This window comes from Caminibacter profundus, assembly GCF_054657155.1.
In genome coordinates, this window is sequence record NZ_BAAHXC010000001.1 from 590,001 (window position 1) to 647,671 (window position 57,671).

At 27.8% G+C, this 57,671-nt stretch carries 53 protein-coding genes and 1 other RNA gene (2 of these 54 cut by a window edge); 10 read left to right on the forward strand and 44 right to left on the reverse strand.

Features of this window, described 5'->3' with window-relative positions; translation table 11 throughout:
- The 4 genes from ACYQ1U_RS03010 to ACYQ1U_RS03025 form a co-directional block, all read right to left on the reverse strand.
- Positions 1-833 carry the start of a citrate/2-methylcitrate synthase gene (locus ACYQ1U_RS03010; RefSeq protein WP_459884158.1) on the reverse strand. It extends 1,018 nt beyond the left edge of the window, so only the first 833 of its 1,851 coding nucleotides appear in the window; the start codon lies at positions 831-833; its stop codon lies beyond the left edge, outside the window.
- Positions 833-2,197, reverse strand: coding sequence for an ATP citrate lyase citrate-binding domain-containing protein (locus tag ACYQ1U_RS03015; protein ID WP_459884161.1), 1,365 nt, complete (start codon positions 2,195-2,197; stop codon positions 833-835). The genes ACYQ1U_RS03010 and ACYQ1U_RS03015 overlap by 1 nt, the downstream gene beginning before the upstream one ends.
- A gap of 84 nt (positions 2,198-2,281) precedes the next feature.
- Complete coding sequence (locus tag ACYQ1U_RS03020) at positions 2,282-3,430, reverse strand: glycosyltransferase family 39 protein (RefSeq protein WP_459884163.1); 1,149 nt, start codon at positions 3,428-3,430, stop codon at positions 2,282-2,284.
- The gene (locus tag ACYQ1U_RS03025; protein WP_459884165.1) at positions 3,427-3,990 is read right to left on the reverse strand and encodes an anthranilate synthase component II; all 564 of its coding nucleotides are present in this window, start codon (positions 3,988-3,990) and stop codon (positions 3,427-3,429) included. The genes ACYQ1U_RS03020 and ACYQ1U_RS03025 overlap by 4 nt, the downstream gene beginning before the upstream one ends.
- A 50-nt stretch (positions 3,991-4,040) precedes the next feature.
- Between ACYQ1U_RS03025 and ACYQ1U_RS03030 the strand changes: the two genes are divergently transcribed.
- Entirely contained in the window at positions 4,041-4,943 is a 903-nt protein-coding gene (locus ACYQ1U_RS03030) for a methylenetetrahydrofolate reductase (RefSeq protein ID WP_459884167.1), read from the forward strand.
- On the opposite strand, the gene ACYQ1U_RS03035 is transcribed toward ACYQ1U_RS03030, so the two are convergent.
- The 14 genes from ACYQ1U_RS03035 to ppk2 all read right to left on the reverse strand — a co-directional run bounded on the left by ACYQ1U_RS03035 (position 4,940) and on the right by ppk2 (position 21,439).
- Entirely contained in the window at positions 4,940-5,761 is an 822-nt protein-coding gene (locus tag ACYQ1U_RS03035) for a hypothetical protein (protein ID WP_459884170.1), read from the reverse strand. The two genes, ACYQ1U_RS03030 and ACYQ1U_RS03035, sit on opposite strands and share 4 nt — an antisense overlap.
- Before the next feature lie 2 nt (positions 5,762-5,763).
- A complete protein-coding gene (locus ACYQ1U_RS03040; protein WP_459884173.1) occupies positions 5,764-6,348 on the reverse strand; it encodes a winged helix-turn-helix domain-containing protein in 585 nt (194 codons plus the stop codon).
- Complete coding sequence (locus ACYQ1U_RS03045) at positions 6,345-6,941, reverse strand: tetratricopeptide repeat protein (protein ID WP_459884175.1); 597 nt, start codon at positions 6,939-6,941, stop codon at positions 6,345-6,347. The genes ACYQ1U_RS03040 and ACYQ1U_RS03045 overlap by 4 nt, the downstream gene beginning before the upstream one ends.
- Positions 6,916-8,946 carry an urea transporter gene (locus ACYQ1U_RS03050; RefSeq protein ID WP_459884177.1) on the reverse strand — a complete coding sequence of 677 codons (2,031 nt, stop codon included), beginning with the start codon at positions 8,944-8,946 and terminating at the stop codon, positions 6,916-6,918. The genes ACYQ1U_RS03045 and ACYQ1U_RS03050 overlap by 26 nt, the downstream gene beginning before the upstream one ends.
- 1 nt (position 8,947) lies before the next feature.
- Positions 8,948-10,279, reverse strand: a complete 1,332-nt coding sequence (locus ACYQ1U_RS03055) for an alanine racemase (protein ID WP_459884179.1) — start codon at positions 10,277-10,279, stop codon at positions 8,948-8,950.
- A gap of 9 nt (positions 10,280-10,288) precedes the next feature.
- Positions 10,289-11,293: an ATP-grasp domain-containing protein gene (locus ACYQ1U_RS03060; RefSeq protein WP_459884181.1), complete on the reverse strand. Its 1,005-nt coding sequence runs from the start codon at positions 11,291-11,293 to the stop codon at positions 10,289-10,291.
- The gene (locus tag ACYQ1U_RS03065; RefSeq protein ID WP_459884183.1) at positions 11,290-11,526 is read right to left on the reverse strand and encodes a PqqD family protein; all 237 of its coding nucleotides are present in this window, start codon (positions 11,524-11,526) and stop codon (positions 11,290-11,292) included. The genes ACYQ1U_RS03060 and ACYQ1U_RS03065 overlap by 4 nt, the downstream gene beginning before the upstream one ends.
- Positions 11,527-11,589: 63 nt before the next feature.
- Positions 11,590-13,704 carry a TRAP transporter permease gene (locus ACYQ1U_RS03070; RefSeq protein WP_459884185.1) on the reverse strand — a complete coding sequence of 705 codons (2,115 nt, stop codon included), beginning with the start codon at positions 13,702-13,704 and terminating at the stop codon, positions 11,590-11,592.
- Positions 13,705-13,774: 70 nt separating this feature from the next.
- Positions 13,775-14,728 carry a TAXI family TRAP transporter solute-binding subunit gene (locus ACYQ1U_RS03075; RefSeq protein WP_459884187.1) on the reverse strand — a complete coding sequence of 318 codons (954 nt, stop codon included), beginning with the start codon at positions 14,726-14,728 and terminating at the stop codon, positions 13,775-13,777.
- Positions 14,729-14,828: 100 nt separating this feature from the next.
- On the reverse strand, positions 14,829-16,277 hold the full coding sequence (guaB, locus tag ACYQ1U_RS03080) for an IMP dehydrogenase (RefSeq protein ID WP_459884188.1): 1,449 nt from the start codon (positions 16,275-16,277) through the stop codon (positions 14,829-14,831).
- A complete protein-coding gene (gene gatA / locus ACYQ1U_RS03085) occupies positions 16,274-17,629 on the reverse strand; it encodes an Asp-tRNA(Asn)/Glu-tRNA(Gln) amidotransferase subunit GatA (RefSeq protein ID WP_459884189.1) in 1,356 nt (451 codons plus the stop codon). The genes guaB and gatA overlap by 4 nt, the downstream gene beginning before the upstream one ends.
- The gene (locus ACYQ1U_RS03090; protein ID WP_459884190.1) at positions 17,604-17,762 is read right to left on the reverse strand and encodes a hypothetical protein; all 159 of its coding nucleotides are present in this window, start codon (positions 17,760-17,762) and stop codon (positions 17,604-17,606) included. The genes gatA and ACYQ1U_RS03090 overlap by 26 nt, the downstream gene beginning before the upstream one ends.
- Entirely contained in the window at positions 17,755-20,493 is a 2,739-nt protein-coding gene (gene ileS / locus ACYQ1U_RS03095) for an isoleucine--tRNA ligase (protein ID WP_459884191.1), read from the reverse strand. Before ileS ends, ACYQ1U_RS03090 begins: the two co-directional genes overlap by 8 nt.
- 142 nt (positions 20,494-20,635) lie before the next feature.
- A complete protein-coding gene (gene ppk2, locus ACYQ1U_RS03100) occupies positions 20,636-21,439 on the reverse strand; it encodes a polyphosphate kinase 2 (protein WP_459884193.1) in 804 nt (267 codons plus the stop codon).
- Positions 21,440-21,487: 48 nt separating this feature from the next.
- On the opposite strand from ppk2, the gene ACYQ1U_RS03105 reads away from it, so the two are divergent.
- Together ACYQ1U_RS03105 and ACYQ1U_RS03110 are read left to right on the forward strand one after the other, a co-directional pair.
- Positions 21,488-22,501 carry a CinA family protein gene (locus ACYQ1U_RS03105; protein WP_459884195.1) on the forward strand — a complete coding sequence of 338 codons (1,014 nt, stop codon included), beginning with the start codon at positions 21,488-21,490 and terminating at the stop codon, positions 22,499-22,501.
- Positions 22,502-22,513: 12 nt separating this feature from the next.
- A complete protein-coding gene (locus ACYQ1U_RS03110) occupies positions 22,514-23,527 on the forward strand; it encodes a bifunctional 3,4-dihydroxy-2-butanone 4-phosphate synthase/GTP cyclohydrolase II (protein ID WP_459884197.1) in 1,014 nt (337 codons plus the stop codon).
- A gap of 18 nt (positions 23,528-23,545) precedes the next feature.
- On the opposite strand, the gene ACYQ1U_RS03115 is transcribed toward ACYQ1U_RS03110, so the two are convergent.
- Complete coding sequence (locus ACYQ1U_RS03115; RefSeq protein WP_459884199.1) at positions 23,546-24,139, reverse strand: hypothetical protein; 594 nt, start codon at positions 24,137-24,139, stop codon at positions 23,546-23,548.
- A gap of 389 nt (positions 24,140-24,528) precedes the next feature.
- Between ACYQ1U_RS03115 and hemH the strand changes: the two genes are divergently transcribed.
- Genes hemH through ACYQ1U_RS03130 form a run of 3 tightly spaced genes read left to right on the forward strand, consistent with a single transcriptional unit; the run spans position 24,529 to position 26,207 of the window.
- Positions 24,529-25,425 (forward strand): ferrochelatase, encoded by an 897-nt coding sequence (hemH, locus tag ACYQ1U_RS03120; protein ID WP_459884201.1) that lies wholly within the window; start codon positions 24,529-24,531, stop codon positions 25,423-25,425.
- The gene (gene dtd, locus ACYQ1U_RS03125) at positions 25,400-25,825 is read left to right on the forward strand and encodes a D-aminoacyl-tRNA deacylase (protein WP_459884203.1); all 426 of its coding nucleotides are present in this window, start codon (positions 25,400-25,402) and stop codon (positions 25,823-25,825) included. Before hemH ends, dtd begins: the two co-directional genes overlap by 26 nt.
- Position 25,826: 1 nt before the next feature.
- The gene (locus ACYQ1U_RS03130; protein WP_459884205.1) at positions 25,827-26,207 is read left to right on the forward strand and encodes a DUF2914 domain-containing protein; all 381 of its coding nucleotides are present in this window, start codon (positions 25,827-25,829) and stop codon (positions 26,205-26,207) included.
- Between the two features lie 145 nt (positions 26,208-26,352).
- On the opposite strand, the gene dnaK is transcribed toward ACYQ1U_RS03130, so the two are convergent.
- The 6 genes from dnaK to panB all read right to left on the reverse strand — a co-directional run bounded on the left by dnaK (position 26,353) and on the right by panB (position 32,793).
- Positions 26,353-28,230 (reverse strand): molecular chaperone DnaK, encoded by a 1,878-nt coding sequence (gene dnaK / locus ACYQ1U_RS03135; RefSeq protein WP_459884208.1) that lies wholly within the window; start codon positions 28,228-28,230, stop codon positions 26,353-26,355.
- A 72-nt stretch (positions 28,231-28,302) separates the two neighbouring features.
- Positions 28,303-28,839: a nucleotide exchange factor GrpE gene (locus ACYQ1U_RS03140; protein ID WP_459884210.1), complete on the reverse strand. Its 537-nt coding sequence runs from the start codon at positions 28,837-28,839 to the stop codon at positions 28,303-28,305.
- 183 nt (positions 28,840-29,022) lie between these two features.
- A complete protein-coding gene (locus ACYQ1U_RS03145; RefSeq protein ID WP_459884213.1) occupies positions 29,023-30,030 on the reverse strand; it encodes an AI-2E family transporter in 1,008 nt (335 codons plus the stop codon).
- Between the two features lie 8 nt (positions 30,031-30,038).
- On the reverse strand, positions 30,039-31,034 hold the full coding sequence (ruvB, locus tag ACYQ1U_RS03150; protein ID WP_459886380.1) for a Holliday junction branch migration DNA helicase RuvB: 996 nt from the start codon (positions 31,032-31,034) through the stop codon (positions 30,039-30,041).
- A gap of 91 nt (positions 31,035-31,125) precedes the next feature.
- Positions 31,126-32,007 (reverse strand): hypothetical protein, encoded by an 882-nt coding sequence (locus ACYQ1U_RS03155; protein ID WP_459884215.1) that lies wholly within the window; start codon positions 32,005-32,007, stop codon positions 31,126-31,128.
- Positions 32,008-32,016: 9 nt separating this feature from the next.
- On the reverse strand, positions 32,017-32,793 hold the full coding sequence (panB, locus tag ACYQ1U_RS03160) for a 3-methyl-2-oxobutanoate hydroxymethyltransferase (protein ID WP_459884218.1): 777 nt from the start codon (positions 32,791-32,793) through the stop codon (positions 32,017-32,019).
- Between the two features lie 109 nt (positions 32,794-32,902).
- Between panB and trpA the strand changes: the two genes are divergently transcribed.
- Positions 32,903-33,625, forward strand: coding sequence for a tryptophan synthase subunit alpha (trpA, locus tag ACYQ1U_RS03165; RefSeq protein WP_459884221.1), 723 nt, complete (start codon positions 32,903-32,905; stop codon positions 33,623-33,625).
- Here trpA and ACYQ1U_RS03170 read toward each other — a convergent pair.
- Positions 33,622-36,756 carry a bifunctional diguanylate cyclase/phosphodiesterase gene (locus tag ACYQ1U_RS03170; RefSeq protein WP_459884223.1) on the reverse strand — a complete coding sequence of 1,045 codons (3,135 nt, stop codon included), beginning with the start codon at positions 36,754-36,756 and terminating at the stop codon, positions 33,622-33,624. The two genes, trpA and ACYQ1U_RS03170, sit on opposite strands and share 4 nt — an antisense overlap.
- A 410-nt stretch (positions 36,757-37,166) precedes the next feature.
- Between ACYQ1U_RS03170 and ssrA the strand changes: the two genes are divergently transcribed.
- Positions 37,167-37,539, forward strand: a transfer-messenger RNA (tmRNA) gene (ssrA, locus tag ACYQ1U_RS03175).
- A 308-nt stretch (positions 37,540-37,847) separates the two neighbouring features.
- Here ssrA and nhaA read toward each other — a convergent pair.
- From nhaA to ACYQ1U_RS03200, 5 genes are all read right to left on the reverse strand, one after another.
- Positions 37,848-38,990 carry a Na+/H+ antiporter NhaA gene (gene nhaA, locus ACYQ1U_RS03180; protein ID WP_459884226.1) on the reverse strand — a complete coding sequence of 381 codons (1,143 nt, stop codon included), beginning with the start codon at positions 38,988-38,990 and terminating at the stop codon, positions 37,848-37,850.
- Between the two features lie 102 nt (positions 38,991-39,092).
- On the reverse strand, positions 39,093-39,857 hold the full coding sequence (locus ACYQ1U_RS03185; RefSeq protein WP_459884228.1) for a CorA family divalent cation transporter: 765 nt from the start codon (positions 39,855-39,857) through the stop codon (positions 39,093-39,095).
- Entirely contained in the window at positions 39,854-41,545 is a 1,692-nt protein-coding gene (asnB, locus tag ACYQ1U_RS03190) for an asparagine synthase (glutamine-hydrolyzing) (protein ID WP_459884229.1), read from the reverse strand. Before asnB ends, ACYQ1U_RS03185 begins: the two co-directional genes overlap by 4 nt.
- Before the next feature lie 2 nt (positions 41,546-41,547).
- Positions 41,548-43,563: an EAL domain-containing protein gene (locus tag ACYQ1U_RS03195; protein WP_459884232.1), complete on the reverse strand. Its 2,016-nt coding sequence runs from the start codon at positions 43,561-43,563 to the stop codon at positions 41,548-41,550.
- A complete protein-coding gene (locus tag ACYQ1U_RS03200; RefSeq protein ID WP_459884234.1) occupies positions 43,553-44,458 on the reverse strand; it encodes a cytochrome-c peroxidase in 906 nt (301 codons plus the stop codon). Before ACYQ1U_RS03200 ends, ACYQ1U_RS03195 begins: the two co-directional genes overlap by 11 nt.
- A 54-nt stretch (positions 44,459-44,512) precedes the next feature.
- Here ACYQ1U_RS03200 and ACYQ1U_RS03205 point away from each other — a divergent pair, with 54 nt between their 5' ends.
- Positions 44,513-45,298 (forward strand): hypothetical protein, encoded by a 786-nt coding sequence (locus ACYQ1U_RS03205; protein ID WP_459884236.1) that lies wholly within the window; start codon positions 44,513-44,515, stop codon positions 45,296-45,298.
- On the opposite strand, the gene ACYQ1U_RS03210 is transcribed toward ACYQ1U_RS03205, so the two are convergent.
- The 12 genes from ACYQ1U_RS03210 to ACYQ1U_RS03265 form a co-directional block, all read right to left on the reverse strand.
- On the reverse strand, positions 45,295-46,365 hold the full coding sequence (locus tag ACYQ1U_RS03210; RefSeq protein WP_459884239.1) for a hypothetical protein: 1,071 nt from the start codon (positions 46,363-46,365) through the stop codon (positions 45,295-45,297). The genes ACYQ1U_RS03205 and ACYQ1U_RS03210 overlap by 4 nt on opposite strands.
- A gap of 85 nt (positions 46,366-46,450) precedes the next feature.
- The gene (locus ACYQ1U_RS03215; protein ID WP_459884241.1) at positions 46,451-46,969 is read right to left on the reverse strand and encodes a hypothetical protein; all 519 of its coding nucleotides are present in this window, start codon (positions 46,967-46,969) and stop codon (positions 46,451-46,453) included.
- A gap of 75 nt (positions 46,970-47,044) precedes the next feature.
- On the reverse strand, positions 47,045-47,944 hold the full coding sequence (locus tag ACYQ1U_RS03220) for a radical SAM protein (RefSeq protein WP_459884243.1): 900 nt from the start codon (positions 47,942-47,944) through the stop codon (positions 47,045-47,047).
- 50 nt (positions 47,945-47,994) lie between these two features.
- Positions 47,995-48,519 carry a YqhA family protein gene (locus tag ACYQ1U_RS03225; protein WP_459884245.1) on the reverse strand — a complete coding sequence of 175 codons (525 nt, stop codon included), beginning with the start codon at positions 48,517-48,519 and terminating at the stop codon, positions 47,995-47,997.
- Complete coding sequence (locus ACYQ1U_RS03230; protein ID WP_459884247.1) at positions 48,519-49,568, reverse strand: aspartate-semialdehyde dehydrogenase; 1,050 nt, start codon at positions 49,566-49,568, stop codon at positions 48,519-48,521. The genes ACYQ1U_RS03225 and ACYQ1U_RS03230 overlap by 1 nt, the downstream gene beginning before the upstream one ends.
- A gap of 9 nt (positions 49,569-49,577) precedes the next feature.
- The gene (locus ACYQ1U_RS03235; RefSeq protein WP_459884249.1) at positions 49,578-50,693 is read right to left on the reverse strand and encodes a sigma-54-dependent transcriptional regulator; all 1,116 of its coding nucleotides are present in this window, start codon (positions 50,691-50,693) and stop codon (positions 49,578-49,580) included.
- Entirely contained in the window at positions 50,690-51,073 is a 384-nt protein-coding gene (locus ACYQ1U_RS03240) for a hypothetical protein (RefSeq protein WP_459884251.1), read from the reverse strand. The genes ACYQ1U_RS03235 and ACYQ1U_RS03240 overlap by 4 nt, the downstream gene beginning before the upstream one ends.
- Positions 51,036-51,503 (reverse strand): LPP20 family lipoprotein, encoded by a 468-nt coding sequence (locus ACYQ1U_RS03245; protein ID WP_459884254.1) that lies wholly within the window; start codon positions 51,501-51,503, stop codon positions 51,036-51,038. Before ACYQ1U_RS03245 ends, ACYQ1U_RS03240 begins: the two co-directional genes overlap by 38 nt.
- A 42-nt stretch (positions 51,504-51,545) precedes the next feature.
- Positions 51,546-53,987: a DNA gyrase subunit A gene (gene gyrA, locus ACYQ1U_RS03250; RefSeq protein ID WP_459884256.1), complete on the reverse strand. Its 2,442-nt coding sequence runs from the start codon at positions 53,985-53,987 to the stop codon at positions 51,546-51,548.
- A gap of 31 nt (positions 53,988-54,018) precedes the next feature.
- Positions 54,019-54,576: a ComF family protein gene (locus ACYQ1U_RS03255; protein ID WP_459884258.1), complete on the reverse strand. Its 558-nt coding sequence runs from the start codon at positions 54,574-54,576 to the stop codon at positions 54,019-54,021.
- Between the two features lie 118 nt (positions 54,577-54,694).
- Positions 54,695-54,913, reverse strand: a complete 219-nt coding sequence (locus ACYQ1U_RS03260; protein ID WP_459884260.1) for a hypothetical protein — start codon at positions 54,911-54,913, stop codon at positions 54,695-54,697.
- A gap of 149 nt (positions 54,914-55,062) precedes the next feature.
- Positions 55,063-55,590 carry a DUF3293 domain-containing protein gene (locus ACYQ1U_RS03265; protein ID WP_459884263.1) on the reverse strand — a complete coding sequence of 176 codons (528 nt, stop codon included), beginning with the start codon at positions 55,588-55,590 and terminating at the stop codon, positions 55,063-55,065.
- A gap of 40 nt (positions 55,591-55,630) precedes the next feature.
- On the opposite strand from ACYQ1U_RS03265, the gene ACYQ1U_RS03270 reads away from it, so the two are divergent.
- Positions 55,631-56,098 carry a hypothetical protein gene (locus tag ACYQ1U_RS03270; protein ID WP_459884266.1) on the forward strand — a complete coding sequence of 156 codons (468 nt, stop codon included), beginning with the start codon at positions 55,631-55,633 and terminating at the stop codon, positions 56,096-56,098.
- 167 nt (positions 56,099-56,265) lie between these two features.
- Here ACYQ1U_RS03270 and ACYQ1U_RS03275 read toward each other — a convergent pair whose 3' ends face one another.
- Positions 56,266-57,671: the 3' portion of a transglycosylase SLT domain-containing protein gene (locus tag ACYQ1U_RS03275; RefSeq protein WP_459884269.1), read on the reverse strand. The gene runs 82 nt beyond the window's last position; the window shows 1,406 of its 1,488 coding nt (coding positions 83-1,488); the start codon falls outside the window, past its right edge; the stop codon is at positions 56,266-56,268.

A 57,671-nucleotide genomic window follows, 5' to 3' on the forward strand; every position in this document is an offset into this window, starting at 1 on the left:
GCACTTGCACCTGCATGACCAAATTGAACACCACTAGAGAAATGTTTAGCAATTGTACCAATACACCAACCAATTACAGGTTTAGTAATTTTTCCTTCTTTAATAGCTTCAATAATTTTATATTCTTCTCTACCACCAACTTCACCTAAAAGTATCATATACTTAACTTGAGGGTTTTTCTCCATTCTTAACATATGATCTATAAAAGTAGAACCTACAAATCTGTCTCCACCAATTGCAACTCCCTCAGCAATTCCATCAGCATTAAGAGAAATTATATTACTTAATTCATTAAATAAACCACCACTTCTAGTAACTAATCCTGCACTACCAGGTCTGTGAAGTTTAGATTTTACAATATTTTCAATAGTACCACCAATATTTGCAACTTTGAATGCACCAGGAGCAATAGCTCCAACTGTTGCAGGGCCAATAATTGTTACACCTTTGTTTCTTGCTTTTTTATTCATAAGTCTTGCAAGTCTTTCAGGAATACCCTCAGCTGTTATCATAATTACTCTAAATTGATCCATATCAAGAGCTTCATTTGTTACATCATAAGCAGTTCTGAATGATGCAAAGTTTAATAATACATCAGCATTTGGATGATTTTTTACAGCTTCAGCTGTAGATCTATAAATTGGAATCATTACCTCATCAGTTCCAAAGAAAAATTTTTCAAATTTATTAGAACTTGTTGGAGCAACAATTGCTGCAACAGATGGCTTTTCTCTTTGAATAATATAATCATAGTCAAGCATTCTTTGAATTGCAGATTTATTATTATTCCAGAAAATCGCTTGTGTATCCCTTGTAAATAATGCATTACTCATTAGTTCGCTCCTTTTTTATCATCTTCAAGTGCCATTCTTACAATATCAGTAATATGAGTTTCTGGTCCGTAAACTTGAATACTTAGACCTAGTTTATCTGCTGCAAGTTTAATATCCCTTAAACCTTTTTCATAATTTGGTCCACCACGTCTAACATAAATTCTAACACCTACATCTTTCATTTTATCAGCATATTTTTCAAATGCTTGAATAATACCAGTAAATGTTTTTGCTACATCTGTAAAGTTTGCAATCGCACCACCAATAATTAAAATTTTATCTCTTCCATCTTTGTCTTTTTCTCTTGTCATTAAATCAAGTACTGTTTCAGTATAAAATCTTGTTTCATCAGTTGTAGGACCACCTGAATACTCACCATAGTTTGCTAAATCTTCAACTCCACCTGCAAGGTCTGCAATAGTGTCAGCATACACAACTGAAGCACCACCACCTGCAACAAGTGTCCAAATTCTACCTTTTGGATTAAGTATAGTTAATTTAAGTGAAGCCCCACTTTTTGCGTCAGCTTCCGCAATAGCTTTCTCTTCCGGAGATTTTTCTGGCATACCAAATGGTGTAGGAAACTCAATATCTCCCCATTTATCTTTCATTAAAAATCCAGCTGTGTCATCAAGCCTTGCAACAAGGTCAAGTAAGTATACATTATTTCCTACAATTACAACAGGGTTAATTTCAAGATATGCAAAATTTAAGTCTCTAAAGAATTTATAAAAATTAATTGCAAAATTCGCATAAACTTCTTTTTTATCTTCTGGAATATCTGCTGGGATATTTTCCTTAATTAATTTTTCAATTTCCTCATCAGTTGAATCAATTGGAACTTTTACTTCTGTAACTTTATCCCAGTTTTCTTCAACTTCCATACCACCATGAGCTGACATATAAAGTACATCATAATTTTCATCAAGGCTAGCTGCTGCAATATAATATTCTTCATCCTCAGTATGTGGTGTAAATGGTTCAACTATAAAATATGTTAAATAATCTTCTTTAGGTTCACCAGCAGGTGTATCACCATCAAACTTAAAATATACTTTTTGTTTTTCACTTCTTTTTTCGTCAATCCACTTAGCTGCATCTTCAAGTGTAACATCACCAGGTTTGTTTACTTTAAAAAGTACTAAGTTATTTTTACCTCTTTTACCAAAAAGCATATCTGGTTTTGCTACAAGCGCTTTTTCTTTTAACCATTCATATCCTGCTTCGTTTGCTTTTTGTTTTAATTCATCGCCACTTTTTACAAGTACACTTTCAAATGGATAATTAAGCCCTTTAAAATAATTATCCCAATTTTCTTTAAAAAGTCTTTTTCCGTCATATTCACGAATCGGTTTTTGAGCCATTAATACTCCTTGAATTTTGTTTTAGAAATTTTAACATTAATCTTTTTTTCTATAAGTATTTTTGTTTAGTTTAATTAATTTTTTTTATAATGTGTTTAGTTTTGAAACATCAATACTTAAAATTTTATTATTTTTGTGAAAAATTGAAACTTCTTTTTTACCTTTAGAGTAATATAGAGAATAATCTTTTCCTTTTTTTACTCCGTAAAAATACAATGCTTTACATAGATATTGATTATTACATGTTAAATAATTAATTTTATTAACTTTTAATACTTTTATTAAAGGTTTTATAAAATAAAAACTCTCACTTAAATTTCTTGCTGGAGTATATTTATTAAAAAAAAGCATTAAATCAAATAAAATTAAAGTAGAAAACAGCGTTGTAAATAACAATCTATATCCAAATCTAAATTTTGGTAGCCTAACTCTATATGAATTTAAATAAGTTTTTACCATAAATATAACATATGGTAACACAAATGGAGCATAATCATCTATCTTTATTCGTTGTCTAAACGAAAAAAGGATAGAAAGTAAAAAAGAAGTAACAGATATAAAAAACAAAACGTCTTTCTTATAAAAAAAACCCTTATATAATGAATATAAAAAGTATAAAAAAACAAAAGGTGAAAATATTAAAACATAAGTACCAATCACATCTAAAAAATACCCTCTGGGCTTACCACCAATTGTGTAATTAAAATAATTTGCATTCAAGGCTAATAATATCAAAGAATATATTAAAAACTTATTATCTTTTTTATAAATAGCATAAAAAATAAGTGCTATATATAATGAAATAAAACTATAATCTATAAAAATTAATAAAAACAACAGCACAAAGAAAAGTTTTTTTCCCTCAATGTACAAATAAAAAAGTAATAAAACAAGAAATACAAGATATATTGATTTGTTAATTATAATACTAGAAATAACGAATCCTGGAATAAGAGAAAAAATAATTACAGCCGCATAGATATCATTCTTTTTATTAAAAATTTTTTTTGAAATATTATAAAAAAGAATTACACTTAAAGAACTAAATAAAATTTGGGGTAAACGAATAGAAAAATCATTTTTTCCAAAAAAAGTAATACTTAAATTAATTATATTTTTAAGGAGCCAAAATTTATCTAATGCTTCAAACTCAATTATAGAAAAAGATAAAAAATTAACCCCATACCACAATAAAAATAGATAGTAAAAAATAAAAAAAATTAAAAGCCTCATAGTTTTAAAAAGTTATTTATAATTTCTTTTCCAAACTCACTCATAATAGACTCTGGATGAAACTGAACACCATAAATTGGTTTGTCTTTTACTCTAAGTGACATAATCTCATTATCATCAAGACTAAAAGAAGTCGGTATGATATTTTTTGGTAAGTTTTTTTGATTTACTACTAATGAATGATATCTTGTAACTCTAAATTCATTTGGTAAATCTTTAAAAATATCATCTTTTAAAGTTACTTCAATATTACTAGTTTTACCATGCATCAAATTTTTAGCTCTAATAATCTCACCCCCAAAAGCATATGCAATAGATTGATGACCAAGACAAACTCCAAGAATTGGTCTATTTACTTTTTTTATCACATCTACACTAATCCCTGCTTCTTTTGGAGTTGATGGACCAGGAGATATAATGATTTTTTCAGGATTTAACTTTTTAATCTCTTCAATACTCATTTCATCATTTCTAATAACTTTTAAATTTGCACCAAGTTCAAGGCAATACTGAACAATATTGTATGTAAAACTATCATAGTTATCTATCATTAATACCATTTAATGCCTTTTTTTAGTAAAATTTTATCCAAAATAATGGAGAATGGAAAATGGTTAATTTAAAAGAAAAATTAAAAGACAAGTTAATTACACTTGAAACAACTCCTCCAAAACTACCAACACTTGATTTAATGATTGAAAAAATTGAAAAAAGCAATGCTTTGGATTTTATAGATGGCTTTTCTACAACTGATTGTCCTTTAAGTAAATTAAAATTTAATTCCATTATAGCTGCATTCAGACTCCAAGATAAATTTAAAAAACCAGTAATTGCCACAATGAGTATGAGAGATAGAAATAAAATAGCACTTCAAAGTGATTTACTTGGTGCCAATGATTTAGGAGTTACTAATATATTGGCTCTAACTGGAGATCCTGCAAGTATGAGTGACCAACCAAAAGTAAAAGGAGTTGTTGAAGGCAGTAGTGTTCTTCTTCTTGAAATAATAAGAGCTTTTAACAATGGAATGGACTATAGTGGAAAAGAATTTAAAATAAAACCAAAACCAATTACTCCATTTGCTGTTAGTAATTCATATGCTAAAAACTTCTCTTCAATTGAGAGAAAAATTTATAAAAAAGTCAAAAACTATGCTACAGGTATAATAACTCAACCTGTCTATGATATGGAAATTGTTGAAAAAATGCTTGAAATTATGAATAATGTAAAAAAAGAATTTAACGATGAAAGAAAAGAATCTGAAATTATTTTTGGTTTTTTCCCAATTACAAGACTTAAAACTGCACAATTTCTTCACTCTCATGTACCTGGTATATATGTACCTGATAACTGGATAGAAAAATTAATAAAAGCTCATAAAATAGGTCCTCAAGAAGAATATAAAGTAGGGCTCGAACTTAGTAAAAATTTATTTCAAAAATTACTAAAAAAACATCCAAAAATACATATTATGACAGCAAATAGGTTTGAAATAGTAAAAGAGCTTTTTTAAAAAGCTCTTAAATATGATATTGTATAAATATTAGAGAAAACATCTTGATTATTATCAGTAAATTTAGCAACGGTATACCCTACTTTAATATTGCTAATCTTATCAATAGTATAGCTTACATCAATACCTGCTGAATATTTATATTCTTCCCCTAGGTTATACACAACAAATCCACCATTAGCAACTTTATAAGCATTTTTACCAATTGCTGCATTTAATGTAGTAGTCCAAGGTCCTTTAAAATTTTGAAGCTTAAAATCAAAGTTTGAGTAATTAGACTGTGATGTTTTGTTATTAGTAATATGAATTAAGTTATATTTTCCTTCTATGTAAAATGATCCGCTCTCAGAATAATAATTACCAAAATTAAAACCTATTTTTGGAGAAAATTGATATGTATTAAAGCCACTATAATCACCTAAATAAAAATCAGCTGCCATATTAAATTTTAGATACTCATAATACATTCCTCCAAGAATAAATACCTTATCATATTCTTTGTTACTCCCTTGTTTAGATAAAATATTATGGATACCCGCTTTAAAAGCTAAATTATATCCTTTATAATAATTCCCAATAATTGTTAAGTCCCCTTGATTCCAGTCTGACATATTTGCATTACTTTTATATTTAATTAAAGATTGTTCTAGATCAAGTTCAATTTTATATGGAGAGTTAAAATAACTTGCATAAATTCCTGCTACATAGCCATTGTCTTTTAAAGATTTTTTAGAATATTTTAAATATGCACCATAAGGCATTATATTAAAAGCAAAACCTAAAGTTGCTATTGCTGCAAAACTTAATAATTTCTTCATTTTTACTCCTTTAATTTATATCCAAAATTTTTTTGATTAATAATTTCAAAACCAATCTTTCTAAGTGAAGAAATAATCACTTTTACACTATCTATACTCTCTATTATTTCACTACTCTCTATTATTTCATCTTTTGAAACATATCTATTTCTATTTTTTATTAAAAAAAATAATAAATCCTTTTCTGCAGGAGTTAATTTAACTAACTCTAGATTTTGATAAACTTCTTTAGTATTAAAATTAATAATAAAATTTTTATACTTATAAACACTTCCTCGAATATTTAAAATTTTCCTTTTTAAATATTCCAACCTAACAGGAATTTTGTAAATTTCATCATAATTATAACAATAATCTCCATTTTCAAGAGATTTTTTATAAATATAAGCATCAATAAATTTCGAAATAAATATAATATAACCATTAAAAAATTTTTTAATTTCTTTTAAACACTCTAAAAAGTCAATATTTATAATTAAAACATCTATTTTACTCTTAAAAACTTCATTAAAAAAATCATCGCAATTATCTACAAACTTCTTCTCAAACTCATAAATATCTTCATAATCAAATATCAATACTTTCATTGTAAATATTTTTTCGCAGTTATATTATTTGGATCAAGTATTAAAACATTTGAAAAAATTTCTTTTGCTTTTTTTATATTCTTTAACTCCCAATAATTTTCTCCTAAAAGATTTAAAAATAAAATGCTAGTAGGATAAATACTTAACATTTTATTACAAACAGCAATAGAGTTTTTATAATCTTTCAATCTAAATAATGCATAAGCATAATAATAATTGCCATAATAATTATAATAATCACTTTTTAAGAGTACATTTCCAATTTCTAAAGTTTTTTTATATTTATTAATAGTATTATAGACTCTCATTAGCCCAAGTTTTGGTTCGAATGAATAAGGCAAAACTCTACTTGCTTTATCGTAATGTTTTATAGCATTTGAATAGTTTTTATTTAAATAAAAAAGCCAAGCAAGTCTTAAATTAATTGTATATCCATTTGGATATTTCTCATATATTGGAATCAAAACTTTTATAGCATCTTGAAAATCTCCCATTTTTTCATAATTATAAGATTCATAATATATTTTTTTTATATCTTTATAATCAAAAGCAAATAATAATGTTATGCTAACTAAAATTATTAGTTTTTTCACGAACTCTCCTTAACACTTTTTCTTTTAATATTATTTTATCAAAACCTTTTTCATAGAAACTAAATACAACTTCTCCAAACTTTGATTTTATTTTTAATGCTTCTTTAGAATATATGTTTTTTTTCTCAAAAAGCTTATAATTAAATGAAATTAAAACCTCACTTACAATAAGCTTTAATCCAGAGTATAATATATCAATAGGCAATATATCTTCAAAAGATATATTTTTATTTATAAAAGGAACACGAGGAGTTAATTTGAAAAGCTCTTTAAGATAACTATTTTTTCCTTCATATTTATAAAAATAAAAAAACTTCTCAGCCGAATAAAAATAAAGCCTATTTTCTCCATCACTCAAATAAAACTCCCCATTTTCATTCATTTCAACTTTAAACTCAACTTCATCAATTTTTTCATGATTTTCAAAAACTTCATACTTATAAATTTCGTCTAAAATAAAATTAAGTTTGAGTTGTACTGATCTATCAACCACTAAGCTTTCTATTTCTTCATCTTTTTTTGGTAATGTATAAAAATAAAGCATATCTTCTTTTATAAATTCGACAAACTTAAAAGGAACTGTTTCACTTCCAAGATATGGATATTTTTGGACTTGTAAGTGAATATGTGGCTCAGGTGAATATCCACTATTACCGCATCTTCCTATAATTTCTCCATATTTTACATAATCTCCTACTTTAACTGGAATAGAATTTTGCATAAGATGTGAAATTTCTACATAAAAACCGGTATCACTTTTAATAATAATATAATTGCCCCAATTATTTATTCTATCTACACTACCTATAAAATTATCAGGTAAATCATCTCTTTTAGCTACAACATATCCACTAATAGGAGCTATTACTGGTTTGCCAAAAGCATAATAATCTTCTAAAAAAAGTCCATCATTCGCATATGTTTTTCCATTTTTTTTAATTACAAAATCATATGCATATTTCCATTTACCCTTATGAGTCCACTCTCCATTAAACCCTTGATAAACTGTCCATTTGCCATTAAATGGAAGATATATTTTAATATCTTTACCTCCAAATCTATAAATATTACTAAGAAAATATAGTAGGCTTTTTTCTGGAGTTTCTTTTATATAAAAATTATAATAATCATAATTTACCCAATACAATAACATTAAAAACAAAAGTACAACTATATTAAAAGGCATAGTATAAACAGGTAAAGAGTACATATTAAAAAAAACTTCCATAGCATCTATAATTAAAACACTTAGCATTACTCCTAAAATTGCTAAAAGATAATTTTTAATATTTGGGATTAAAAAAACCCCACCAAGTGCAATAGCAATTAAAATAAAATTAAAATTATAAGGAGAATTAAATGAAGAATAACCATTAAAAAATAAAGAATGAAAATAAACCCCTATCAAAAAACCAATCACACTCATAAAAAACATTATTCTTGAATAAAAAAGCATTATAAACATAATTACAATTCCAGCAATATTATAAGGTAAGAAAAATATTGTACCAAGAGATTTAAAATAAGAGCTTATCAAATTTATTCCTATATTAATATCAAAAGCACTAAATTTATTTATTATATTATTTAAAAGTGTAGTATATTTTAGACTAGCTAAATAAAATAGCATACTCATAAATGCAAAAGGAAGAGACAAAATTGGCATATACCAATAAGAAAAAATCTTATTTAGTCCAAATGAAAGTAAAAATGTAAAAATAGAAAGTATAATTGTAATTACAATAGTAATAAAGCTAATATCATAAAAATAACCAACTCCCATACCTACAAGTAAAGAGTTATATAGATAAAAACCATATTTTAAATATTCATCTCTTACTTTAATAAACTCAGCAAAAACTATAGTAGAAATTAAACTAACCATTCCAAGTACTGCTACACTTGGAAGAATAAAAGAGAGTAAAAAAATAAAAAAACCTAATCTATAATCTCTTAAAAAGAGAATAGAAGCAAATGGCTTAAAAAGAATTTTTACTTTTTCCATTTTACTTTAAATATTCCGGTAGTTTTTCTTTGTGAATTATATCACTTAAATCCTCTTTTTCTCTAATTAAATGAGGGTTTCCTCCTTTATCAATCAATACCACTGCAGGACGATATCTTATAAACTGCATCCATTGTGTTACATTATATGCCCCAACTGGCCATATAGTTAGGATACTTCCTCTATTAAGTGGAGGAAGCATAATATTTTCATTAATAACATCAATATTCATACAAAGTGGTCCATTTATTTGACTTGGCTCATTTAGTCCCTCATATCTTTTATCAAGGAAAATCTCAAAATTATACCAAAATGCTGTATAAAGTAAATTAACTCCTGCATCTACAATATAACTTTTCTTACCATCAGGAAGTCTTTTGTGAGCAAATACACTTGTTAATAAAAAACCAGCTTCATCAATTAATGCTCTACCTGTTTCAAGATATAATTTTGGAAGTTTGCCTTTATTTACTTCATATATTGCATTTGTTACAGCCTCAGCATATTCATCAGCACTTGGTACAACTACTTCTGGTGATTGATATATACCTTTTAATCTATTTTTACTTGCAAACCCTCCTCCAATATCTATATACTCAATATTAAAACCAAATTCTTCTTCTACTTGGTTTTTAAGTTTAATAAGTTTAATTGTTTCATTTTTATATGCTTCGGCACTTAACATAAAAGTACCTATATGAGCATGAAGACCTGTAAGAATTAATTTTTTACCCTCAAAAATTCTTTTAACTGCATCCATTGCTTCATTATTATCAATATTAAATCCAAATCTACTCCAAGTAGGATAAACACCTGTATCCATATTACATCTAATAGCTACTGGTATTTCAATATCAAGTTCCTCTGCTATTTCTTCTAAGTCATTTATTTCATACCAATGGTCAATATGAATTTTTGCTCCTTCTTTTACTGCAACTTTTAAAGATTCTTTATCCTTATATGGACCATTAAAAATAATATCTTTACCTTCAATTCCAAGATGTCTAGCTTTAGCATATTCAAACTCACTAACTACTTCAGCTTTACTTCCTAATTTATGAAACACCTTACATATAGCATCAAGATAGTTTGTTTTATAACTCCACCAAAACTTAACTTCTGGATATCTACTAGAAAATGCTTCTTTAAACTCATTGTATTTTTCTTCAATTTGTCTCTCGCTAAATACAAAAAGAGGGCTTCCAAACTCATTAACTAGTTCTTTTACACTAACTCCATCTATGTCACTTTTTATTTTCTGAGATTTTAGTGGACTACCATATTTACTTGCCAAATTAAAATCTACCCTGTTAATTGTAGGTTTTACATACATAATATCTCCTTAAATTTCTTTTTTTGTAAGAAGTGTTGTGAATGTCGAAAAGTTAGTAACTATTTCATCTACATATCTTACGTACATTTTTTCATATGGATATTCAAGCTGTTTTTTAACCTTTTCTCCTTGCATCAGTTTTACCATCATTTCAGGCAAATTAACGCCTACTAAAGTAGCAAAATATACCCAAGCTGGAAATCTAGGATTTATTTCAATTAAATAAATATCATCTCCATTTGCTATCGCTTCAAGCTCAAAAGCTCCTCTCCATCCAGTAATTTCAACAAATTTTTTAGCTAAGTTTAAAAGTTTATCGTTTTTTATACTAACTGCACTCCAAACTTTTCCAAGGTCAGTAGTTGTTAATTTTTTAATGCCCACACCTCCAAGTAATTCACCATCAGCAAGACCTACATAATTTATTTCAATTCCACTTACAACTTCTTGGACTAAAAGTGGAAATCCCCACTCATTTGAAATCTTATAAAAATACTCAATTGCTTCATCAAGATTATAAGCCATATATGCTTTATAATAATTTCCCTTTATCATTACAGGAAAACCTATCTCTTTTGTAGCTTTTACTAAATCATCAAGAGAAATAATCTCAATAGTTTTCGGATGATTTACTTTAAGTTTTTTGCAAAATTCAGTTAACTTCTTTTTCTCTCTCATTTCAAAATTTTCTAAACTTGGAAGAAAAGTTTTTATTCCCATTTCATTTAATTTTTTTTGATTTTTAATATATAAAGGAAGTTCTGCATCTAAATTAGGAATTATTGCTTCAATATTACTCTTTTCTTTTATCTCTAAAAGTCTTTTTTTTGTCTCTTCCCATCCAACACTAGGAAATGGCATAAAATATACTTTTTCAAATAACCCCTGATAAATACCAGGCTCATTTGGATCATAACTCAAACCTATTAAACTATGCTCTTTTAAACTTTTAGCAACTGGTATTCCAGGAGCGGGATTGTCTGTATTATTAAGTCCACTTAATGCTATTTTCATTTTACAAGTCCATACACTTTTAATTTAATAAAAAAATCTTCCACATCAAGATACACTTCTTTGAAATCCCGCTCATATTTTTCAGCTAAAATTTTTACTATTTCTTCTTTTGTCTTACCTTCTTTAAGCAAACCAATTATTTCTCTTGCTGTTTCATTTATTTGAAAACTTATCCCAAGCGATGGTATAAAAGCAATACCATTTTCATCAATAACCATTTCATTTATAAGCATTTTCTCTCCTTAAAAGTTTTAATAATTATAATAAAGAAAAGTAAATAGAAGGTAAATGAAGAATTATTTTCTTGATTTTTGCCAAAAGAAAATAATTATCCAAATTGAAAATCCTATAAGATAAGAAAAATATTCATTTGAAAGATGTAAGTAACTACTCATAATATTAGGTAGCATAAAGAAAGGTACAGCTATTAAAAATAAAGTTCTCTCAATAATATTACATCTTTTTATAAAATATCCTTGCGTAGCTGAAGAGAAGCTAAACATCCCAAATATTGCAGTTATAAAAATAACAGCAATTTTAATAGGATCACTTATAAAAGTAAATTCATTAACATCCCATTCATTAACACTATTAATAAGTAAAAGTTCCATATTAAAGAAAAACATAAAAGGAAGAATTGCAGTTCTAATATCATAAGCAAAACCTTGAAGTCCTGTTTTTATAGGGTCAGCTTTTGCAATACCAGCTGCTGCATATGCAGCTATTCCGACAGGTGGAGTATCATCTGCCAAAATACCAAAATAAAATACAAACAAATGTGCTGCAATTGCTGGAATAATAAAACCATTATCTTGAGCTAATTGTAACATTACAGGAGCAGTAAGAGAAGCAACTACTATATAATTTGCTGTAGTTGGAAGCCCCATTCCAAGAATTAAGGAAATAATTGCTGTAAGTAATAAAACAATTAAAATATTTCCATTTGAAAGAGTATCTACAACATCAAGTAAAACTTGCCCAATTCCTGTTAAAGTAATACTTCCTACAACAATCCCTGCAAGAGCAGTTGCAAGAGCAATTGGAACCATATTTTTAGCTCCATTTACCATTCCATAAAAAACATCAATAAAGCCTTGTAAAAAGTCTTCTTTTTTTAATCTTCTTTTTTCAATTACTAATGCTTTAAAAGGATATTGTATAATCATAATCACCATCAAAAGCCATATTGCACTAAATGCAGCCATTTGAGCTGATTGTCTAAGAACAATTAGCACATACATCAAATAAGCTACAGGAATTAAATAATGAAGTCCACTAATAAAAGTTTGCCATTTTGGAGGTAACTTACTAGGGTCTTCTCCTTTAAGTCCTAATTTTTTTGCTTCAAGATGTACAATATAAAAAAGAGCTAAATAACTTACAATAGCTGGAATTGCTGCAGCAATAATCACATCAGTATATGCTAAACCTAAAAACTCAGCAATAATAAAAGCTGCTGCACCCATTACTGGAGGCATAAGTTGACCATTAGTTGATGCAGCAACTTCAATAGCTGCAGCTTTTTCTGCTGGAAATCCTGCTTTTTTCATAAGAGGAATTGTAAAAACACCAGTAGTTACTACATTTGCAGTAGAACTACCGCTAATAACTCCTGTAAGTCCACTTGCTACGACACTTGCTTTTGCAGGACCTCCTGAGTATTTTCCAAGCATTGCATAAGCTAGTTTTATAAAATATTCCCCTGCCCCTGCACGCTCTAATAAACTTCCAAACAAAACAAATAAAAACACAAATCCAGCACTAACTCCAAGGGGTACACCAAAAATACCTTCAGTTGTCAAATACATTTGAGCAATAATTTTTTCAATTGAAGCTCCCTTATGAGAAATAAGTTCTGGTAAATATTGACCAAACTTATCATACATTAAAAAAACAATAGCTACAATACTTAATGCAAATCCTATAACTCTTCTTCCAGCTTCAAGCAAAATTATTATAAACACTACTCCAATAGCAATATCCCTAAAAAGATAGTCTCCCGGCCTATTTGAAAGCCCAACATAATCAATAGCTATATACGCAGCTCCAAGCCCTCCAATACCAGCTAAAATATAATCTAGCCAAGAAATACTCTTTAAAAATTTTGGTTTTTTAACAATAGGATAAATTAAAAATGCCAAAACAATAGCAAAAGACAAATGAACACTTCTTACGATTGTTGAATTAACTGGAAAGTAACTAACATATAGTTGATAAACTGACCAACTAAATGCAATAATAGCAATAATCCAATAATAGATACTATTCGATGAAAAATTTCTCTGACCTTCAAGTTCAGTTAAAATTTTTTCTTCTAAATCTTTATCTATTTCACCTTTTTTTAATACTCCTCTTTCAATTTTATTTATTTTTTTATTTAGTTCTTTATCAACATCTAAATCTATACTCATAGCTCCTCCTTAATTCAATGTTAAAGAATTTAAAATTCCTTAGCATTGAATTAAGAATTAAGAAGAGGGATTAAAGAAGCCCTGCTTCTTGGAAAGCTTTTTTAGCTCCTGGATGCATTATATTTAAATCAAAACCTTTTAATAAATCTTTTTTAGTTAAGTTTTTATAAGCTGGGTGCATTTTTTTGAATTTATCAAAATTATCAAGAATTGCTTTTGTTAGATAATAAACTGTTTTATCATCCATTTTGTTACTTGTAACTAAAATAGCTTTTACTCCATATGTTTTTGTTGTATGATTTACACCTTTATACATTCCAGCAGGAATTACACCCCATGCATAATAAGGCTTCTCAGCTACAAGTTTTTTAGCTGCTGGTACATTATCAAGCGAAATCAAGTCAATTTTAACAGAATTTGCTGCATCTTTAATATTTGCTGTAGGATGACCTACCATATAAAAATATCCATCAATTTTTTTATCTTTCAAAGCATTTGGACATTCTGAAGCTTTTAGTTGTTCAACTTTAATATCTTTTAAATTCATCATTTTACAATAATCAAACAGTGTTTTAACAGCAGCTTCATTACCACTTCCCGGATTTCCTATATTAATTCTATGTCCTTTTAAATCAAAGAAGTTTTTAATGCCACTATCTTTTCTTACAACTAGTGTCAAAAGTTCAGGATGAATTGACATTACAACTCTCTCACCTTTAAATGGTTTGCCTTTAAATTTACCTTCTCCATGATATGCTTGATATACTACATCAGATTGAGCAATACCAAAGTCAAGCTCACCTTTTCTAATAGCATTAATGTTATACACACTACCACCTGTTGATTCAACTGTACATTTAATACCAGTTTGTTTTTTCATTTTATTCATAATTCTACAAATAGCTCCACCTGTTGGATAATATACACCTGTAACTCCACCTGTACCAATTGTAATATATTCATATGCAAATGCACTTGTCGCAAGAACTGCTGCTGAAACTGCACTAATTATAAACTTTTTCATACTTACTCCTTTTTATTTTTCTTACATTATAACAAAAAAAATAAAAATATTAAAAAATTTTTAATTTATAAGGAAAATTTATGAAGAAAAGGAAGAAGAGTTATTGATGATAATTAGGAGCTTCTTTTGTAATAGTTACATCATGAACATGAGATTCTTTAAGACCTGCACTTGTAATCTCAACAAACTCAGCTACTTCTTGGAATGTCCTTATATCTTTCGCTCCGCAATATCCCATAGAAGCTCTAAGCCCTCCTATAAGTTGATGAACCACATCAGATATTTTACCTCTATATGGAACCATTCCTTCAATTCCTTCAGGAACTAACTTATCTGCAGCTGTTCCTTCTTGGAAATATCTATCATTACTTCCCTTTTGCATAGCTCCAATACTTCCCATACCTCTATAACTTTTGTATTGTCTTCCTTGATACATAATAGTTTCACCAGGAGACTCTTCAGTACCTGCAAGTAAACTTCCTATCATTACACTACTAGCACCAGCGGCTATTGCTTTTGCTATATCTCCTGAATATTTAATTCCACCATCAGCAATTACTGGTACACCATACTTTGCAGCTTCAGCAGCACATTCGTCAATTGCACTAATTTGCGGTACCCCTACACCTGCTACAATTCTTGTTGTACAAATACTACCAGGTCCGATACCAATTTTAACAGCATCAGCACCAGCTTCAATCAAAGCTCTTGTAGCTTCAGCAGTTGCAACATTTCCTGCAACCACATCGACATCAAATCTCTCTTTAACAGCTTTAACTAAATCAATTATCCCACGTGAGTGACCATGTGCTGAATCAATAACAATTACATCAACACCAGCACCAACAAGAGCTGCTGCTCTTTCAATTCCATTACCTACTCCTATTGCAGCTGCAACACGAAGTCTTCCATATTTATCTTTATTTGCATTTGGATACTCTTTTTTCTTTTGAATATCCTTAATAGTAATAAGTCCTTTTAAATATCCTTCATCATCAACAATTGGAAGTTTTTCAATTTTATGTTTATGTAAGATATCTTCAGCTTCTTCAAGAGTTATACCTTCTTTTGCTGTTACAAGGGGCATCTTTGTCATTAATTCTTGTACTGGTTTATTATAATTTTTTTCAAACCTTAAATCTCTATTTGTAAGAATTCCTACAAGTTTCCCATTTTTATCAATAACTGGCACCCCTGAAATTTTATAAGTTGCCATAATTTCCATTGCTTTTGCAATAGAATCTTCAGGAAATACTTTTACTGGGTCAATTATAACACCACTTTCGCTTTTTTTAACTTTTTCCACTTCTCTTGCTTGAAATGCTATATCCATATTCTTATGAATTACACCAATTCCACCAAGTCTTGCAATTGCAATTGCAGCACGAGATTCTGTAACTGTATCCATCGCTGCTGAAACTATTGGAATATTAAGAGTTACATTTCTAGTAAATCTAGTTTTTAAATCAACTTCTTTTGGTAGTACTTCTGAATACTTTGGTACTAATAATACATCTTCAAAAGTTAAAGCTTTATATTTTATTCTCATTTTGATTCCTTTACTAAGTTTTCTACTATTTTTGCTCCATCAAATAATGTTTGTTCATCAAAGTGCTTAGCAATTAATTGAACTCCAATAGGTAAATTATTTTTGTCTCTACCAATAGACAAAGAAATTGCAGGTACTCCTGCTAAATTTACACTAATTGTATAAATATCGCTTAAATACATTTCAAGTGGGTCTTTTTTACTACCAAACTCAAATGCAGTAGTTGGTGTAACAGGTGTTAAAACTAAATCAGCTTCAGCAAACAGCTTATCAAACTCGTTTTTTATTAAATGCCTAACTTTTTGGGCTTTAATATAATATGCATCATAATATCCACTTGAAAGAACAAAAGTTCCAAGCATTATTCTTCTTTTTACTTCTTCTCCAAACTGAGCACGAGTTAGTCTGTAAGTCTCTTTTAAGTCTTTACCTTCTATTCTATTACCATATCTCATTCCATCAAATCTAGCTAAGTTAGAACTAGCTTCAGCAGTCGCTACTACATAATAAGTAGCAACATCATATTTTGAATTCATTAAGTTTTTATGAATTATTGTATGACCTTCTTTTTCAAGAGCCTTTATTACATCTAAAATAGCTTTTTTTATATCTTCATCAGCTTCATCAATATAGTTATCAATAACTGCTATTTTTAACTTTTTGTCTGTATCAATTTCAACAGGTTTAAAATCAACAGGCGATGATGTTGAATCTTTTTTATCATATCCCGCTATAATATTATATAAAATAGCAGCATCTTCTACATTTTGTGTAATAGGACCAATTTGATCAAGACTGCTTGAAAAAGCAACAAGACCATACCTTGATACTCTTCCATAAGTTGGTTTCATTCCAACAACCCCACAAAATGCTGCGGGCTGACGAATAGATCCACCTGTATCACTACCAAGTGCTGCAATAGCTATTCCAGCTCCAACAACTGCAGCACTTCCTCCACTACTTCCTCCTGATACTCTATCTGGATTATGTGGATTTAATGTTTTACCATAGTAACTTGTTTCAGTAGAGCTTCCCATAGCAAATTCATCCATATTGCATCTACCATAAGCGCTAAGCCCATTTTCTAACATTTTTTCAATAACTGTAGCATTATAAGGAGCCTTGTATCCTTGAAGAATTTTACTACTACATGTAATATCCCACCCTTTTACATTTATATTATCTTTAATAGCAACTGGTACTCCATCACCAAGTTCGCTTAACTCTTTATCTAAAAATTGTTCAATATAACCACCTAACTCTTTTTTCTCTTTTGCTTTAGCCTGAATGTCTTTTTTGATTTCTTTTAGTTCTTCTTTTGGTAAATTAAGTGCTTCTTTTAATGTTATCATTATTATCCTTTTTATCAGAGTCTATTTTTGTATCTAATTTTAAACTTTTTAACCATAAATAAATTAAAAAACTTCCTCCTATTAAAACTACTACAGTTAAAGCAATAAACCCAAAAGAAATTGGCTTATCCATTAATTACCTTGTCACATCTATCACAAAGCTCTCCTTCCCTCTCAGCTAAATACCTCCAACATCTAGGGCACTTATGAAGATGCGATTTTTTAATTTTTACAATAAATCTATCGTCTTCCCCTACATAAAATTTTCCTAACTCTTCACCTTCAATATTATCGCAAATTAAACTAATATTAAAAAAGTCTCTCATTTCATCTTTTAATAATTTATCGTAATTTGTTTGAATAGCAAGTTCAAGTGTATCTTTTATTATTTTTTCTTTTTTAAGTCTATCTACGATTTCATAAAATCTTCTTCTAATTTCAAGTACCTCTTCATCAATTGGATTAGGAGTGGCAGTTAAAGGTGCATATACAAAATCAAAAATATCTTGTTTATCTTCTTTAATTACCTTTGGAGCATGTTCTACTGCTTCATCCATTGTATAAGTTAACACTGGTGCTAAAAGAGGTAAAAGTTCTTTTAAAATAATAGCCATTGTACTTTGAGAATTTCTTCTTTTTGAAGAGTCTTTTGCTTCACAATATAATCTATCTTTGCACACATCGAGATAAATTGCACTAAGTTCAGTTACAATAAAATGATTTAAAAGTTGAAATGCTTTTGAAAAATCATATTTATTAAATAAATAAACTACCTCATCAAAAACTGCTTTACTTCTAGCTAAAATCCATTTATCAATCATACTTGGATTATCAAGTTTTATCTCTTCTAAATCATTTACATTTGCAAGTAAAAACCTAATTGTGTTTCTTATTTTTCTGTATTGTTCTGATACCTGCTTTAAAATATTATCGCCAAGCTTAATATCTGAACTATAATCACTTGTAGCAACCCAAAGCCTTAAAATTTCTGTCCCATACTTTTTAGCAACTTCATTTGGTGCTACAACATTTCCTTTACTTTTACTCATCTTCTCACCCTTTTCATCTACAGTAAACCCGTGGGTGAGAATTGACTTATAAGGAGCTTTATTATTAACAGCAGTTGAAACTAAAAGTGAACTTTGAAACCAACCTCTATGTTGATCACTTCCTTCTAAATACATACTTGCTGGATAATCACCTGCATCATATCTATCACTTTTGAGTACTGCAAACCAAGTAGAACCACTATCAAACCAAACATCTAAAATGTCTTGAACTTTTTCTAGATTCTCTGCTAAATCTTTTTTTGATTCAGGTAATAGATCCTCAGTATTCATTTCATACCAAGCATCAGTACCTTTTAATTTAAAGATTTTATAAATATGATCAATAATTTCATCATCAATAATAAGTTCACCTATTCTTTTATCTCTAAAAAATGCTATTGGCACACCCCAATCTCTTTGTCTACTTATACACCAATCAGGTCTATTTGTAATCATTGATGAAAGTCTATTTTTACCACTTGCTGGAGTGAACTCAACATTTTCTATTTCTTTAAGTGCTCTATTTCTAAGAGTATTTCCTTCTATCTCTTTATCCATTGTAATAAAAAATTGTTTTGTTGCACGGAATATCACTGGATTATGACATCTCCAACAATGCGGATATGAGTGAGTAAATCTAAAAACACTTACTAAATTTTCACCTAAAAGTTCTAAAATCTTAGGATTCGCATCAAATATATGTACTCCAACAAAATCACTAGGCAACAATTTTTCTTTGATAATAATTTCAGAATATTTTCCTTCATCATCTACAGGTTGAATAATCTCTTCAAATCCATATGCTCTCCAAACTCTATAGTCTTCTTCACCATGTCCTGGAGCAGTATGAACACATCCTGTACCACCATCCATAGTTACGTGTTCACCTAAAATAATAATTGATTCTCTACCATTTAGTGGATTAATTGCTTTTAAATTCTCAAGCTCTTTTGCAGAAAATTCTTTAATAATTTTTCCATTTACAACTTCATTTTCTTTCAAACTATCATACAATTCTTTTGCAACAATTTTATTATCTTCACTTAATACATACGTTTCATCAGGGTTTAACGCTATACCCATATTTGCTGGAAGTGTCCAAGGAGTAGTTGTCCAAATTACTATTTTTGCATTTTGAGTACCAAGTTTAGCATTAGCACTATCACTTAAGTCAAATGCTACATAAATTGAATAGTCTTCTTTATCTTCATACTCTACTTCAGCTTCCGCAAGAGCAGTTTTATCATGCATACACCAAAACACAGGTTTACTTCTCTCAACCAAAAGACCTTTTTTAGCAATTTCAGCTAATGCTTTGTATATATCTGCCTCAAACTCAAAATCCATAGTTTTATAAGGATTTTCCCAATCCCCTATAACTCCAAGAGATTTGAACTCTTCCATTTGAATATCTATAAATTTTGCTGCATGTTCGCGACAAAGTTCTCTTATCTTTGTTTTAGGTAAGCTCTCTTTTTTTGTACGACCTATTTTTTTTTCTACTTGCTGTTCGATTGGAAGTCCGTGACAATCCCAACCCGGTACATACCTAATATCAAACCCTTGAAAATAATAAAACTTATTAATTATATCTTTTAAAATCTTATTTAATGCATGACCTATATGGATATGTCCATTTGCATATGGAGGCCCATCGTGAAGATTAAATTTTTCTTTTCCATTTCTATTTTTTTTCATTTTTTCATAAACATCTTCACTAAACCATTTTTGATATCTTTTTGGCTCATTTGCAGGCAAATTTCCTCTCATTGGAAAAGTAGTTTTTGGGAGCAAGAGAGTTTCTTTATAATCCATCGAAGTTTTCCTTTTTTGCAAGGTATTATACCAAAAGTATAAGTTAAAAGTGTAAAGTGAAAAGAGCAAAGTAATAAATTTTATAAAGTTTTATAAAACTAAATTTATAATCATATTACACTTTTTACTTTCATTTTTTAATTTATTCAATGTGTGTTACTACTTTTACAATATTAGGGTCTGCAAAAAAATCTTCGCTCTTACCATCATATTCAAATTGAGAGAGTATATCTCTAATCACATTAAGCCTTGCTCTTTTTTTATCATTTGCATCAACTTCAATCCAAGGAGCATAAGGAGTTGAAGTAGAAGCAAAAATATCTCCTTTTGCTTTTTGATATTCATCATATTTTTTATGACTTTCCCAATCTATTGGTGAGAGTTTCCATTTTTTAAGTGGATCATTTTCACGAGATTTTAATCTCTTTTTTTGTTCTTCTTTGCTAATTTGTAACCAATATTTAAAAAACTTTATCCCATCATCCACTATCATTTCTTCAAATCTTGGACATTGACGAATAAATTTTAAATACTCTTCATGAGTACAAAACCCCATTACTCTTTCAATCCCTGCCCTATTATACCAACTTCTGTCAAACAAAACTATTTCTCCTCCAGCTGGCAAATGTTTTGCATATCTTTGAAAATACCACTCACTTTTTTCTCTATCACTAGGTTTTGGAAGAGCAACTGCCCTTGCACTTCTTGGATTTAGATGTTCTAAAATTCTTTTAATTGTCCCACCTTTTCCTGCTGTATCAATTCCTTCAAAAAGAATTACCATTCTTTTTTTTGTTTTATTTATCCACATTTGAAGTTTTACTAACTCTATTTGTAATTTTAATAATTCCTCTTCATAAAAACTGTTTCTTAATTTTCCATTACTCTTGTATACTTTATTTTTTGATTTTTTATATTCAGGCAATTTAGATATATCATAATGCATTACAAACCTTTAATTGTGTTATAATTATTATAACATAAAGGAGATAGTATGAAAGTATTATTCATTGGAAAAGAATGGAGATTTAAAAAAGCTCTAAAAGAGGAACTTTTTAGGTATATAAGTTTTGACTCTATTGAATATCTAGATAGCTTTGATATAAATTTTATTCCAAATGATGATATGCTAATTGTTACAAATAAAAAAACATATCCACTTGTTGCAAGAATAACAGCAAGACTTTCTAATCAAAACCTTGTAGTTAAAAATGACTTTTTAGTGCCTGAAATGGCAAAATTTTCAAAAAATAGCTTTTTAGTAACTTTAAATGAAAAAAATGTAAATGTAATCTTACTTGAAGATAAAGTCCCAGAAATTTTTTTAATTACTCCTGAGTACGAAGAAATCAATATTTTTAAATTTGATAAAGATAGCGCCTTAATGTTTATTGAACCAATTTTAAACGCTCATAAGCTTGAATATACAATAACTCCTAATGTTGGTGGTTTTTTACAAATTTTTACAGAACCTCTTGAAGACAAAATAAAAAAAGAAATATTAGAAGCTATCCCTTATATAATTTTTGGAGATATATTTGAACATATTGTAAAACATTTACCTCCTAAAAAAATTTCATTTGCTGAAAGCTGCACAGGAGGTCTTATAGCAAGTAATCTCACAAAAATTAGTGGAACTAGTAATTGCTTTGATGGAAGTGTAGTAAGCTATGCAAATTGGATCAAACAAGAGTGGCTTGGTGTATCACACACTACACTTGAAAAATACGGAGCAGTCAGTGAACAGACTGTAAAAGAAATGTTACTTGGTAATATTGAAATTTCTAAATCTGATTATGCTATAGCAGTAAGTGGTATTGCAGGACCTACAGGTGGCACTCCTAATAAACCTGTAGGGACTGTTTACATAGGGGTAGCTGATAGAAAAAGTCTTAAAGTAGAGTTACATAACTTTAAAGGAGATAGAAATTACATTCAATATCAGGCAATGATGAATGCTATTAGAATGTTTATAGATTTTAGCTCTCTTTATAGTAAAATTTCATAAAAAAGGTAATTTATGCCAAATTCAATTGAGAGAGTAAAAAAAGCTATTGAAGAAATTCAAAAAGGAAATATCATTATAATGATAGATGATGAAGATAGAGAGAATGAAGGAGATTTAGTTTATGCTGGTGTATTTTCCACTCCTGAAAAAGTTAATTTTTTAGCAAAAGAAGGGAGAGGTCTTATATGTGTGTCTCTTACAAAAGAGATAGCAAATAGACTTGACCTAAGACCTATGGTTGATTCAAATAAGGAAAGTTTTTCTACAGCTTTTACAATCAGTGTAGATGCAAAAGAAACTAAAACTGGAATTAGTGCTTACGAGAGGGATTTAACCATTAAAAAACTAAGCTCTCCTACTAGTAAATCTGATGATTTTGTTCGTCCAGGTCATATTTTCCCTCTTATTGCAAAAGATGGAGGAGTGTTAGTCAGAACTGGCCATACAGAAGGAAGTGTTGATATATGCCGTTTAGCTGGAATTTATCCAAGCGCTGTTATATGTGAGATCATGAATGAAGACGGAACAATGGCAAGACGCTCTGATCTAGCAAAATTTGCTAAAAAACATAATTTAGCAGTTGTTTACATCTCAGACATAGTAGAGTATCGCTTGCAGATAGAAAGCTTAGTTAAAATTATAAATAAAGAAAAAATAGAAATTGATGGAGTTGCTTTTGAAAAATATACATTCAAAGACCATTTAGGACATATTCATTATGCTCTAATAAATAATCCTAAAACAACAACAAACATAAAATTTTATAAAGTTACTAAAAATGTAGACTTTTTACTTGATGATAAAAAAATGAAAGAATATAAAAAAGTTCTTGAATATATTAAATATAACAATGGAGTAATTATTTTTATAGATTCCGATGCAAAAGATAATAAAGAATTTGGAATAGGAGCTCAGATTTTAAAGTCTCTTGGAATAGAAAAATTAAATCTTTTATCTAGACACAAAAATGAACTCAATGCGTTAAAAGGTTTTGGAATTGAAATAAAGGAGTATGTAAAAATATAAAAAACAAGGGTAAGAAAATTAGAAACTATATCTTACCCCTACATTATATCTAAATCCACTAAAATTCCAACTTCCATCATAACTTGTAGAAGTTGAATCATTTACTACATGAATATCATATCCCATATCAGCAGTTAACTTAATAGATTCAAAAGATTTTGTTGATACACTAACCCCCAAAGACATAGGAATTAATATACCTGTTTTATCATCATCATATGTCCCACTGCTTTTTCCGGTTAATGAATCATATCCTATTCCTATCATAAATTCTGGTTGAATTTTAACTGAACTAATTGAAAATTTTTTTTGAAAAGGATAATAATATCCTATCCCAAATGCATTGTAATCAAAATCCCCAATATATTTACTATCAGTAGTAATTTTTCCAGTTTGATAAAATAAATAAAATCTACCTTTACCTACATAAATTTGAGTATCAGTAGTAGAAATTGAATCACTATCAGTAAAAGTATATGAATTACCACTAGAACTTGAAACGCTTACTTTTCCACTTCCTCCACCAATCTTTGCACCAACAAAATAATCTGCACTAGCAGTTGAAACTAAAAACACTCCAGACACTAATAAAGTTTTGAATAATTTTGTCATCCTTTCTCCTTTTTATAAAATTCTGTTTTAGAAATAGAATTCTAATTAAAATAAAAAATAATTTCAAGTTTAAAAGTATCAGACACTGGCTAAATGCACTCAACAAGAGTGCAAATTTTTTAACGCTTCGCAAAAGCTAAAAAGTGCAAACGCAAGCGCCCCTTCGGGGTTAGGTGCACTTTTTTTAACGCTTTTGTTTCGTTAAAATTTGCAATTGTTTCGCTTTATTTAGTCAGTGCCAAGTATCACTAATAATTAAAAAAAAATGATTAGTTATATTTTCTAACTTTTTCGTAATACTTTGTAAGTTTATTAAGGATGCAAGAAAAGCTTATTTTAAAATAAAAAGCAAAAAAATATTTGGTAAAATTAAATAAAAAAAGGTTATCATGAAAAAAGCAATAATACTTCATAACATGGGTGGTGCAAGAAATGCAGCTGAGCTTAAAGAGTTCTTGTATAATATGTTTAAAGATAAAAGAATAATTTCATCTCCAATTAGACACATATTAGCAGTACTTATTTCAAATTTAAGATATAAAAAAGTATGGAAAAATTATGAAAGTATTGGTGGTAGTAGAATATATAACTTGACTGAAAAGCTATGTACTGAAATGAAAAAATATACTGATACAGATGTTTTATATGCTATGCGTTATACAAAACCAAAGTTAAAAGATATAGTAAAAAATTACGATGAAATCACATTTTTACCTTTATATCCTCACTACTCTTTTACAACATATGAAAGCTCTCTTGATGAATTGAAAGAAATTGATTTTAAAGATAAAATAAATATTGTAACACCATTTTTTGAAGATGAAAGATTTAATCAAATTATAAAAGAAAATATTTTACAAGAAGTTGAAAATCCAAATGATTGGCATTTAATTTTTTCAGCTCATGGACTTCCGAAAAAAATGATTGAAAAGGGTGATAAATACCAATCTCACATAGAAAAGCATGTAGAAATTTTAAAAAATATTTTGCCAACATTTAAAAGCATTAATCTTGCATATCAATCTAGATTTGGATTTAGCGAGTGGCTAAAACCATATTTACACAACGAACTTGAAAAATTTAAAAATGAAAATATTTTAATCTATCCAATATCTTTTATGATAGACAACAGTGAGACAGATTTAGAGTTAAAAGTTGAATATGCCCATATCGCTAACAAAATTGGTATAAAAAACTATAAAGTAATAGATTGTCCAAATGATAATGAAAAAATTGCAAAATTTTTAGTGGAGATAGCACATGAAAGCAGTAATTCAAAGAGTTAAATATTCAAGTGTAAGTGTTGATGACAAATTAATAAATGATATAAATAAAGGTCTTTGTGTTTTAATAGGATTTGAAAAAGAAGACACAGAAGACAAAATAGAAAAAATGGCAAAAAAAATCTCACATATGAGACTTTTTGGAGAAAATTTCTCAAAAAATGTAATTGAAATAAAAGGAGAAATCTTACTTATTCCAAACTTTACAATACCGGCAATTACTAAAAAAGGGACTAGGCCAAACTTTCAAAATTCTATGGAAGCTAGAAAAGCAAAAGAATTTTATGATAAAATGTTAAAATGCTTAAATAATTACATAATCACAAAAAATGGTATATTTGGTGCTATGATGGAAGTTCAAATCACTAATGATGGACCTGTGACTATAATTTTGGAGGTCTAAAATGAAAAAACTTACTTTTTTTTTAATTCTTTTATCTAATCTTTTTAGTTATGATATTAAAGAATTTGTAACTTGTAAAAATGTTAAAGCCTTAACTCCTATAAACGTTACTACAAAATTTACAATAAAAGACAAAAAAGCTTATGCTTTTGTATATTTTAAAAACATCCAAGCAAATAGACTCATTGATTTTATATGGGAAAAAGAAGTAAACGGTGTTTGGAAGTTATATGCTGATATTAAATTACCTATTTATTCAGGTATTAGATGGAGGACTTATTCGTATATTACAATAAGACCTTTTTTTACTGGTAAATGGAGAGTTAGTATTGTTGATGGAAGTGAAGTAATTGCTACTAGAGAGTTTAATATTACAAAATAAAAATAGTAAATTGAAAATAAAAAATTGAAAATTAAAAACACTTAATTAAATTAGAAACTAAAAATTAAACAACAACATAAATAAAGTGTCAGAGGAGAACATTGGTAACTTACATAAAACTTGTATTAGTAAAATAAGCAGAGGCTTATTCAACCTCTGCATCAATTACATCGTCATCATTTCCTTTGTTTTGTGAGCTGTTTTGGTTAGCATTTCCTGTATTACCTTGTGCTGCCATATTTTGTGCTACTTTTTGTAATTCAGTATTAATTTCATTTTTTAAGCTTTCAATTTTAGCTTTATCTTCACTTTGTTGTTCTACTAGCTCTTTTGCTTCTTTAATTTTAGCTTCAAGAGTACTTACATCACCAAGTTTGTCTTTATTGTCTTTAATAAACTTCTCAGCTTGATATGCAACTGCATCTAATTCATTTCTTGCTTTAATAGCTTCAATTCTTTCTTTTTCTCTTCTATTTGCTTCTTCAGCTTCTTTGATCATTTTTTCAATTTCTTCTTCACTTAAAGTCGAACTTCCTGTAATTGTAATTTTTTGTTCTTTTCCAGTATCTTTATCTTTTGCACTTACATTTAAGATACCGTTTGCATCAATATCAAATGTAACTTCAATTTGTGGTACACCTCTTGGTGCTGGTCTAATTCCTTCAAGATTGAATTGACCAAGTGATTTATTATCTTTTGCAAGTTCTGCTTCACCTTGTAATACGTGAATTGTAACTGCTGTTTGGTTATCTTCAGCAGTACTAAATACTTGTGATTTTTTCACAGGTATTGTTGTACCTTTTTCTATAATTTTTGTCATTACTCCACCAAGAGTTTCAATACCAAGACTTAATGGTGTAACGTCAAGCAATAACACATCTTTTACATCACCTTTAAGTACACCTGCTTGAATTGCAGCACCAAGAGCTACTACTTCATCAGGGTTAACTGATTTATTTAATTTTTTACCATTAAAGTAATTACTTACTAATTCTTGCACTTTTGGTATTCTTGTACTACCACCAACCATTACAATTTCATCAATTTCATCTTTAGATAATCCTGCATCATTTAAAGCAGTATCTATATGTTTTAGAGTTTCTTGTAACAAGTCATCTATCATTGCCTCAAATTTAGCTCTTGTTAATTTTTTAACTAAATGTTTAGGTCCTGTCTGATCTGCTGTAATAAATGGCAAGTTAATTTCAGTTTCATCTTTTGTCGAGAGTTCTTTTTTAGCTGTTTCTGCTGCATCTTTTAATCTTTGAAGTGCCATTTTATCATTACTTAAATCAATTCCAGTTTCTGCTTTAAACTCTTCAATTAACCAATCTACAATTCTATTATCAAAGTCATCCCCTCCAAGGAATGCATTACCATCAGTCGCAAGCACTTGGAATGTTCCATCGCCAATTTCAAGAACTGTTACGTCAAATGTACCACCACCAAGGTCATATACTAATATTTTTTCTTCCCCTTTTTTATCAAGACCATATGCTAAAGATGCTGCAGTTGGCTCATTGATAATTCTAAGTACATTAAGCCCTGCAATCTTTCCAGCTTCTTGAGTTGCTTTTCTTTGAGCATCATTAAAATATGCTGGAACTGTAATTACAGCTTCAGTAACTTCTTCACCAAAAAACTCTTCTGCATCTTGTTTTAATTTTTGTAATATTTTTGCACTAATTTCTTGAGGAGTATAAACTTTTCCATCAACTTCAACAGCACATGCTCCATTTCTATCAACAATTTTATATTGAACATGTTTTTTAGCTTCTTGAGCTTTACTTTCATTGCACATCATACCCATAATTCTTTTTACCGAATAAATTGTTCTCTCTGGGTTAGTGATAGCTTGTCTTTTAGCAGGCTCACCTACTAAAATACCTTTATCAGTAAATGCCACTACACTAGGAGTAGTGTTTTTACCTTCTTTATTTGGTATAATTTTTGCATCTTTTCCATCATAATATGCCATTGCTGAGTTAGTTGTACCTAAGTCAATTCCTATTACTCTTCCCATTTTTCCCTCCTTAAAATTTATTTTATTTTTTTATTCCTCATTCCGACTTGGAATCCGGAACTTGGAACTTTTTTACTTTTTATTGATAGTTACCATTGAAGGTCTAATTAGTTTATTTTTAAGCTTATAACCTTTTTGATAAATATCAACTATAGCACCATCTTCGTGTTCTTCGCTTTGAACATGTTGAACAGCTTGATGAAACTCTGGGTTAAATTCATCATGCTCAACAGGTTCAATATTGTGATTTTTAAATACATCAAGCATTTTTTTAAGAGTAAGTTCTACACCTTCAACTAATTTATCAAAAGCTTCCGCTTTATCTTCAATCTCTTTAGCATGTGCTAATGCAAGTTCTAACGAATCTACAACAGGCAATAAATCCTTTGCAAATTTTTCATACGCAAAATCCACTAAAGCATCAGCTTCTTTTTTTATAATTTTTTTGTCATTTTCACACTTTGCATAAGCTCTTAATGCTTCATCAAGCTTAGCTTTTAACTCTTCATTTTCTTTTAAAACATCTTCAATATTGATGTTTTGATTATTTTCTTGTCTTTCAGGACTGATTTTTTCATTGTCTTGGGGCTTTTTATGATTCTTTCCCATTGTCCCCTCCTTTTATTTAAATTAAATATAAAAACTTAACATTCAATAGCATAATTTTCAAAGAGCTTATATTGAGTTATATACCTATTACTCAATTTTATTTTTACATTGAAATTATAACGATTTAAAAGACAAAAGTCAAGAAAATTAAAGATTTTTTTTAGAAAAGTTTAGTGTATTTGACTAAATCTTATTTACTTTATTATAAAATGTTAATATTGAAATAAATAAAGCTGTAACAGCAGGTCCTATAATTATTCCCCAAAGCCCAAAAGAAGAAAGCCCAGCTACTATTGAGAAGAATATAAGAAGAGAGTTTAGCTCTGTATCACTTTCAAAAAATTGTTTTACCCAAGCTATAATCATTGGTTTTATAAAAGTATCAGCAATAATTGAAATCATAATAATTGAATAAATTGAAACTACCAACGCTCCTTCTATATTTCCATTAGCATATAAATATAAACTAACAGGACCCCACATCATAATTCCACCAATTACAGGAATTAATGAAGCAAAAGCATACATAATTGTGAAAAAAAAGAAATTTAGTCCATAAAGACTTACAACAAAACCAAATAAAACACCCTCAAGCAATGCAGTTAAAACTGTAGAATAAAACACTACACTCATAACTTCACTTGTTCCCAAAAAAAGTCTCTCTAATTTCTCATCCTCAATTGGAATAACATTTCTAAAGTAAGTTAAAATTTCCTTACCATACAAAGTAGCAAAAAAGAAAAATATAATAATCAAAAAACTATCTTTTATAAATACAGCACTTTTTGCAGTAAGAGTACCTAAAATTGGTACAACTGATTGATATATCTTTTGTATGTTTTCTTCAGTCAGATATAGATTGATTTGATTGGATAAAACATCTGGCAAATAATCTAATAAATCCTTGAGCTTATCAAAAATTAATTTAATATCCGAAAAATTAATGTTAGCAATAAATTTGCCCGCAGTTATCACAAAATATAAAACAGGTCCAAAAATTAAAACAGCAAGCAGTAATGTAACTACACTTGTCAAAATATACTTATTTTTTATATAGTTAGATAATTTATAATCAATTTTCCCAAAAGCTATTGCCATAAGAGATGCAATTGCTATATCTAAAAGATATGGTTCATATGTTAAATACATAAAATATCCAACTATTAATGTTAAAAAAGTTAAAAAGTTCATTTTTCTCCTTAAAATAGTACTGTTGGAGTTAAATTAAGTATTTCATAAGTTTTTCTTGTTGCAATTCTACCTTTTGGTGTTTTTTCGATGTATCCGTTCGCTATTAAAAACGGCTCAATCATATCTTCAATCGTATCCTCATCTTCACTAAGTGCCGCTGCAATGGTTGAGAGTCCTAGTGGTTTTTTTGCATCTACAAGAAGTTTTAAAAATCTAATATCAAGTTCGTCAAATCCGTGTTCGTTTATTCCAAGTTCATCTAATGCATATTTTGCTATTTTTTTATCAATTACTTTTTTTTCTTCAACCTCAGCAAAATCTCTTACTCTTTTTAAAAGCCTTAATGCTATTCTTGGAGTTCCACGAGAACGTTTTGCAATTTCTTTTGCAGCATCATTATTTATATCAAAGTTAAGCTTTTTACTTGCAAGAGTAATAATTAATGACAAATCATCCTCATTGTAAAAATTAAGCCTAAAACTCATTCCAAATCTATCACGAAGAGGATTACTAAGCATTCCAGCTCTTGTAGTAGCACCAACAAGAGTAAACCTTGCAACATCAATTTTAATTGTTTGAGCTGCCGGACCTGAACCTATCACAATATCAAGCCTAAAATCCTCCATAGCAGAGTATAACACTTCTTCTATTGTGGCTTTTAGACGATGAATCTCATCAATAAATAAAATATCCCCTTCTTCTAAATTTGTAAGAATTGCTGCAAGGTCTCCACTTTTTTCAAGCATTGGAGCTGAAATAGTTTTGATATTAGCATTCATTTCATTTGCAATAATATTTGCAAGAGTAGTTTTACCAAGTCCCGGTGGTCCGAAAAACAGCATATGATCCATTGGCTCTTTTCTTTTTTTAGCTGCTTCAATAAAAACTTTTAAATTTTTCTTAATCTGATCTTGTCCAATGTATTCATCTAAATTTTGTGGTCTAAGAGATTTTTCATACCCTTCTTCAAAACTTACTTTTTCAATTTCAACTATTCTCACTATTATCCTTTAACCTCTAAATAATCCGTAATTTTCATTTAAATAAATTTCTAAAAGAGTCATTACTATAAACATTCTTGCCTCTTTTTATTTTCTAATTTTTAAAGTTCTCTATTACTGCAATTGCTTCTATTTTTTTAACTTCACTACTTACTTGTAATAAATGTCCCATAATAACTTCTGTCTCTTTTTTTAATCTTTTTATGTCTATATTTTTTCCCATTTTTTCAAGCCATTTAAAATACCATTGTTCATAATTATCTTGCATATTTGCAAATTTATAATATGTATTTAATAATCTATTAATAATTTCGATATCTTTTTGATTATACTCTTTATCATTAACATGCAGTATCGAATCAATAAATAAATCAGCAACTCTTTTATTTATATCTTTTAAATCAATAATATCTTCACTGTCTATTTTTGTTATATTTAACTCCAAAATCAACTTATTATCTTTTAATATACCAAACTGATAAATAACAGCTTTTAATATTTTTGACAAAATATCTTTTTTATTTTCATATACCGCATACATTGCCGCAGCAAATATCTGCTCAATATTATCAAATGGCACAAATTCTCCAACTAACTGCATTCCAAAACATGTATCATAGGTACTGTCAATTATATCTCTTATATGAAGTTTCATAAAAATTACAGAAAACTTCTCTTCTAATGATAGAGTTTGAAATTTCTTTACCTTTACAAGTTTTCCTTTGTATTTTCTATAAAATCTTTCTTTCAAAAGTAAATTTTTAAATAGCTTAATTTCAAAATAATTATCTTCATTATATCCATCTACACCAAAATACATTCCGTTCTCAACTAATTCTTTTACTAACTCCCTTTTAAAATTACCTTTTTTTGTAAGTTCTATTTCATCATACTTTTCAATTATTTCTAATTTTTTATAAAACGGAGTTTTTTGAATCTCAATAATATTTAATAAAATTTCTTTCAAACCATTCATTTTACTTCCTTAATAAATCTCATCTTCCCCCGGAAATTTTCCACAATTTACATCATCTACATATTTCCTAACAGCACTTCTTATTATTTCAGCTCCATTTAAATATCGTCTAACAAATTTTGGCTTAAATTCTTCAAAAAACCCAAGCATATCAGACCAAACAAGTACTTGTCCAGTAGTATAACGTCCCGCACCAATTCCAATTGTCGGAATATTTACACTCTCAGTAATTTCACGTGCGACATCCTCTTTTACACCTTCAATTACAAGCATAACAGCACCAGCTTCTTCAACTGCTTTAGCATCTTCAAGGAGTTTTTGGCGAGATATTTCATCTTTGCCTTTTACTTTATATCCACCTTCGCTTCTAGAGAATTGTGGCATAAGTCCGATATGTCCAACAACAGCAATTGCGTTATCTGTGAGTAATTTTATTGTGTCTGCTTTTTCTACTCCACCTTCAAGTTTAACTGCATCTGCTTTTGTTTCTTTATAAATTTTAATAGCATTCTCAAGTGCTAATTCTTTCGTAGAATAACTACCAAAAGGCATATCACAAACTATATAAGCGTTTTTAGCACCATTACATACTGCACGAGTGTGATAAATCATCTGATCAATTGTTGCATTTATGGTATCCTTCTCTCCTAAAAAACTCATATTTAAACTATCGCCTACCAAAATAATATCAACTATTTCATCAAAAATTTTGGCAAAAAGTGCATCATATGCAGTAATCATTGTAAGTTTTTCTTTTTTATAAAGAAAATTTAAGGTCTTTTTCATTCGCTTCCTTTGATATAATTTCATAAATTTAATTATACCACGAATTAAATTAAGAATTGTCTCCTTTTAAAAAGTGGTCACACGGAGAATTGAGAGTTAAAGGAATAAAATGAAAAAATTATTAGCTTACATAACTACAGGATATCCTGATAAAAATTTTACAATTGATCTTATTAATTCATTAAAAGAAAATGGAGTAGATGGAATTGAACTTGGAATTCCTTTTTCGGACCCAGTAGCAGATGGAGAGATTATTCAAGAAGTAAATAAAAGGGCAATTGATAATGGATATAAATTAACTGATACTTTTTTTGTAAGTGAAAAAATAGCAAATAAAATTGATACATATTGGATGGGTTACTTTAATAACTTCTACCATAAAGGCTACGATTTTATGGTAGAAAAAGCAAAAGAATATGGAATAAAAGGCTTTATCATTCCAGATTTGCCTTATGAAGAAGCTATAAACTATGAGGATACGTTTCCATTAATTTCATTTGTTGCACCAACTGATTCGAAAGAAAGAATAAAAAGTATCCTAAAAAATCCAAAAGAATTCATTTATTTAGTAGCTTATGCAGGAATCACCGGTGCTGATAAAAAAGAAGATTTGAGTAATATTATAAAAATAGTAAAAGAAACTACAAATATACCGCTTTACATAGGATTTGGTGTAAATGAAAAAACAGCTCGCGAAAAAGCTAAAGACGTAGATGGAGTAATAGTTGGAAGTGCATTTGTAAAAGTTTTACTTGAAGATATCAGTAATAGCGAAAAAATTAAAAAGATTTGCGAAAAAGCAAAAATTATAAAAGAAGAAATAAATTCTTAACTTTTTATTTTAAAGTATTTTTTCTCAAATTCTTCCTCTTCAAGAGGTTTTTCAAATAAAAATCCTTGAACAAAATCACAGCCAAGCTCTTTTAGAATATTAAACTGTTCTTCATTTTCAACACCCTCAGCTATAGTTTTCATATTAAGCAATTTTGCAACCTCAATAATAAACTTTACAACTTCCTTTGTCTTTAAGCTCTTATCAAGTTTCCTAACAAATGAAATATCTATTTTTAATACATCAGTATTTAGCTCATTTAGATAAACTAAAGAGGAATAACCTGTTCCAAAATCATCCATTGCAACTCTAACATTTTCAAGTTTCTTTAATTCTTCAATAATTTTTTTTGTATTTTCAATATTTTCAGCAAAAAGCCTCTCAGTAATTTCAATAGTTAAATAATTCTTTAAATTTTCTCCATATTTAAAAACTTTATCTTTAAAATTAGGATTTTTAAAAGTTCTTGCAGAAATATTTACACTTATTGGTATATCCCATTTATTAATTTTTGAAACAACTTCTTTTAAAGCCCAGTTTTCAAATTCTTCAAGATATGGCGATCCTTCTAAATAATCAATAAACTCATTTGGTGGATAAATTTTATTTTTATCTTTAATCCTAACAAGTGCTTCAGCACCAGCAATACTTCCATCTTTAATTGAAAAATATGGTTGATAAAAAAATACAAAAAGGTTTTCTTCTATTGCTTTTTTAATTAAATCTATTCCTCTTATAAATTTTTCAATATTTTCTTCGTACTCTTTACTATAAAATTTAAATTTTTCTTTAGATTCATGTGCTTTTTTTAATGCAATAGAAGCATTTCCATAAAGTTGTTCGAAATTCTTTCCATCAATAGGATATATTGAAATACCTCCCCTAATATCTAAATAAATATCTTTTTTAAAAGGCATTTTTTGAATATTCTCAAGTTTTTTCAAAATTTTGATAATTTCATCAATTTCGTTAATAATACATAATATTGAAAAATCATCAGCACCTGTCCTTGCAACTATACATCCACTAATATTTAATCTATTAGCAAACTCTTTTAATATTTCATCTCCTACTTCTATTCCGTACTTCTTATTTATAATAGAGAAATTGTCAATGTCAATTTTAATTAGCACAATTTTTTTATTTCTATGTTTTTTAATAAACTCTTTTGCAATAAATCTAAACCCATTTATATTATAAAGACCAGTCATTACATCATAATGCTTTAACTTTTCAATCTCTTCTTCTAAAATAATCTCTTTGGTAATATCTTTCGCAATTCCTATAAATTTTTTATTATCTTTAAATTTTATAGGAATTATTTTTTCATCTAAGTAAAAAAGACTTCCATCTTTTTTTCTATTTACAAAAATAGCTTCAAATTTTCTACCGGAAAGAATTGTCTTCCACAAGTTTTTATAAAATTCTTTATTAAAATAACCTGATTTAAAAATTTTAGGACTTTTTCCTATAAGTTCATTTTTACTATAACCTGAAAGTTTATAAACATAGTTATTGGCATACTCAATCTGTCCTTTATCATTAACAATAACTACCCATTCATCCGACTTTTCTATAGCATTTTTCAAAATAAGACTATTTTTAATAGTCTCAATTTTTTCAATTGCAAAACTTAAATCTCTTTTAAGATCTTTAAGCAAACTTCTATTCTCTTCTTCAAAATAAAAAGGCTCTTTTGCATAAATATTTAAAACAGCTATTACTTTACCATTTTTCATAATTGGAATTGCTGCAGAAGAGAGAAACCCCCTTTTTAACATCTCTTCTCTCCAAGGTAACATTAAAGGATTATTTTTTGTATTAGGATTAATAAAAATTTTTCCTTCTCTATAAGCACTACTTGTTGGTCCTTTACTTTCAGGAGAATCACAATCTACTTTAATTTTTATAACATTTAAATACCCTTTATCATCTCCGCATTTATATATTTCTTCAAAATATTTGTTATCTTTATCAGGTTTTCCTATCCAAACAAACTTTATATCAAGTTCATTAACTAAAGTACGACAAATAATTTTAAAAAGTTCTTCTTCTGTTAAAGCTGAAATTATAGCTCTATTAACATTTCTCAAAGCTTTATAAAGCTTTTCATATCTTTTTTGTTTTGTAATATCAACTAATAACATAAACCCAGCATAACTTTCTTTATAAAATATTGTACTTGAAAATCCAAGTGCATATTTAAAAATATTATTTTTTGTTCTAATTTTAAGTTCTTCATATGATATAGAAAAATATTCTCCTTTTAACCTTCTATTTATTATTTTTTGTTTTTTCTTTTTATATTCATCAGTAACTATATCCATAATACTCATATTTTGAAGTTCATCTATTGTAAATCCAGTTAACTTCTGAAAATTATCATTTGCATAAATAATTTTTTCTTTATATACAGCAACTCCTATAAATGGTATCTCATATATCTCTTTGATAGTATCAAAAAACTCTTTTATTTTTAGAATAGTTCTTATTTGTAAATTAACATTAAAAGTTTCTAAAAAATTTTCTTCATCAACTAATTCAAACTCTTTAAAATCTTTAATGACTCCTTTTATTTCATTATAATATTCAGGTTTTACCATTAAAAAATGAGAAAAGTTAGAATATAATTCTTTTATAATAGGAACTTTTTCTTCATCATTAATATTTTCATAATTTTCTTTATACATTATCCCAAAATCAGCTTCTTTGTTTTTTACAGAATAATATATATTCTCTTGCGTTGGAAGGTACTTTATTTTTGTATTAATAAAATCAAATTCATGAAAATACAAAATAGGAAGCAAATGAGTTTCGAGGTATACAAGAGTTAAAATATTTCTTTCTTTTGAATTATTCTTTTCTCCAATAATAACAAAAGCATCTTTATGATTTTTTAACTTTGCTAATGGTTTATATCCTTCTTGATATAACTTGTATGCAGTTATAGGATTTGCATAAAAAAGTTCATAATTTCTATCAAACTTTTCTTTTTCTTCATAATAATTTTTAAATAAAATTAATTTAATAGATTTTTTTAAGGTGTTTTCTAAATTTTTAGAAAAGCTTTCCCAAAATAGTCTATTCTTTTCTATCTCAATATCATGGGGACATATAGCTAGTTTATACAATTTGCTCTCCTTAGTTGCTAAATCTCTACAAAAAAACAATGTAGAGAAAATTATTACAGAGCATCAAATTATAGCAACTTTTATATTATTGATAAATAGTTTATTTAAGTTAAATATATACAATATTTTAATTAATAAATTTATATAAAATATTAATTTTAATTTTTAAACTTTAATTATTTACTCTAAATAAAATAATTTGATATAATTAGTTATAACTATGTTAAAAGTATATTAAAAATCTTCCCTAATTAACAAATAAATTTTAACGACTTTTTTTGACAAAAGAATATGCTATAATTTTATTTATATTAAAACTTAAACTTTTCTTAAACTTTGTTTGACTTTTTAAGGATTTTTTGATATTATTTCAATAGTCATTCGCGTAGTAAGCTTTTTAAGCTTAGTGCGGGGGTGACATGGCTTCGACAGGGGTAGAAAGCCCTAAGCTGCACGTCGGCCTGGACAAGCCGTAAAACGGTCCACTAAAAATAAACGCAGCAAACAACAAATCTTACAGCCCAGCAGTAGCAACAGCTGCTGCTTAATTAGGGATTTCGGGCGCCTCCGTCCACTGAGGATTGCCACCTCCTCGGACGGAGAGTAAAGTGTGGCTAGGGAACTTTAGGTGGGTGGACTAAAGTTTCCAAAACCATCTCCTCCCCTACTGGGATAAAGGCTTTGTCTGTTGAGCCTCCCAGTAGTACAATCAACAGACTAAGCGTGTAGACGCTTAGGGTAATCTACTTCTGGACTCGGGTTCGATTCCCGACACCTCCACCAGTGAATATTAAGTGTCAGATACCATTAGATAAATATTTCATTATTTTGTAGTTATAATACCAAACCTTATTTAAGGTCATGTATCAATTTTTTTTAAACTGATAACTGAATGAGACAATTGCTAATTTTAACGGAGAAAAAGCGTCAAAAAAAGCGTACTTAACCCATAGGGCGCTTATAGGCGTATGAAGTGCAAGTTTGCACATTTCATCACCGTACGAGCCTAAAAATGACAAGCAGTTGTAATTTTTTTAACGACTCTCCCGTTTACACTTTTTAGCTTTTTCGTAATGTTAAAATATGAAGTTTTAGGATTTTCTTAAAATCATATATCCAACAACTCCTGAAATAAATGAACCAAGTAATATTGCTAATTTATCTGCATAATTAAATAAAGAAGCATCTCCAAATGCTAATGAATCAATAAATAAACTCATCGTAAATCCTATACCGGTAAGTACACTTACTCCATAAAATTTTCTTAAAGTTACATTATCTGGCATTTTTGCAATTTTTAATTTTATTGCAATCATAGAAAACCCAAATACACCTAACTGTTTTCCAAGGAAAAGTCCTAACATTATACCTAAAGGAGCACCTGTAAATAATTTTTGAACATCAAGCCCTCTTAAATCAATGCCTGCATTTACAAAAGCAAAAAGAGGTAAAACAAAATAACTTACAAACCCATGAAGTTCATGTTCAAACTCTTTCAATAAACTTTTTCCATCAATTGGCTTTAAAGGTATAAACATAGCTAAAATAACTCCCGCAAGAGTAGCATGAACACCTGATTTTAATACACTAGCCCATAAAATAATTCCAAATAATATATAAAAAGATTTTCTTGTAACATTAAAAAAGTTAAGTAAAAAAAGTCCAAAAATAGCACCAGCAGCAATAATTAGAGAAACTATTGATAAATCACTAGTATAAAATAATGCAATAATTATAATAGCCCCTAAGTCATCTATTATAGCTAAGGCCATTAAAAATACTTTTAGGCTAGTTGGTATTCTATTTCCAAGAAGTGCTAAAACTCCTAGAGCAAATGCTATATCAGTGGCAGTCGGTATAGCCCAGCCTTTCATAGCTAAAGAATCATTAAAATTTATAATAGTATAAATAACAGCTGGCATTACCATTCCACCTATTGCTGCTATAGCTGGAAGGGTAACCTTTGAGATTGAAGATAGAGTACCTTCTAAAATTTCTCTTTTAACCTCTAACCCTACTAAAAAGAAAAAAATTGCCATCAGTCCATCATTTACCCATAAAATTAAAGGTTTTGCTAGTTCAAAATTTCCAAATTGAATTTTGATAGGAGCATCAAGAAACTGAGAATAAAAATTACTAAAAGTTGAGTTCGCTAAAAATAGAGCAAAAATAGTAGATACTATCAAAATAATCCCTACTCCTGCTTCTCCTTTGAATATATTTAAAACTTTCATTTCCCCTCCTTAATTTAACGCTTATCTAATATAATTATACATAATTTTTCAACTCTCAAAATAACAAAAGTTAACGCTCATTAGCTCTATTATCATAATGCTTTAGCTTTTCATCATTTTCCAAATTATATATAAAATTGGAATTTCTAAAATTATACCAATAATTATTGCTTTAGCAGTTCCTTGAGGATCATTTATAAAAGGAAGACCACCTGTATTCATTCCAAAAAAACCTGTAATAAGCGTTAGAGGTAAAAATATACCTGAAAGGAGTGTCAAAACAAACATAATTTTATTCATTTTCTCATCTTGTTTTGCTCTAAAAAACTCATACAAATAATCAAGTTTTTCAATTGCATTTTTAGCAAATCTAGTAGCTCTATCAAAATGCTCTTCTAAATCCTTAAAAGCAAAATTATCCACTTCTTCTTTGTAATGCTTTAAAAACCTTTCAAATGTAACTTCAGCATGGCTCATAAGCCTTTCAATTAATACTAAATCCTTTTTAAGTTTTAACCACTCATTTGCAAAAGATTTATCAATTATGTTTTCATACAACTCATCTTCTAATTTTGCTATTTGCATATGAAATTTATTTAATTTTGCTAAAATTTTATCTATTCTTAAATCCAAAAATTTATGCAACTCTAAAAAGTCACCTAATAGTTCAAATTCTTTTAACTTTCTATTAAAAATATAAATATTTTTATCAATTAAAAAAGCATATGAAACTACTTCTACTTTATCATCCTTTATAAAAGGAAGTCTCAAAATCAAAATAGAATAACTTTTTGTAAATTCAAAGTCACTTGGGTGATCTTTATTTTCAATATCATCAATTAAAAATTTATCTAATTTTGACTTCACAAAAACTCCTTTTCAAACCATCTACTAAAAAGATAAAACGTCCAAATATGTTGTTTATATCTTCTATGACCTGTTTTTATAATAGCTTTTAGATACTCTTCATTAAAAATTTTTGATTTTCTATTTATATCTATAATCCTTTTTAGTTCGCCTTCTTCTTTTAGCCACTCATAAAATGGAATTGCAAAACCTTTTTTTCTCCTATAAACAATCTCTTGTGGCAGGTATTTTTTTGCTATCTCTTTTATTATCCATTTTTTAGAGCCTCTAATGTTTTCTGGCAAAGTAAATACATATTCTACCAAATTATTATCTAAAAAAGGACTTCTAGCTTCTATTGAAAAAGCCATAAACATTTTATCAAGTTTCATTAAGAGTACTTCACCTATCCAAACTTTTAAATCAAAATAAGTAAAGTCAAAACTCCCCCAACCTTTTAAAAATCTACGATAATCTATTTCGTTTGCATTTTTTCTAAGAACTTTTCTTATTTGCCTTTGAAAAAATGTCTCATTAATTCCACGAAAAACCACCTCATCTGCAAAAAATCTTCTAAATATTTCCCACTCTTTAATATCTTCTGGATACCTCTCAAGGTATTTTTTTAGCCATTTTTTATTAGGCAAACTTGCATTAAAAAAACCCAAATATTCTTCATACCTTCTATATCCTAAAAACAACTCATCACTACCCTCACCACTTAAAACCACTTTTAGAGAAATTGATTTTGCTAAATGGAATGCTGCAAAATAACTACTATCAGCAATTGGCTCTCCCATTCTCTCAATCACATCTTCAAAACTCTCAAAAAAATCTCTTTTGCTTAATACTACATCATAATTTTTAACTCCTAAATGTTTAGCTGTTAGCTTAGCATAGTTTCTTTCATCATAATTTTCGTTATTCTCATATCCTATGCTAAAAGTATCAAGCTTTTTATATCTACTTGCAATAGCTACAACTAAACTGCTATCAACACCGCCACTAAGAAGAGACCCAATCTCAACCTCTCCCATAAGCCTTTTTTCAATACTTTTTGTTAATAAATTTTCAACTTCTGAAACTACTTGGGACTTGGAACTTGGGACTTGGCATCTATCAAAATCGTACCATCTTTTTATCTCTCCATCGTAATAACATCCAGCAGGAAGCTTATAAATTCCTTCATAAATTGTATTTGGAGCAATAGAGGAATTGTAGGCTAAATATTCACTAAGAGCTTTAAAGTTTATCTTTTTTCCAACTAACTCTATTAAAGGATTTATGTCACTACTAAAAGCATTTTTTGTAAAAAAAAGAGGTTTTTTACCAAACTGATCTCTAAAAAGAAAAAGTTTTTTATCAAAAATTGCAATAGCAAACATTCCATCAAGAAGTTTCACAAATTCTAATTCAAACTTTTTCCATAATTCGTATATAACTTCAATTTCAGTAAATGCAGCTAAATTGTATTTTTTTATTAAACTTTTATAATTATAAATCTCTCCATTAAAAACTACTAAAACATCATCTCTTTTTAATGGTTGGGTATTAATACTAATATTTTCAATTGCAAGTCTATTGAATCCAAAAGTGAATTTATTATTTGATTTTATATCGCTAAAATCCTTGCCTCTGTGAGACATTAAACTTAAAGCTTTTATTGTTGTCTCTTCATTTTTTCCTTCAATTCCAAATATTGCACACACTTTTATTTTTCTTCAAAAAACTCTGGTTTATGTAGATAAAAACCTTGAAAGTATAAAACACCTTTATCTTTTAATTTTTTAAAGATTTCTTCATTTGAAACAAACTCTGCAATTGTTTTAATATTTTGTTTCTTTGCAAACTCTATTAAAAGTTCTAATAAATTCTCTGATGCTTTATTATCAAGAACATTTTTAATTAATGATCCATCAATTTTAATATAATCAACATCAAATTGTATTAATCTTTCAAAATTAGAATACCCACTTCCAAAATCATCAATCGCTATTTGAGAACCAAATTTTTTTGCTTTTTTTATAAAATCAGTTAAAATTTCATAGTTAGCAAATTCTGTTTCTAACAATTCAAATGTTATATATTGACCTAAATTTTTATTAAAAAAATTTTTCTCAATAAAAGAAACAATTTCTAAATCTAATAAATCCTCTGTAGAAATATTAATACTAACTTTTTGTTTGTAATTTTTAACTATATTTAATGCATCTTTTAATATATGCAAAGTTACTAAATGATATTGTTTAATGTCTTTTAAAACACCTAAATATGGAAAAATACTTCTAACTTCATTATTTATTTTTACTCTAGTTAATAATTCATATTTGATAATATTTTTATTTGAATCACATATTCCCTGTTTATAAGTTAATAAATTATTATTCACATTATCTATAGCTTCCTTTATTTCTTTAATCCTGTTTATGTTTGCTTTTAATTTTTCAGAAAATTCATCTTTATATAAAACAATATTTTCTTTTATATTAGATTTTGCTTCTTTTAATGCTAAATCAGCATTTTCTAAATAAGGCCTTTTATCAGTTATACCTATACTAACACTTAAGGACACTTCTGTTTCTAATACTTTAAGTTTTTCTCTTTTAATCTTTTTATCTATCTCTTTTGCAACAATCACAGCATCTTTTTGTTCAATGCTATGACATAATAATGCAAATTCATCTGCTCCTACTCTATAAACTTCAATCCTGTAACTTATAATATTTACAATTTTATCTAAAGCATTAGAAAAATTCTTTAAAATACTATCTCCAAACTCACTACCATAAAAATCATTATAATGTTTAAAATTATCTATATCAATTAAAATTAAAGTGTTTTTATCATTTTTTAATTTTTTTAAGTCTTTTTCATATGAAATTCTGTTTTTTAAATTAGTTAAATTATCAAAAAGATGTAATTTTTCTATTTTTCTATAGTTTTTATCTAGCTTATATATTAGATAAGTAAGTAAAGTTAAAATTAGAAAAACTAAAATTACTATAGATATTAAAATTGTTTCAAATACTTTTAATAATTTTTCATTTTCTTTAAAAAAGCAATTTGAAACCTTTTCACTGCCAAAATCATAATTTAACAAAGCTTTCAATTTATTTATACTTAAGTTAAAGTTATTTTTTATCATTCTTAAATGGTTTAAAAAAGTTCTATTATATATTGAGTTAGTAGATAATATATTTTTATAATAGCTAATATTTCCTAACTTTAATTCTAATAAGCTTCTATTTGAAAAATAGATTTTAGATAGCAATTGAAAAATTACTCTTTTATGCTTTTTATCTTTTAATTCAATTTTTGGCATTAAATTACTCAAATAAATAATAGAATTTTTAATTGGAATAGAGTATTTTAATTGCTCATAAATTGTTTTTTTATAATTAAGAAATCTTTTTTCATATATTAATAATTCTTCATATGTTTTTGGATAAAACCGTTTTAAAGTTTTATTATTTTTCAAAATCTCTATTTCTTTTAATTGAGAATTAATTAATTTTCCTAAGGTATCAACTTCTTTAAATAGATAAATATTAATATATAATATTTCTGCCTTTATTTTATTTTCATTAATCTGAATATTACTAATATGATGTAAAATTTTATCACTGTTTATAAAGAAATCCTCTGATATCCTATGAAACAAATATAAAGAAATCGTTACTACAATATTAAATATTATTAAGCTAATTATTTTTTGTTTACTTTTCATTTATTTTTCCTGTTAGTGTTTTCAAAAAAGATTCTATATCATCTATATCTTCAGAAGACAAAACAATACCTAAATTATACTGTCCCATTTTCTTTATAGCTTCTTTTAGTGTTTTTACACTTCCATCATGAAAATATGGATAAGTTTTTTCTACATTTCTAAGGCTTGGAACTTTATATACATAAATATCCATTGGATTTTTTGTTACTTCATATCTATCAAATCCTCTATCTAGATCAATATTTTCTATAAACAAACCAACTTTTTGAAAAGAGTTTCCTCCTACATTAACTCCATTATGACAAGTTATACATCCGTATATTTTAAACTTCATATATCCTCTCTTTTCCTCTTCAGTTAATTTTATTTCTCCTTGCAAATATTTATCAAATTTACTATTTAATGTAATTAAACTCTTTTCATATTCAGCTATTGCATCTGTAATTTCATTAATAGTAGGCTTTTTGCCATAAATTTTTATAAATTCCTTAACATAGTTTTTATTAGAATTAACAATTTTTTCCACCTCATCTATAGTTAAATTATGTTCCTTTTTATCAGTTAATGCATTAATCGTCTGTTTTTGTAATGTATCACTACCACCATTCCATTCAAAAGCAATATTAAATGCAACATTATACACAGTTGGCGTATTCATTGGAGTATCTATTACTCCCCCTGAGCCTATAGAAAATTGCTTATTATCCACACCGTAATTTGATATAATATGGCAACTATTACAACTGATATCTTTATGTTTAGATAAATTTTTATCAAAAAAAAGCTTTTTACCAAGTAAAACTTTATCTTTATTTGTTTTAATTTTATATAGTGGTTTTATATCATAAGACAACAATACAACTACAATAGACATTAAAATACTTATAATTTTCATAAAGTACCTTTTGTTTTTTTCTGTTATAATTTTAACAAATTTTAAAGGAAATAAATGAAAGAAGTTTTTAAGTATACATTTACTTGCATTGCTGAGTGGAAAAAATTTCTGTTTGTAGTTTTGGTATTCTCAATATTTACTCTATTAGAACCTTTCCCTTTTATTGGAATAACTGCAATAATTTTAGAAAAATTACTTTATTTAAGCATAGGTGTATTTTTAATCTATATTTTAAAACGATCACTTGATGAAAAAGAATATTTTTCAAATTTAGAAAAAAATGGTTTTGCTACATTTATGTTTCATTTTATTCCATCAGCTGCTGGTATTTTGATTGGATTTTTTATAATAGGTGCTTTTTGGCTTATGTTTTTTATTTTAATTTTACAATATACTGATTCATTGTTTATACTTGCAAACCCTCATAATTTCGTAACCGCTATATCTTCATCTCCTTTTATTACACAAGTAGTGCTAGGATTCTATTCAATTTATCTAATATTTTTTTCTTTCATATTTCTTGGAAAATTAGGAGAAGCATTAGAAAAAGAAAATTTCAAAGGAGCATTTATAAGTATAATAACTTCACTTATTGATTTTAAATACTGGATTAAAACTTTTAGCATTAAATATTTCATTATTTATTTAATATGGTCAGCAGCAATTTTAATAATATACTCGCTTACATCTATTGCATATATTATATTAATATATCCAACAATCATTAATAATCCTAATATTTCTTTAATAATAATTCCTATACTTGTTGCTACCACTACAATCTTAACTTACTTTACATTCTTTAGCGCATATTTCGCACATAAAACTACCAAAGATTAAGCAACATCCATTGCATTCTTTGGTCTTTCTTCTACTATTCTAATATTTTTAGAAACCTTAGGAAGTGGCACTACTTTTGTTTTTGTAACAACTCTTTTTGGAAGATGTATTTCTTTTCCTCTTACATAAAATGTAGTTGGTTTTATTATCATTTTATACGTAATTCTAACTCCATATACTTTATTTCCAAACCTATTTTTAAACTCTCCAGGTCCTTCAACTTTTATATCAAATGCTTCTGCTGGAAAATACACTCTTTTTACATAGTCCCTTTTTTTATCAGAATGATAATATACAAGCCACAATACTTTTGCTCCACCTTTATATTTAACCTCTGTTGGAATATAAGTGTTTGATTTTTTTTCTTCTTCAATAATTCTATTTACATAATCTTCAGCAGTAGCTTCAAAATCATCTTCACTTATACTTTGAAACATCCTATCCCATCTATTTACATCACTTACAATATTTGCAATAGATACAGAGCGTTCTTTCTCTTCATTGATAAGTTTATCAATAGCTCCAAGTAATCCCTCATCAAAATGTAATTGAAAACTCTCAAGATATGGTAGTACTGACAGAATATCTACTGTTTTTTTTAATTTATCAAGACACTCTAAATCTTCACATAAAACCATTGCTTTTCTTATTTCACAAAAATTTTTTCTAAACTCTTCTAAAACTTGAACATTTTTTTGTAAAGAAAATAAAGAGTTTGTAAGCTCTTCAATAACTTGATTAGGAATTTCTTTGAGCTCTTTTTCTATATCAATTTCTTTTTTCCAAGGCTCATAAACCCTATCAAATCCTTTATATTTTGAAATATAATTAGCAGTTTTTACTGTAATTCTATTTTCTTCAATAGCTACTTGTCTAAGCTCTTCTATTTTATCTCCAAATTTTTTTTGCCAAAATGGAGAGTATGTTAAAGTACATAAATAATCACTTCTTTTTTTTAGGTCAGTAAGTTCAGCAGCAGTTTTTACATTAAGCATTTCATCTCTAATAATACAATTTATTCTTCTAATATCTTCTAAATTTTCTACGCGACCATATATTCTCCCCATCTCCCCTCCTTTAATAAACTAAATATTAATAATAAATATTATATAACAAAAATTGAGGGGATGTCAATCAAATATATTAAGCTTTTTACTTCTTTGATTCTATAAAAGTATAAATTAAACTTACCGTAGGTACAATACTTACTCCGAATAAAAAACTTAAAAAATCAAAAATGTTATTATTTTTAAGCCAAAAAAATCCTATAATAAGTGCAGCATATCCTAAAATTCTTATTAAATTAAATCCTCCTTTAAATGAGAAAAGTAATGCCTCATACCATTTAATTTTTTGTTTTTTTAACTTTTCTAACTCTTTAACATTTATATCATCTTCTTCATCATCCATATTATAAGGGTCTTCATATTTTTTTAAAACATCTTCGCCAACATTTCCATTTTCAATTGAACGCCTAACTACATTTGAGTATCCAATAAAACTTCCTATAACAATTAAAGAAGTAGCAAAAAAAGCAATTTGAGTATTTAAAAGCCAAATTAAATTATCTTCCAAATAACAAAATACAACTATACCTATATCAACAGCAATTAATATTCTCACTAAATCTAAAAAAATACTTTTTCTAGACTTTAATTTTATATTGTCCATTTCTATTCTCCGTTATTATATTTTAGAAATTAGATTATAGATTTTGAATTAGATTTTTTAAGTTTAAATTTCATTTTAAATTTTACACTTATAAAACTTAACTCCTCCTACCCAAATCTCTTCAATTAAGTTTTCTTTTATTAAATCATTAAAAACAATCTTCGTATGCTCATCAAAAATATTTTTTATATCACTATCAGTAAATGGGCGCTTTTTTAATGTATTTAATAACTCTTCTCTTGTTAAATTTTCTATTCTAAAATTTATTTTATCTCGGGTTGGAATATAAATACTTTGATTTTCTAAAAACTCAGACAATCTAAATAATTTTTCTATACTAACGCCTTCAACCTTATATGCTGGAGGTCTATCAATAGTAGAAATATCAACTCTATTAGGATTTATCTCTTTTAAAACCTTATTTATTTTTTTAAATTCTTCATCTTTATCATTTATACCTTTTACTACAAGAATTTCAATAATAAGCTCACCAATATATTTTTTTCTAAAATCTTTTATCCCATTAATAATATTTTCAATATCTATTCCTTCAGAGCGATCTAACTTTTTAAAAATTGAAGGTGTTACAGCATCCAAAGAGAGCTTGACAATATCAAGTTTTTTTAGTGAATTTTGAATTTTTGGATTATCTATTGTAGAAGAGTTACTAAGAATTAAAAGTTTCTTATTTAAAAGTTTTAATTCATCTATAAGTTCATCCAAATAAGGATATAAAGTAGGTTCACCATTACTTGTAATAGTTAATACATCAAAATGGTGCAAACTCACAGCTTGTTTTACCTCTTTGATAACATCATCAACTTTTGGGGGATTATCATAATTTAAAATAGGTTTTGCAGGTTCTAGTTCACAATAAACACAGTCAAAATTACATCTTTTTTTATCAGGAGATAAATCTATCCCTAAGCTCATGCCAAAGCGGCGAGAAGCCACCGGCCCAAAAATATATTTCACTCTATATTCCTTCGCTTCTTTAAATTCTTTAAATTTATTATTTTTAAGATTTAATGTTCGCCTTTATGCATATAATATAATGCTAGTGCCAATGCTAAAATACTTCCAGCAAGATAGAGCATCTCAAGTGGCGTATCAAAACTCATATGCATCACTCTTTTAAAAAATCCAACAATTAAAACCATTACTACAACTTTTCCAAGTTTATCTTTTAGTTCATCTAAACTATGAATAGCAAGTATTTTATCTCCAACATCACTCTCTTCTGCATCATCTATTTGAGATATAAATAGTTCATATATACCAAAAGCAAAAATAAGTAAAACAACTGCTATTAAATACAAATCAATTGCACCGATTATTTTTCCAATTAATAATTCATGAAAATTTTCAGGATGAAAATCTGCAAAAAAGAATTTATATGTTTTAACTGCAATTTGAACAATATCATAACTTGCAACAGCAAATAAAATAAATGCTCCTATCATTCCAAAAACAACAGCTAAAATTACGATTAGTCTACTTCTCCATAGTGTACTTTCAAATATAGCTTCAAAAAGTCCTCTTCTTTCCATTATTTCTTTCCTTTTAAAAATTTTTCACCTTCCATCTCTATCCATTTTAAACCAATTCTAACTGCATTAGTAGCAGCACCAACTCTTAATTGATCTGCAACATTAAAGAAATGAAGAACTTTTGGATCATATAAGTCACGTCTTATTCTACCAACATATACATAGTCTGTATCAGTTGCAATTATTGGCATTGGATATTCGTTATTATCCGGATTATCAATAACTTTTATATCTTCAAAATTAGCTAGTACTTCTTTAGCTTTTTCAACATCAACTTCTTTTTCACAATAAATTGTAATAACCTCACTATGACTTCTAAGAACTGGTACTCTTACACAAGTTGGAGCTACTTGTATATTTGAATGCATAATTTTATTAGTCTCATTTACCATTTTCATCTCTTCTCTTGTAAAACCATTATCCATAAATTTATCAATATGAGGAATTACATTTAATGCTATTTGCCAAGGGAATACTTCTCTCTCTTCTACTTTTTTGTCAAGTGTAAAGTTAAATATTGCTCTCATTTGCTCAAACAACTCTTCCATACCTTTCTTACCAGCACCACTTACCGCTTGATAAGTTGCTACATCTACTCTTTTTATGTTAAATTCTTTATGAAGCGGAGCTAAGCTAATTACCATTTGAATAGTAGAACAATTCGGATTTGCGATAATTCCTTTTTTATTCCATAAAGCAATATCTTCAGGGTTTACTTCTGGTACTACTAAAGGAATGTCTGGGTCCATTCTAAAATAGCTTGTATTATCAATTACAACTGCCCCAGCTTCCACTGCACATGGAGCAAACTTTGCACTAATACTTCCACCAGCAGAAAAAAATGCAATATCAATATCCTCTTCTTCGAAAACTTGACAAGTTAATTCTTTAACTTTTAATTTCTCTCCTTTAAACTCAACCAGAACACCTACACTTCTAGCACTTGCAAGAGGCACTAGTTTTTTTATAGGAAAATCATATTCTTCTAAAACTCTTAAAAACTCTTCTCCAACAGCTCCTGTTGCACCTACAATTGCCACATTGTACATATTTACTCCTTAAAAAAAGATATCCTTATCAGTAATTATATTACCATCACTTAAAATCGCAGCCCTTTGGACTACATTTATTAATTCCCTTATATTTCCTGGCCATTCATAATTTAATAGTTTCTCTTTTGCACTATCATTAAATTTTTTTTCAACGAAACTATATTCTTTCACCACATTTTTTAAAATATTTTCAGCAATTGGAAGTATATCATTTTTTCTGTTTCTTAGCGGAGGAATTTTAATAGGAATTGTGTTAAGACGGTAATATAAATCTTCTCTAAATTTGTTATTTTTTATCATATCTTCAATATTTTGATTAGTAGCACTTATTATTCTTACATCAAGTTTTTTTGCTTTTGTACTACCAAGCCTATAAAACTCTCTCTCTTGCAGTACTCTTAATAGCTTTGCTTGTAAATGATAAGGCATCTCAGCTATTTCATCTAAAAATAAAGTCCCACCTTCTGCAAGTTCAAAAAGACCTTTTTTATCTTTAACAGCATCAGTAAATGCTCCTTTTTCGTATCCAAAAAGTTCACTTTCAATTAAATTCTCTGGAATTGCACTCATATTTACAGCAATAAATTTCCCGCTTCTCTCACTATTTTCATGAATAAATTTTGCAAATTCTTCTTTTCCTACCCCACTCTCTCCAAGAAGCATTACATTAGCATTAGTAGGAGCTACTTTTTTTGCTATTTCAAGAGCTTTTAGGGTATTTTCATCATGTGCAATAAACTTTGATTTAATAGAAGCTTTTTTACCTTTTGTTTTTTCTTTTATTTTTACATTTCTTTGAATCGCCTCAATTAAATCCTCAACTTCAAATGGCTTTGTTAAAAAATCTTTAACTCCAAGTCTTATGCATTCTATTGCTTTATTAAGCGTTGCATTTCCTGTAATCATTATTACTTCATATCTACCATTTAATTCTTTTACAAATTCTATTCCATCCATTTTTGGCATTGTAATATCTGTAACAATTATATCAATACTTTCATCTAACTTTTTTAGTGCATCAAGAGCATGTCTAAATTCAACTACCTCAAATCCGTGAGCTTTCAAAGCAAGTGATAGAGATTTTCTCATATTTATATCATCTTCAACAATTGCGATTTTCAATCCTTTTCCTTTATATAAAAATATGCTTTATCATCTTTTATAATAATATCAAATAAGTGAGGAAGATATATAAGTTTTGAGATAGAAATAAATGTAGAGTAACTCTTTTCATCATATCCTGAAATACTAATATCTGTTAAAATTAATTTATTAATTATTTTGTCTTTTTTTAATTGACAACACTTTAAAAAGTCTTTTGTTTGGCATTTTATTGAAAAAAGATACTTTTTTTTAGAAAAATTTTTATGCAATAAATTTTTAGAGCAATTTATCTTTGAATATATAATTTTATTATTTTTAGAAATAATCTCAAAGGAGATAAAATACTCCTTTGCTATTAAATTAATTATTAATAAGCCTATTCCAATAATCTGAATCAATCTTTACACTCATAGTAACTGTATAAATTCCATCTTTAAAAGATTCTTCATCAATATTAGCACCTCTTATAATACCATTAACATATGCTCTAAGAGTAGAGTTTTGAAGCATTAAATTTCTTACACTATCTTTTCCATTAATTTTTATTCCATAAATTTTTTCTGCAAGTGCTTTATAAGCATCAAGAATTGCCGCACGTCTAGCCATTGCTTTTGCTTGAGCTACTGAAGTTACATTTGAAGGCACTACTCCTTGCCCACTGCTTTCAATAGTAAATACAGTAACTTTATCACAAGATACCTTTTTAGTCATTGGATTATTTTGACATAATACATCATTAGATACAGTAGAATTTTTAGTAACATTAGTAACATTTGAAGCACATCCAAAACTTAAAACTACCATCAATGGTAATATTTGTTTAATCATAAAAACTCCTTTTTCTTTTAAATCGGAAAAAAGAAAAAAGTTTTAAGCCTCATCAACTAAAACTTTCTCTTTCTCAGCAGGAGTTTTAGCTACACTTACAACTTTATCATCATTATCAAGTTTTACAACTCTAACACCTTGAGTATTTTTACCAGTTTTACTAATTGAATCAATGCTCACTCTCACCATTTTCCCTTTGCTTGTTAAAAGCATTAAATCATGATCTTTTTCAGTAGCTACTACTCCTACCAAATCTCCTGTTTTAGAAGTCAGTTTCATAGCAATTACACCCTTACCACCTCTGTTTGTAAGTCTATAAAGACTAGCTTCCGTTCTCTTTCCAAAACCTTTCTCACTAACACTTAAAATTTCTTGATTCTCATCTTTAATCGCAAGAGCACCAACTACCTCATCGCCTTCTATTTTAAATGTAATTCCTTTTACACCTCTTGCATTTCTACCCATTTCTCTTACTGTATCTACAGGAAATCTTATTGCCATCCCTTTTTTAGTCACTATGAAAAGATACTTGTCTTCAGGTTTTACTATTTTAGCAGTTACAAGTTCATCTCCTTCATCAATTACAATTGCTCTAACTCCTCTACTTGAAATATTCTTAAATTCACTTAAATTTGTTCTTTTTACAATTCCTTGTTTTGTAAAAAACGCTAGAGATTTATTTTCATCAAAATCACTAGTTTTTATAATAGTTTGAATTCTTTCATCTTTTTCTAGATTAATTAAATTTACAATTGCTTTACCTTTACTAGTCCTTGTCCCTTCTGGAATTTTATATACCTTTAACCAATGAAGTTGACCTTTATTTGTAATAATCATAAGTGTGTCGTGTGCTTTTGCAATATAAAAATCTTCAATAAAATCATCTTCATATGTGGTTAATGCTTTTTTTCCTTTTCCACCTCTATTTTGTCTTTCATATGTTTTTAGTGGTACTCTTTTTACATAACCTCTATGAGTAATTGTAACTACCATCTCTTCATTTGGAATTAAATCTTCAATATCAATATCATCATAATCATCAACTATCTCAGTAAGTCTAGGGGTATTATATTTTTCCTTAATTTCAAGTAACTCTTCTTTAATTACACTATTTAAAACACTTTCTTCTTTCAAAATAGAATTAAGATATGCAATTTTTTCCATTAATTCTTTATACTCTTTTTCAAGTTTTTCTATTTCAAGTGAAGTAAGTCTACTAAGTTTCATATCTAAAATTGCTTGAGATTGAATTTCACTCAGGTCAAATCTTTTTATTAATTTTTCTTTTGCATCTTTTGTAGTTTCACTTTTTTTAATAAGTTCAACTACTTCATCAATATTTGCAAGTGCAATTCTTAAGCCCTCTAAAATATGAGCTCTTCTTTTTGCTTCTTCTAGTTCATAAATTGTTCTTCTTATTACTACTGTTTTTCTAAATTTTATGAAAGTTTGAAGAATTTCTATTAAATTAAATAGTTTTGGTTCTTTATCAAGAATTGCAAGCATATTAATACCAAAGCTTACTTGCATTTGAGTATGTTTATAAAGATTATTTAGAATTATCTCACTCATTGCATCTTTTTTTAACTCAATAACAACTCTAATACCTTCTCTATCACTTTCATCTCTTACTTCACTAATACCTTCAATTACTTTATCTTTAACTAAATCACTTATTTTTTCAATAAGTTTTGCTTTATTTACCTGAAAAGGAAGTTCATCTATCACAATTGTTTCTCTATTTCCTCTATGCTCTATATGATGTTTTGCTCTTATTTTGATTGACCCTCTTCCTGTTTTGTAAGCTTCTATAATTCCACTTCTTCCGTAAATTATTCCACCAGTTGGAAAATCAGGACCTTTTACAAAGTTTAAAATATCTTCAAGTTTACATTCTTTATTGTCAATCATATAAATTAGAGCATCAATAAGCTCAGTTAAATTGTGAGGTGGGATATTAGTAGCCATACCAACAGCAATACCGCTACTTCCATTCACAAGCAAGTTTGGAAATCTTGCAGGAAGTACTACTGGTTCTTTTTCGCTTCCATCATAGTTAGGTATAAAATCTACAGTATCTTTATCTATATCTTTTAGAAGCTCTTCAGCAATTTTTGTAAGTCTTGCTTCAGTATACCTCATAGCAGCAGCATTATCACCATCAATACTACCAAAGTTACCTTGTCCATCAACAAGTGGTATTCTCATAGAAAAATCTTGAGCCATTCTAACAAGTGCTTCATATACAGCAGAGTCTCCGTGAGGATGATATTTACCTATTACATCCCCTACAATTCTAGCAGACTTTTTATAAGTAGACGATGAAGTAATACCCATTTTTTGCATTGCATAAAGTATTCTTCTATGGACAGGTTTTAGTCCATCTCTAACATCAGGAAGTGCACGTCCTACAATTACGCTCATAGAATATTCAAGATAACTTTTAGCAAGTGTATCTTCAATATTAACCTTAATAACTTGCATTCATATCCTTTTTTATTCAGATTATACCAAATTATCGGCAACTCTTATCACTTAAGACTACACTAAATAATACATTTACATTATATTTTTCTAAAGTCTTAATAGCTTCTTTTATTGTAATTCCAGTAGTTTTAATATCATCTACTAAAATTACATCTATATTTTTTTTACCTAAATATATAAAATTCCTAGGATTTTTTAATCTAAACTCAAGTGATTTTCCTGCATACTTCACATCAGAAGTCGCTATAAGAGAGCCAAAAATAGGATTTAGATATTTTGAATGCAAGGCTTTTGCCAAAATTGCTGTATGAGAAAACCCTTTTTTTGGATTATCATCTATTGGAATCACGTAAGCTTTATACTCAAAGTTTAATGCAAATTCCCTAAAAGGCCTAGCTAATATTTTATATACCAAATCACCTCTTTTGTGATATTTATATTTGTTAAAAAATTCTAAAACATCATAATCAAAAAAGCTAAAAACATTATCTCTTTTTACTAACTTTGGAATTAACATTTTTCTTTCACACTCTTTACAAATAATGCTAAAACTGCTTTTACCACACACAACACATTCAAATATCATCTAATTTTACACCTTAATTTTTCACTCAGACCAGTTTACAGAGGCCCAGTAAGCTTTTCATTTTTTACTTTTCACTTTTTTTAATTCTCCATTCTCCATTTTCCATTCTCAATTGGTATTAATACCCTTCATCCTTAGGCTTATGTCTAAATAAAAGATATAAAGCTACTATACTACCTATACTAAAAATAATAATCCCACCATAAAACACTCCATCTACTCCACTAGCACTTCCTCCCATAATCATACCAACTCCAAAAAACATAAGTACCGCTGCACTAACTCCTGCTAATTCTCCTTTTGTAAGTTTTCTGTTTTTTAACTCATCATTTTTCATTCTATCCTCCATAATCAGTGTATTAGTATATTTGTTATTAGTATATTGGTTATAGCAACTTTAGAATAATTTACCTAAATTTTTTATCTCTCAATTCCCTTCATCTCTTTCACATTTAATATAAAACCAATTAACCAATACACCAATAACTAAAAGTGCTTCTCATAATTATAATACAAAACATCCTCTTTGCTTTCACATTTTGTAATTGTTATCTCACTTCCCGAGTTATAAAAAATAGTATCTTGGTCAAACATATTTCCAATTCTAAGTGCTTCTTGTTTTGATATATCATATATTATAAAAGACTCTTCTTTATGTTCATATAACTCTCCTATGCTTGTCATATATTCAAATTTAAGAGACTTTATCACTCCTTCAAGCTCAGTATTTCTAATAAAATTTAAAAATTCATTTAAAATTAAATTTTTTGGATTATGAGCAGTAATAATAGTAAAAGGTCTTTGAAGTATAGACTTTTTACTTGGAATAAACTGAAAGCTCACCCATTCTCTTCCCCATGGATTATTTATAAGAAATTTTGTATATCTTAAATAATCATTATATTTTTTTTTAAAATCTACCACTATCTCATCATCTACCATTAAAGCATCTTCTGCTTCATCATAAATGCATTTGCCTAAATAATCTCCTATTCCAATAACTTCAAACTTCATAACTTTCCTTTTTTGATATAATTCTTAAAAAAGGTCTAAAATGCAAAAACTTTTTGGGTTTTTATTTTTTATATCATTAATTTTTACAGGATGCAGTCTCAAAAATGCTATCAAACAGGACCCTATATACGAAAAAACTCTAAAATACACTCAAAGGTGTCAAATCATAAGTTCATTTGAAACAAAAGCTTTAATTGATATTGTATATTTAAACCCGCTTTATCCTAATAAATTTGAAAAGCCTACTTTCTTAATAGGCATTTATAATGATTTCAACAATACTATAAACAACATAGAGTTTAATCTAACTATAAACAACAAACCAATAAAAGTTTCTTCAATCCCTAATTACATTTTATACAAAAATTTTCCATTTTACAATAGCTGGATGAATTATTATTTAATAACAACAAACACTAAATCACCTTTTGTTATAGAATATAAAAGCAAACATTGGGGAGAATGCGTTATAAAAGTAAAAAGTAGCCAAGTTCCGAGTTCCAAGTGAAGAGTGAAAAGCGAAAAAACTTACCCGATTATCAGTTAGTAAAAGGTATTAGAGGTTATAGAGGTATTAGGGGTAATAAAAGTTTTAGAGATATTAGAGGTTTTAGAGCTTCTACCAGCCTCTACTAACTCCTACAACATCTACAACCTTTACTAACCTTTACTAAATTATTTTTGTTTTAAAACTTTATGTAATGTTAAATTTTTATCTCCAAAAATATGAGAATATATCACATAATTTGCAATTACTTTTTTCCCATATTCTCTGCTCTCATCATATGGAATAAGTTCAATACTTAAAAATGGTTCATACTTACCTTTATATTTGAAATTTGGCAATACTTTTCTATTTACAAAACCTATTCCTCCATTATATGCGTATGCTACCATCAAAGGATCTTTTAATTTTGAAAAAAGCCATTTTTGATGTTTAACTGAAAGCTTTACATTTTCTCTATAATCAAATTGACTAAAAACATTACCTCTCATTTCTCTTACTAAAAATGGCATCATCTGCATAACACCTAAAGCATAACTTCTAGATACGCTAGCTGGAATAAAGCAAGATTCTTGCCTTGCAATTGCATATACAAAAGCTTTAAAACTTGTATTGCTATCTTCATACATTTTAGGAGTAATAAAGTAATTAACTTTATACTTATTTGCTTTATCTAATACTATAGCTTTGAGCGCTATTGAATTGTTTGAATCAAGTTCTTTTGCAAAATTATACAAATCTTGTCTCTTTTTAAACTCATCCCAAAATTTTAAAACATCCCAAGGATTAGTTTGGTCATATTTTGGTTTATTAATAGTATTGTAAATAATTTTATTTCTAATATCAAAATAAACATTTTTTTCTTCATGAGCATATAGAGTATAAAAATTAATTCTTGGATTGCTTAATAGTTTATCAAGATATTTATCTTTACCTGTAAGTTTCCAAAGCCAAAAATACTCTTTTGACTTTTTGTTTTTCATTGATTTTAAAACTTTTATCGCTTTATTTTTGTTATCAAATTTTAATTCATTTAAAAAAAGCCACCATTTTACATTATCATCAAACTTTCTAAAATCTAATTTTGTAAGGGAAAGTCTTAAAAGCGGCAAATCATTTAAAACTATACTTTTTACAAAAAGATAAAAATATTTATCTTCAAAAAGATCAAAATTATCTACAACCTGGTCTATTTCTTTTTGAGGATAATTTATAATAAAATAATACCCTGTGTCTCTATCTTTAAAAATTTTAGAAAAGTCGTTATATAAAAATGCATATACTGCGTTTTTTTCTTTACCTTCAGGAAGGTTTTTATACAAATATTTTAAATCATTTTTATCTAATTTAGCAATACTTCTAAGCCAAAGCCCATTATCCAGAATACACGCAATATCAACATTTTTTATATCTTTAACAGTAGGATCTATACATTTGTAAATATCTTTAAATTCATTAAATTTAGATAGAATTTTTAAATGAAGCATCTTTTTTTTATAAAGAGCATTATATGCTTTATAAGCTAAAGACAAATTATTAGTATCTCTCATAAATTCTGTTAAATAAAAATCCCTTA

Coding starts and splice junctions, on each gene's coding strand:
- ACYQ1U_RS03015 (WP_459884161.1), bottom strand. CDS start 2,197: ATGGCTCAAAAACCGATTCGTGAATATGACGGAAAAAGACTTTTTAAA.
- ACYQ1U_RS03020 (WP_459884163.1), bottom strand. CDS start 3,430: ATGAGGCTTTTAATTTTTTTTATTTTTTACTATCTATTTTTATTGTGG.
- ACYQ1U_RS03025 (WP_459884165.1), bottom strand. CDS start 3,990: ATGGTATTAATGATAGATAACTATGATAGTTTTACATACAATATTGTT.
- ACYQ1U_RS03030 (WP_459884167.1), top strand. CDS start 4,041: ATGGTTAATTTAAAAGAAAAATTAAAAGACAAGTTAATTACACTTGAA.
- ACYQ1U_RS03035 (WP_459884170.1), bottom strand. CDS start 5,761: ATGAAGAAATTATTAAGTTTTGCAGCAATAGCAACTTTAGGTTTTGCT.
- ACYQ1U_RS03040 (WP_459884173.1), bottom strand. CDS start 6,348: ATGAAAGTATTGATATTTGATTATGAAGATATTTATGAGTTTGAGAAG.
- ACYQ1U_RS03050 (WP_459884177.1), bottom strand. CDS start 8,946: ATGGAAAAAGTAAAAATTCTTTTTAAGCCATTTGCTTCTATTCTCTTT.
- ACYQ1U_RS03055 (WP_459884179.1), bottom strand. CDS start 10,279: ATGTATGTAAAACCTACAATTAACAGGGTAGATTTTAATTTGGCAAGT.
- ACYQ1U_RS03060 (WP_459884181.1), bottom strand. CDS start 11,293: ATGAAAATAGCATTAAGTGGACTTAATAATACAGACAATCCCGCTCCT.
- ACYQ1U_RS03065 (WP_459884183.1), bottom strand. CDS start 11,526: ATGCTTATAAATGAAATGGTTATTGATGAAAATGGTATTGCTTTTATA.
- ACYQ1U_RS03070 (WP_459884185.1), bottom strand. CDS start 13,704: ATGAGTATAGATTTAGATGTTGATAAAGAACTAAATAAAAAAATAAAT.
- ACYQ1U_RS03075 (WP_459884187.1), bottom strand. CDS start 14,728: ATGAAAAAGTTTATAATTAGTGCAGTTTCAGCAGCAGTTCTTGCGACA.
- guaB (WP_459884188.1), bottom strand. CDS start 16,277: ATGAGAATAAAATATAAAGCTTTAACTTTTGAAGATGTATTATTAGTA.
- gatA (WP_459884189.1), bottom strand. CDS start 17,629: ATGATAACATTAAAAGAAGCACTTAATTTACCAAAAGAAGAACTAAAA.
- ACYQ1U_RS03090 (WP_459884190.1), bottom strand. CDS start 17,762: ATGGATAAGCCAATTTCTTTTGGGTTTATTGCTTTAACTGTAGTAGTT.
- ileS (WP_459884191.1), bottom strand. CDS start 20,493: ATGGATTATAAAGAAACTCTCTTGCTCCCAAAAACTACTTTTCCAATG.
- ppk2 (WP_459884193.1), bottom strand. CDS start 21,439: ATGCATTATGATATATCTAAATTGCCTGAATATAAAAAATCAAAAAAT.
- ACYQ1U_RS03105 (WP_459884195.1), top strand. CDS start 21,488: ATGAAAGTATTATTCATTGGAAAAGAATGGAGATTTAAAAAAGCTCTA.
- ACYQ1U_RS03110 (WP_459884197.1), top strand. CDS start 22,514: ATGCCAAATTCAATTGAGAGAGTAAAAAAAGCTATTGAAGAAATTCAA.
- ACYQ1U_RS03115 (WP_459884199.1), bottom strand. CDS start 24,139: ATGACAAAATTATTCAAAACTTTATTAGTGTCTGGAGTGTTTTTAGTT.
- hemH (WP_459884201.1), top strand. CDS start 24,529: ATGAAAAAAGCAATAATACTTCATAACATGGGTGGTGCAAGAAATGCA.
- dtd (WP_459884203.1), top strand. CDS start 25,400: ATGAAAGCAGTAATTCAAAGAGTTAAATATTCAAGTGTAAGTGTTGAT.
- ACYQ1U_RS03130 (WP_459884205.1), top strand. CDS start 25,827: ATGAAAAAACTTACTTTTTTTTTAATTCTTTTATCTAATCTTTTTAGT.
- dnaK (WP_459884208.1), bottom strand. CDS start 28,230: ATGGGAAGAGTAATAGGAATTGACTTAGGTACAACTAACTCAGCAATG.
- ACYQ1U_RS03140 (WP_459884210.1), bottom strand. CDS start 28,839: ATGGGAAAGAATCATAAAAAGCCCCAAGACAATGAAAAAATCAGTCCT.
- ACYQ1U_RS03145 (WP_459884213.1), bottom strand. CDS start 30,030: ATGAACTTTTTAACTTTTTTAACATTAATAGTTGGATATTTTATGTAT.
- ACYQ1U_RS03155 (WP_459884215.1), bottom strand. CDS start 32,007: ATGAATGGTTTGAAAGAAATTTTATTAAATATTATTGAGATTCAAAAA.
- panB (WP_459884218.1), bottom strand. CDS start 32,793: ATGAAAAAGACCTTAAATTTTCTTTATAAAAAAGAAAAACTTACAATG.
- trpA (WP_459884221.1), top strand. CDS start 32,903: ATGAAAAAATTATTAGCTTACATAACTACAGGATATCCTGATAAAAAT.
- nhaA (WP_459884226.1), bottom strand. CDS start 38,990: ATGAAAGTTTTAAATATATTCAAAGGAGAAGCAGGAGTAGGGATTATT.
- ACYQ1U_RS03195 (WP_459884232.1), bottom strand. CDS start 43,563: ATGAAAAGTAAACAAAAAATAATTAGCTTAATAATATTTAATATTGTA.
- ACYQ1U_RS03200 (WP_459884234.1), bottom strand. CDS start 44,458: ATGAAAATTATAAGTATTTTAATGTCTATTGTAGTTGTATTGTTGTCT.
- ACYQ1U_RS03205 (WP_459884236.1), top strand. CDS start 44,513: ATGAAAGAAGTTTTTAAGTATACATTTACTTGCATTGCTGAGTGGAAA.
- ACYQ1U_RS03210 (WP_459884239.1), bottom strand. CDS start 46,365: ATGGGGAGAATATATGGTCGCGTAGAAAATTTAGAAGATATTAGAAGA.
- ACYQ1U_RS03215 (WP_459884241.1), bottom strand. CDS start 46,969: ATGGACAATATAAAATTAAAGTCTAGAAAAAGTATTTTTTTAGATTTA.
- ACYQ1U_RS03225 (WP_459884245.1), bottom strand. CDS start 48,519: ATGGAAAGAAGAGGACTTTTTGAAGCTATATTTGAAAGTACACTATGG.
- ACYQ1U_RS03230 (WP_459884247.1), bottom strand. CDS start 49,568: ATGTACAATGTGGCAATTGTAGGTGCAACAGGAGCTGTTGGAGAAGAG.
- ACYQ1U_RS03245 (WP_459884254.1), bottom strand. CDS start 51,503: ATGATTAAACAAATATTACCATTGATGGTAGTTTTAAGTTTTGGATGT.
- gyrA (WP_459884256.1), bottom strand. CDS start 53,987: ATGCAAGTTATTAAGGTTAATATTGAAGATACACTTGCTAAAAGTTAT.
- ACYQ1U_RS03255 (WP_459884258.1), bottom strand. CDS start 54,576: ATGATATTTGAATGTGTTGTGTGTGGTAAAAGCAGTTTTAGCATTATT.
- ACYQ1U_RS03260 (WP_459884260.1), bottom strand. CDS start 54,913: ATGAAAAATGATGAGTTAAAAAACAGAAAACTTACAAAAGGAGAATTA.
- ACYQ1U_RS03265 (WP_459884263.1), bottom strand. CDS start 55,590: ATGAAGTTTGAAGTTATTGGAATAGGAGATTATTTAGGCAAATGCATT.
- ACYQ1U_RS03270 (WP_459884266.1), top strand. CDS start 55,631: ATGCAAAAACTTTTTGGGTTTTTATTTTTTATATCATTAATTTTTACA.